Origin of the sequence: Nonomuraea sp. NPDC049129, assembly GCF_040648495.1 — a bacterium.
GTDB lineage: Bacteria > Actinomycetota > Actinomycetes > Streptosporangiales > Streptosporangiaceae > Nonomuraea.
In genome coordinates this window covers 575,100-630,726 of record NZ_JBEZDU010000002.1, presented here as the reverse complement: position 1 = coordinate 630,726, position 55,627 = coordinate 575,100, and the positions used below count along the sequence as shown (strand labels likewise).

The window sequence follows — 55,627 nt, the reverse complement described above, 5'->3', positions numbered from 1 at the left end:
GCGCCATGGCGGCCCTGCGAGCAGGCTAAATATCTCTAGCGATCACGCCATCGTCTTCCCAAAGCCAATCACCGAGAGTGATTGACAGTGACTGTGCGTAATAGAAACCGGGCTAGAGAAACGTCGTGGAGCCCTCCGGGCCGCCCAGCACCATGGGGCGTCAACGGAAGCCCGGGGGGCCGCGCGGACCCTCCTCGTCCGAGCCACGGACGCGGACCGGCAAGGGCGCCGGGGAAGCAAGAGCGCCTGTCCGCACGCGACCTGGCAGCAAGGATCGACATGGACAGCAACCGCGCCCTGCGCTACACGTTCATCACTCTGACCACGCTCACGGCCGTCACCGGCAGTTCAACCCTCGTCTGGGCCGAGGCCGGACCGCGAACCGCACAGCCACGAACAGCCCAACCAAGAGCAGCACAACCGCGAGCGACCGCACCGCGGATACCCGAGCCCCGGATCATCGAGGGCTCATGGCACGCCCCCGTGATCAAGACCCGTTCCTGGACCACCTCCGCGCGGCCGAAGATCAAGATCAAGGCCAAAGCGCCGAAGAGCCGGAACAAGGGCATCGCGCTGAACCAGGTCGTCCAGCGAGCCTGGTCCTACCAGGAGTTCCAGTGCCTGGACAACCTCTGGACCAGAGAGAGCAACTGGAACCACCACGCGTACAACAGCTCCTCAGGCGCCTATGGCATCCCGCAGGCGCTCCCCGGAGGAAAGATGCGGGGAGCGGGCGAGGACTGGAAGTCCAACCCTGAGACGCAGATCCGCTGGGGCCTGGGTTACATCAAGGGCAGATACGGCAAACCGTGCGGCGCCTGGGGCCACTTCAGAGCGCACAACTGGTACTAGAGCAGGAGGGCATCCGGGATCACCGGGTGCCCTCCCTCTTGCGCTTCGGCAGCACCGCGATCGCCTGGATCAGCAGCTCGACGCCGAAGTCGAAGTCGGCGTCGTGGTCGCAGCTGGACAGCAGCGGAGCCAGCCCGTTCACCTCGGGGAACAGGGTGGGATCGACGTCGTCCGGGTTGACCATCTGCCCGCGCGGCGGGGCGAACGTGGGCGTGACCCCGACCTCGCGCAGCAGGGAGCCCACGATGTAGGCGATGAACATCCGCAGCACCCGCACCGCGTCCGGCCCGTCGAACCCCGCGCTGCGCAGCGTGGCGAGGGCCCGCTCGACCGGCAGCAGCCCGGCGTTGGAGTGGAGCTGGCGGCTGACGACGAGCATCGTGCAGCGCGGGTGGCCGTGCGCGATCTGGCGGAAGGCGCGGGCCTGCATCCGCACCCGGTCGGTCCAGTGGGCGTCGGGGTCGTCGGTGAACTCGATCTGGCTGAGCACCGCCTCGGCGACGCCGTTGAGCAGGGCGTCCTTGTTCGGCACGTGGTTGTAGAGCGACATCACACCGACGCCGAGGTCCGCGGCGATGCGTCGCATGGACACCGCGTCGGCCCCCTCGCGCTCGATGAGGTCGATCGCCGCGGCGACGATGCGGGTCCGCGAGAGAGGCTCGGTGGGCATAGCTCATTCTATTGACGTACGTACGCCGTACGTGCAAGCCTCGACAGTGGACGTACGGTGTACGTAGCCCCCCTGCGGAGGACCCCATGTCGACGCACGATCTCTACACCATCCCGGCCGAGCTCTCCACGTGGGACGTGGAGATGTCCGGTGCCAGCAGGTTTACGTGGGAGTACGACGACGGCAGGGATCGGATGCTGGCCCTGTACCAAAAGGGCAAGGACAAGCAGTGGGACTCCACCAAGCGCATCGACTGGGATCTCGAGGTCGACCCGTACAACGTGCTCGGCATCCCGGACCAGACGATCGCCATCTACGACACGCCGCTCTGGCACCGGATGGACGAGAAGCAGCGCCAGGACGTCCGCCTGCACGGCGCGGCCTGGCAGTTCTCGCAGTTCCTGCACGGTGAGCAGGGCGCGATGATCTGCTCGGCCAAGATCGTGGAGTCGGTCCCGGATCTCGACTCCAAGTTCTACGCCGCCACCCAGACCATGGACGAGGCCCGGCACGCCGAGACGTACGCCCGATTCCTGCAGGAGAAGGTGGGCCTGGCCTACCCCATCAACGAGCACCTCAAGTCGCTGCTCGACTCGACGCTCAGCGACTCGCGGTGGGACATGCCCTACCTGGGGATGCAGGTGCTGATCGAGGGCCTGGCGCTGGCGGCGTTCGGCGTCATGCGCGACATCACCACCAAGCCGCTGCCCAAGCAGATCCTCGCGTACGTCATGCAGGACGAGGCCAGGCACGTGGCGTTCGGCCGGATGGCGCTGCGCGACTTCTACGGGAACTTAACCGAGGCCGAGCGGCGCGAGCGCGAGGACTTCGTCATCGAGGGCTGCTACCTGATGCGCGACCGGCTCAGGGGCCGGGAGACCTGGGAGAACCTGGGCCTGTCGAAGGCGGAGGTCGAAGAGGCCGAGGTGGCCACGGAGCACTCGGAGTATCTGCGGCTGTTCCGATCGCTGCTGTTCAGCCGGATCGTGCCGTGCGTGAAGGACATCGGGCTGTGGAGCCCGCGGTTGCAGCAGGCGTACGCCGACATGGGCGTGCTGGAGATGGCCGGCCAGTCGCTCGACGCGCTGATGCGGCAGGACGAGGACATCGCCGACAAGCTCGACGAGGCCCGCTTCGCCGAGGAGGAGGCCGAGCGGCACGCCGAGGTCGCCGAGACCATCGAGATGGGCGCCAACTGAGAGAGCTCCGGCGAGTGGTTTAAGAGTTGCCTCCTGTGCCATATGCACCCTATGAGCATCCGCCGGAGGGGGCACCTCGCCATGGTCCAGGAACCAGCACGGTCCACCAGGCCGCATGTCGTCGTCGTGGGCGCGGGCTTCGCCGGGCTGAACGCCACCAGGGTGCTGGCCCGCGGTGGCGTGCGCGTCACGCTCGTCGACCGCCACCCCTACTCCACCTTCCAGCCGCTGCTCTACCAGGTGGCGACGGCCGGGCTCGCCGCCGGGGACATCACCTACCCGACGCGGGCGTTCGCCGCCAAGTATCGGCGGGCGCGGGCCCGGCGGGGCGCGCTGACGAAGCTGCACCCGGCCGAGCGGCGGGTGGAGTTCGACGACGGCACCTCGCTCGACTACGACTACCTCGTGCTCACCACCGGCGTGACCACCAACTGGTACGGCATCGAGGGCGCGCGGGACAACGGCTACCCGATCTATTCGGTCCAGGACTCGATCGTGCTGCGCAAACGGCTGCAGACCCTCCTGGAGCAGGTCGCGGGCGGCAAGCGCGAGAGCGCGCACGCCGTGGTGGTCGGCGCGGGCGCGACCGGGGTGGAGATCGCGGGCACGATGGCCGAGCTGCGCCAGCGGACGCTCCCGGTGACCTATCCGGAGATCAAACCCGATCAGACGAGTGTCACCCTGGTCGAGCGCTTCGATTACGTGCTCTCGCCGTACAAGCCGCGGCTGCGCGACGCGGCCGCGAACGCGCTGCGCAGGCGCGGCGTGCGCCTGCGGCTCGGCAGCACGGTGGCCTCGGTCGAGCCCGACGCGGTCGTGCTGAGCGACGGCACCCGGCTGCCGAGCGACGTCACCGTGTGGGCGCTGGGCGTCGCCGCGCCCGCCGAGGTGTCGAACCTGGGCCTGCCGCAGGGCAAGGGCGGCCGGATCGAGGTCACCCAGGCGCTCAACGTCGCGGCGTACCCGGAGATCTTCGTCGCCGGCGACCTGGCCGGGCCGCCCAATCCGCTGCCGCAGCTGGCCCAGCCCGCCATCCAGATGGGCGAGCACGTGGGCAAGCAGATCCTGGCGCTGGCCCATGGCCGTCCCGCGGCGCCCTTCTCCTACAGCGATCCCGGCATCATGGCCACGGTCGGCCGGGGCTCGGCCGTGCTGCAGCTGTCCAACGGCATGACCATGCACGGCCCGCTCGCCTGGCTGGCCTGGATCGGGCTGCACCTGACCTACCTGCTGGGCGGACGCAACCGGCTGAGCGTCCTGGTCAGCTTCTTGGCGCGGTACGCGGGGCCGCGCCGCAGCGCGGCCACTGTCGTCGAATAGCGGATATCACTTCGTTACGCCCGTTAAGCCCTATCGAGGCTCTGCTGCTATAAATCTGCAAAGTGATCAAGACCAGGGAGGGGAGCATTTGGACCGGTCCTTCCTGCACGGTCTGGCCGAACGGATGCTGAAACACCGCGTCCGGCGAGGTCGCCGATGAGCCCGCTGGAAGACCTCATGCGGCACCGGGTCGGCCAGGACTGCCTGCATGTGCCGTCGGCCCGCTTCGGCCTGCTGCTGGCGTTACGCCACTGGTTCGACCCCGGCGACCGGGTGCTGATCGCGCCGACCACCTCAGAGGCCGTGCTGTTCATGGTGCTGGCCGCCGACCTGGAGCCGGTGATGGCGCCGGTGTCGTGGCGCGACGGCAACATCGACGCGCCGCGCGTCAACTGGAGCGGCCTGGCCGGCGTCATCACTACCCACCTGTACGGCCAGCCGGACCGGATAAGGGATCTGATCACGCAGTGCGAGCGGCGCGGCCTCGTCCTCATCGACGACGCCGCCCACGCCTTCCAGACGATGGTCGGCGGGCGCCTGGCCGGCACGTTCGGCCAGGCCGGTGTGTACAGCCTGGCCAAGCACGGCCGAGCGTCCGGCGGCTTCCTGACCACGCCCAACCCCGGCGCGCTGGCGGCGCTGGCCGAGGCGAGAGACGCGTTGCTGCTGCCCGGCGAGCCGCGCGACCAGCTGGCGGCCGTGGTGCAGCCGATGCTCCGCGAGACCCTCCACCGCACCGGCGCGGTCCGGCTGATGTGGCACCTGTCGCGCCAACTCGGGATCGTCAAGTGGAGCGGGCACCGCCCCGCGCCCCATGAGGACGCCCTCATGGCCGTCAGGGGCAACCTGTCGGCCATGGACCCGTGGCTGGGGATCGACCACGACGGCTGGCGGATGCGCCCGGGGCCCGCGCTCTGCCGCTACCAGCGCGCGCGCCTGCGGGCGATCGACCGCGAGCGGGAGCTCCGCCTGGCCGGGGTCGAGGTGCTGCGCAGGACCCCGTGGGTGGCGGCGGGCGTCCGCGAATCCCCCGTACGTCCGCTCCTGCGGGTGCCGCTGCTGGTCGAGAACCGCGACGAGATCGTCGCCGGGCTGGAGCGGCTCGGCGTGGTGCCCGGTTTCGTCTACGATCCGCCGCTGGACGACTATCTGCCGATGATCCAGCAGGGGCCCACACCCGAGATCGCCCGCTGGTGGACCGGCCACGTGCTGCCGGTGGATCCGCTCGACGCCCCGCGCATGGTACGGCTGCTGACCAGGCTGGGTGCCCGCCCGGCGGAGGGCGCCGGATTCGCCTGATCCGCCGGGGATCACTATCTGGCAAAGCAGGACTTATCCCTTTATATCGTCAGATAAGGTCGTTCAACGCATGAAGCGGGCTATCTCGCTAACCGCCCGCCGAAGCGGAACAGTGTCGTTAGCATCCCCGGCAATGCCGGTGAAATTTCCTCCCAGGGGTGACCTTGACCGTCGATGCCGATGTCGCCAGGCGACGTATCGAAGAGCTGCTCCGCGAGAACGAGACGCAGATCCTGCACCGGTGGACGCTGATCTCCAAGGCGTCGAGCGAGGAGCTGAACGACATCTACCGGGCGCTGCTCGCCTCCCTCGAACAGGGCGGCGACCTCGCCGACATGCGCGGCCTGCTCGCCGAGTTGTCACGTTCCCGGGCCCGCCAGGGCTTCACCCCGGCGGACACCGCCAGGGCCGTCTTCGGCCTGAAGGAGGCGATGTACGAGGCCGTCGAGAGCGACGGCGGCGCCGAGGCGCTGCGCGGCTTCATCTGGTTCTCCAGGCTCGTCGACGACCTCGGCCTGTTCACCTTCGAGACGTACACGACGGCCCGCGAGCGGATCATCCTCGACCAGGCCGAGCAACTGCTGGAGCTGTCGACACCGGTCGTCAAGCTGTGGGAGGGCATCGTCGCGGTGCCCCTGGTCGGCACGCTCGACTCCGCCAGGACCCAGGTCGTGATGGAGAAGCTGCTGCAGACGCTGGTCGACACGGGCGCCGAGCACGCGGTGATCGACATCACCGGCGTCCCGGCCGTCGACACCCAGGTCGCCCAGCACCTGCTGAAGGCCGTCGTCGCCGCCCGGCTGATGGGCGCCGAGTGCGTCATCTCCGGCATCCGCCCGCAGATCGCGCACACCATCGTCACGCTCGGCATCGAGTTCGGCGACATCGTGACCAAGGCCTCGCTGGCCGACGCGCTGGCCCACGCGCTCAGGCGCAGCGGCATCGAGGTGATCGCACCGAAGCCGACCCGCCTCGCGGTGCGGACGGAGAACGTCTGATGGACCGGGTGCCCATTCTCAAGCTCGGCGACATCCTGATCATCTCCATCCAGATCGACCTGGACGACCAGAGCGTGCTCGCCCTGCAGGAGGACCTGGCCGACGCCGTGGTGACCCACGGAGCGCGCGGCGTCATCATCGACATCACCGCGGTGGAGATCGTCGACTCCTTCATCGGCAGGATGCTGGCCACCATCGCCGCCACGTCGCGGCTGCTCGACGCCCAGACCGTGGTCGTCGGCATGCGGCCGGCCGTCGCGATCACCCTGGTCGAGCTCGGCCTGTCGCTGGGCGGCGTACGCACCGCACTCAACCTGGAGAAGGGAATCGCGCTGCTCGACCATGTGAGAGGCGCGACACCGTGACCAGCGGCTGGGAACTGCCCATCGCCAACAACTCCGACGTCGTGCTGGTCCGCCAGCGGGTCCGGAGTGTCGCGGTCGAGGTGGGACTGTCCCTCATCGACCAGACCAAGGTGGTGACCGCGGCCAGCGAACTGGCCCGCAACGCCCTGGTGTACGGCGGCGGCGGCCTGGCCCGCATCGAGATCGTCGAGAACGGGACGCGCCGCGGCCTTAAACTCACCTTCAGCGACGAGGGGCCGGGGATTCCCGACATCGAGCAGGCACTCACCGACGGCTGGACCACCGGCACCGGGCTGGGGCTGGGCCTGAGCGGATCACGACGGCTGGTCGACGAGTTCGACCTGGTCTCGGCTCCCGGCAAGGGCACGACGGCGACAGTGACGAAATGGGCTCGATGACATGGTGCCGGTGAGCTACACACGTGACGACACCTGGGTGCGAGCGGACAACTCCAGCGCGGTGGGCGCCGTACGCCGGATGGCCGTCGAGCTCGCCGAGGCCGCCGGGTTCGACGGCGAGCGTACGGGGCAGACGGCGGTCGCGGTCACCGAGGCCGTCTCCAACCTGGTCAAGCACGCGGTGGAGGGCGTCGTCATGGTCCGTTCCCAGCCCGGGGACCCGGCCATCGTGGAGCTGATCGCCATCGACAAGGGACCGGGCATGCCCGACATCGCCCGCGCCCTGCGCGACGGCTACTCCACCTCCGGCACCCTCGGCATCGGAATGGGGGCGATGGCCCGCATCTCCTCCTGGTACGACGTCCATTCCCTGCCCGGCAAGGGCACCGTCCTGGTCATGCGCTTCGCCGCCACCGGCGCGCCCACCTCGGCGCCGTACGCCAGCGGCCTGCGCCGCCCCATCGGTGAGGAGGCGGTCTGCGGCGACTCCTTCGCGATCGCCGCCACAGGTGACGGCGGCACGCCCGAGACGACGATCCTGCTGTGCGACGGCCTGGGCCACGGCGAGCCGGCCGCCCAGGCGTCCAGGGCGGCGGTGGAGCTGTTCCTGCGGGCGGCGGACGAAGAGCCGCTGGCGACACTCGAACGCCTGCATCGGGGCCTCGTCCATACCCGGGGAGGCGCGGTCGCGGTGGCCCGCGTCAGGGCCGCCACGGTCTCCTACGCCGGGCTGGGCAACATCTCCGGCTGGATCGTCGACGCCGACGGCCGCCGGGGGATGATCTCGGTGCCCGGCATCGCCGGACACCAGGCCCGGCAGCTGCGCCAGTACGAGTTCGAGCTCCCCGAGCACGCCACCGTGGTGCTGCACTCCGACGGTCTGACCGAGCGGTGGAACCCCTCCGCCATGCCGGGCCTGTTCGCCCGCTCCCCCGCGGTCATCGCCGCCGGGCTGCTGCGGGAGGCGGGCAGCCGCCGGGACGACGCCTGCGTGGTGACCGTGAGGCCCAGCGATGACCGCGACTGAGCTGGCCAGGACTGCGCTCGAACACGACCATGACGTCTTCGTGGTGCGCCGCCTGGGCAAGGCCGTCGCCGAGCTGGCCGGTCTGGAGGCACAGGACCAGGTCAGGGTGGCGACCGCGCTGAGCGAGGTCTGCCGGGAACTCCTCGGCACCGGGGCGGCCGTCGTCTTCTCGCTCGAGAAAGGGAAACTGCTCATCACCATGGATCACGCAATGGGCGCGGATTTCGCCCGATCCGAGGGGTTGGCACTGGCCGGCCGCCTGGTCGACGTGGTCACCCTTGACGCCGAACACGGTCGCGTCACCATAGCCAAGCGGCTGCCACCCCACTCCCCACGGCTCCCGATCGACGAGATCCGCGAGCGCCTGGCCGGGATGGCGCCGGTCAGCGCTCTCGAAGAGCTGCGCCAGCAGAACAAGGAGCTCGCCGCGACCCTGGAGGACGTCCTGCAGCTCAACGCCGAGCTGCAGGAGACCAACACCGGGGTGCTGGCCCTGTACAACCAGCTGTCGGCCGAGCTGGAGGAGACCAACCGCGGCGTGGTCGCCCTGTACGGGGAGCTGGACGAGAAGTCCTCCCAGCTCCGCGAGGCGGCCGAGGCCAGGAACCGGTTCTGGGCGACGGTCAGCCACGAGCTGCGCACCCCGCTCAACTCCATCATCGGCCTGGTCAGGCTGATGGTCGGGCCCGGCAGCGAGCCGCTCAGCGAGGAGCAGTCACGTCAGGTGCGCTTCATCGGCGACTCGGCGGAGACGCTGCTGGAGCAGGTCGGCGAGCTGCTCGACATGGCCAAGGCCGAGTCCGGGCGGCTCGACCCCCAGTCGTCGGTCGTCCACCTGCCCACGCTGGCCGAGCACCTGCGCCTGACGATGCAGCCCACCAGCGAGCCCGGCGACGTCACGCTGCGCGTCGACATCGCCCCCGAGGTCACCGACGTCTACACCGACGAGGGGATGCTGATCCGCGTCCTGCGCAACCTGCTGTCCAATGCCCTGAAGTTCACCCAGAAGGGCGAGGTACGGCTGAGCGCGCACGCCGACGCGGCCACCGACGAGGTGGTCATCACGGTCACCGACACGGGCATCGGCATACCCCAGGAGTACCTGGCGAGCGTGTTCGAGGAGTTCTTCCAGGTGCCGAGCGCGCTCCAGGTCAAGGTCAAGGGCACCGGGCTCGGCCTGCCGTACGCCCGCCGGCTCACCGAGGCGCTGGGCGGCACGCTGGAGCTGGCGAGCGACGTCGGGCGGGGCACCACGGTGACGATGCGGCTGCCGCACCACGACGGCACGCCCGAGATCGCACGGGTGCTGGTCGCCGACGACGACGAGGCGTTCCGCGCCGCCGCCCGCAGGATGCTGTACGGCTTCGCCGTCGAGGTGGAGGAGGCGGCGGACGGCGTCGCCGCGCTGGAGATGATGACCGCGCGCCCGCCGGATGTGCTCCTGCTGGACATGCTGATGCCGCGGCTGGACGGCACCGCGCTGCTGCAGCGCATGGCCGAGGACCAGGCCCTGGAGCGGGTCGGCGTCGTGGTGGTGACGATCCGGCCCGACGCCGCGCCGTCCGGCCACCCGGTGCTGTCCAAGCAGGGGCTGCGCCGCGATCAGCTGCTCCAGGCCATCCGGGGCGCGGCGGGGACGGATCATGACTGAGCACGTGGCCGGGGCGGTGATCGAGCCCGCCGGCGGCGCCGCGACGGTGCTCGTGGTCGACGACACGCCGACCAAGCGCTACATCCTGTCGAGCTGGCTGCGCAGGGCGGGCCACATCGTGGTCGAGGCGGCCGGCGGCGAGGAGGCGCTGGCCATGCTCGCCACGAACCGCCCCGACCTGGTCGTGCTCGACGTACGGCTGCCCGACATCGGTGGCTTCGAGGTGTGCGAGCGGATCAAGGCGAACCCGGCGACGACCTCGATCCCGGTCATCCAGGTGTCGGGCAACGCCATCACCTCGGCCGACCGTACGGAAGGGCTCGAACGCGGCGCCGACGCCTACCTGTCGGAGCCGATCGAGCCGGCCGAGTTCGCCGCGACGGTTGAGGCGACGCTGCGCTACTACCGCGCCAGGCGGCGAGCGGAGCTGATGGCCGAGCGCCTGGCCAAACTGGCCGACGTCACGCTGCGGATGAACGGCGCCGACTCCTTCGACCGGCTGCTGGCCGTGGCCGTGGAAGGCACGGTCGGCGTGCTGGGCCGCCACGCGGGCGCGCTGGCGCTGCCGCCCGACGGCCGGATGCGCCGCTTCCGCGCCCGGCCCGGCGAGACGGCCAGCAGCAGGTCCGCCGCTCCCCAGCTGCTGGACCGGCTCAGCGCGATGTCGCTGGGCGAGCCGGCGGGCGCCAAGGTCTTCACCGTGGAGGCCGCCGAGTGGCTCACGCTGGTGAGCGACGTACAACTCAACGCGCCGGTGACGGGCGTGCTGTGCCGTACCAAGAGGGGCCAGCCACCCGTCTACCTGGGGCTGGAGGCCGACCCTCCGCTGGACGCCGACGAGCTGAACGTGCTGCGGCAGCTCGGCCAAGGGCTGGCCCTGGCCGTCGACGCGCTGCGCGTCTACACCGAGGAACACACGATCTCGCTGACCCTGCAGCGCAGCCTCCTGCCGACGCGCATCCCTGAGGTGCCGGGGCTGAAGGTGACCTTCCGCTACCAGCCGGCCGTGGACAACATCGAGGTCGGCGGCGACTTCTACGAGGTGCTGCGGGTCGGCGACCGGGTGCTGGTGGCGATCGGCGACGTGGCCGGCCACTCGCTGCACGCGGCGACCATCATGGCCGAGCTGCGGCACGCGCTGCGCGCCTCGCTGATCGACTCGGTCGACCTGAGCGCCTCGATGGACCTGCTCAACAAGGTCCTGCGCCGCTATCACCCCGGCATGACGGCCACGGTCTGCCTGCTGCTCATCGACCCGGAGAGCGGCGAGGTCGAGATGGCCAACGCAGGGCACATCCCGCCGATGCTGGCCGGACCCGGTGCCCACTACCTGGGGCTGGGCAACCTGCTGCTGGGTGTGGCGCACGAGGAGTACAAGGTGAACCGGCTGGAGCTGCCCGCGGGCGCCACGATGCTGCTGTTCACCGACGGGCTGGTGGAGGACCGCGGCATCCTGCTCGACGACAGCCTGGAGCAGGCCAGGCAGGTGGCCGAGACGGTCGAGGACGACCTGGAGGAGTTCTGCGACCGGCTGCTGGCCGCGTTCGGCTCGCGGGAGGACGACGTGGCCATCGTGGCGATCCGCCGCGGCGCCTGACGCCGATGGGTCAGCCGGATTTGCGCTTGCGGTAGGCGCGCTGCTGGCAGGCCCGGGAGCAGTACGCGCGCGGACGTCCCGACGCGGCCCGCTCAACCGGCGCACCACAAATCTGACAAGTTTCATCACGCGTTTCATCACGCTCTTGGACCAGCATCTCGATGCCGTCCAGCACCCGGCGCAGGCCGAACTCGAACGGGTCCTCCGGCTCGTCGTAACCGCCCTCCTCCCACAGACGCGTGAGGGTCGGGTAGCGCTCGAGCCGCGCGTAGAGCGTGTCGCGGGAGCCCCACCACTCCTCCTCGCTCACCCCGCTGAGGCGCTCGGTACGCGCCACCTCCGCCAGCCGCAGGGCCTCGGAGTCGACGAACCGGGCGACGAGCCCGACGACGGCGATCATCTCGGCCGGCGTGAGACCGGTGCCGGAGACCGCGCTCAGCATGTACTCGTAGTGGGCGACCGCGTTGGGCCCCGGCACCCGGCGAGTGCCCCGCACCTCGGCCAGCCAGGGATGCCGTTCGCGCAGCCGCCACCCTTCACGCGCACACGCCTCCAGCCGCGCCCGCCACCCGCCGGCCTCCTCGGCGCCCGCGCCCCGCACCTGGCCATCCGCCTTCTCGGCGCCCGCGCGCCGCCCTTGGCCGCCCCTCTCGGAGGGGACCGCGCCCGGTGAGCCCATGACGGCGTCGCGCATGAGGTCGAGCAGGTGATCGCGGCTGGGCACGTGACGGTAGAGCGACATCGTGGTGAACCCGAGCCGGTCCGCGACCTTGCGCATCGACAGCCCTTCGAGCCCCTCGGCGTCCGCCAGCTCGATCGCCGTCCGGACGATCCGGCTCAGACTCAGCCCTGGTCGCGGCTCGACGTCACCCTCTCGCCACAGCAGTTCCACCCCGTCGTCGGGATCTCCCGCGCCGCCTCTCGCCATGGACACCTCCCTTGTTTATGGTGTAGTACCTCGCGTACACCATAAACTACAAAGGGGCGGTACATCATGACCGAGTTCCACGTCGATCCCTCGGGCGACGACTCCTGGCCCGGCACCGCGGAGCGCCCGTTCGCCGGCCTGCACCGCGCCCGCGACGCGGTACGAGACCTCATACGGGATCCCGCCGGGACCGCGACCGGAGATGTCGTCGTCCAGTTGCGGGCCGGCACCCACGTGCTCACCGCGCCGTTCGAGCTCACCGAGGCCGACTCCGGCCGTGACGGTCACCGGATCGTCTACCAGGCCCACGGCTACGGAACCGCCGGCCAGGAGGAGGTCGTCGTCAGCGGCGGTCGCGAGATCACCGGCTGGCGGATCGAGGACGGCGTGTGGCTGGCCGACGTGGGCGACCTGGACACGCGCCAGCTGTACGTGGACGGCCGCCGGGTCGAACGCGCCGCCATAGACGGCCTGCCGGGCACCGTGACCATGACGGAGACCGGCTACGAGAGCGACAGCGCGGCTCCGCGAGCCTGGCACAACCCCGCCGACGTCGAGTTCGTCTACCGCGGCGTCTACCCATGGACCGAGGCCCGCTGCGGCGTCGCCGCGGTCACCACCAGGACGGACAGTGGCGGAGCGACCGTGATCACCATGGCTCAGCCCGGCTTCGGGTGGGCCCTCGACCTCTACAACTCCGCGTGGGAAGGCAACATCAACCGCGGCCCCGGCCTGCCCACCCGGGTCGAGAACGACGTCACCTTCCTCACCGAGCCCGGCACCTTCGTCCTGGACCGCTCGCGGCCCGGCCACCACGTCCTCCGCTACCTTCCCCTCACGGGTGAGGCGCCGGACCGTACGCGCGTGGTCGCCCCGGTTCTCGAGACGCTGCTGCGGGCCACCGGCACGAGCGGGGTGTCCTTCCGCGGCCTGGTCTTCGCCGACGCCACCTGGCTGCGGCCCGGCCGTGCGGAGGGCTTCCTGCACTACCACGGCAGCGGCTACTACGAGGGCGGCCCCGTCGACAAGGTGGAGCTCGTCGAAGGGCAGGCGTGGGTGACGGTGCCGCGCGAGTCGGCCAGGATCCCCGCGTGCGTGGTGATCGAGGACGGTGTACGCGTGGCGGTCGAGCACTGCCGTTTCACCCGCATGGGCGCCGCGGGCCTGGAGCTGACCGGCGGCACGGACGTCAGCGTGCGCGGGTGCGACTTCGACACGCTCTCGGCCGGCGCCGTCTCCGTCACCGGCGCCGCGAATCCCCTGGTCGAGGACAACTGGATCCATCACACCGGCCTGGAGTTCACCGGCTCCCCAGGCATCGCGGTGCTGGGCACCAAGGGCTGCACGGTCGCCCACAACCAGGTCGAGGAGGTGCCCCACTGCGGCATCGTGGCCGGGCCCGCCGAGGGCACCCGCATCCTGCGTAACCTCACCGTCGGCACCATGGGGGTACTGGCCGACGGCGGCGGCGTCTACCTTTCGGGGCCGCAGGGCGACTCGCACGAGAACGGCGCGGTGATCCGGGGCAACGTCATCAAGGACACGCGCACGCCGTACAACTTCGCTCTCTACACCGACTACGGCGCCGCCTGGGTGACCGTGGAGGAGAACGTGGTCGCACGCGCCGACAACACCGCCGTCCTGCAGGTGACGCCGCCGCTGGACAACGTGATCTACCGGGGCAACTTCTGGGACGCCGACCCGGTCGGGGTGGACGACGTGCCGGCGGGCGTCACGTACGAGGACAACACCACGCTCCCCGACGAGGAGAAGCTGACCGCCGCCACAGCCGCCATCCAACGGGACGCCGGCCTGCTCAACCCCCGCTCCCGCTGAACGCGAGCACATGAACGCCGGACGCCCGTGAACGCTGGACGCGGGCGTCAGCGGACGCGGCGCCAGCGTGACTCTCCGAAGCAATAACCCGCGAACAGCAGCAACCCCAAGGCGACCACCACGAGCAGCCAGGGCCCCACGGGCGTCGCGGCGAGGGCTCTGAGCGTCGCGTCCAGCCCGCCCGCCTTGTCCGGGTCGTATGTGATCGCCGCCTCGACGACGAAGACCCCGGCCAGGCCGGCGATGACCCCGCGGGCGACGTACCCGGCGAGGCCGAGCTTGTCCATCGCCGAGCGGGCCCGCGGGGACATCTGGCCGAGGTTCAGCTCGTCCCGGAACCTCTTGGTGACGCCCTGGTGCCCCCAGCGGACGCCGAGCGCGACGAGGCCCAGTCCGATCGCGCCCACGATGAACGGCCCGCCCGGCAGGCCGAGCAGCGCCTCCGTCGCGTCCCGCGACTTCTCGTCGTCAGAGGTGGCCTTCCCGGCTCGCAGCACGCTCAGCAAGGTGCCGCAGATCAGCGCGTACACGCCGGTCCGGCCGACCGTCTCCAGCCGGTCCGCCACGCCGAGCCCGCCGAACAGCGCCTCCGACAACTGCCAGAGCGTCAGCGCGACGAACCCCGCCACCATCACCCACAACACCACCTCCCCGAACGGCAACCGCGCCACGGTCGAGATCGCGCCCGCCTTGTCCGCCTCCCGTCCCCCTCCTTCGCCCAGCGCGATCCGCACGGCCACCACCCCGATCAGCGCGTACAGCACTCCCCGGCAGGCCAGCCCGACCCTGGCGAGCCGGTTCATCGCCGGATGCGCGGTCGCCTTCCTGGCGGCGGCCCGAGCCTGCCGCCCCGCCTTGTCCGTTGCGGTCACCGTCTCCTCCTTTGCGCAAGGACCCTGCCAAGTGCCCTGACGGCGGCCGTCTAGGCGCTCCACCCCGCTTCTCCACCCGTATCTCCACCATCTGGCGGTGCCGCTCCACCCGCCCCGATCCGTAGTTTCGCGGTCATGGACAGAAACGAACTGCTCAGGTTCGCAGCCGACAAAGCGCAGGAATCGCTCAAGGGAGGCAAGATGCACGGCAAGACGTGGGTCGGGATCGCGGTGGTGGCCGGTGTGGTGCTGGTGGGGTTCATCGCCTACCGGCTTCTTCTCATCGAGCTCATCACCCGCCTGCGCTGACCAGCCCGTACCTGGTGGAATCAAGCGCATGGAACAGAAGCGGTCGCTGCCGGACACCATCGCACCGGGCTGGCTGGTGGTGCAGGTGTTCGGCACGCTGTTCGTCATCATCACCCTGGTCACCGCGCGGGAGAGCGCGCTGTGGATCTGGGCGCTGTACGGGGTCAGCGCCGCGTGCTGGCTGCTGTTCGTGGCGCTCGACCGGTCCCGGCCACGGCTCACGGCCGGGCTGCTGGCCGCGGCGACGCTGCTGCCCGCCGTGGCGCTCGGAGCCGCCGAGGACAGTACGGCGCTGCTCCTCACGGCGATCATCCTCGGCCGGTTCGCCGCGCTCGCCACCCCGTCCGTGGCCGCCATCGTGGGCGTCGGCGCGGGGACGATGGCGCTGGCCATACTGACTTGGCCGATCTCCGGGGAAACACCCGTCGGCGCGTTCGGGCAGGCGCTGGTACTGCTGGCGATCACGCTGGTCGGCGTCAATCACCGACAGCACGTCGTACGACGGGAGCAGGCCGAACGGCTCCTGGAGCAGACCCGGCTCGCGCAGGCCGAGCAGGCGCGAGCCGCCGCGCTGGACGAGCGCACCAGGATCGCCCGCGAGATCCACGACGTGCTCGCGCACTCGCTGGGCGCGCTGGGCGTGCAGCTGGAGCTGGCCGAGGCGCTGCTCGCGGAGAAGAACGACGTGACCGGCGCGCTGGCGACGGTGCGGCGCTCGCGCGGGCTGGCCGCGGACGGTCTGGCGGAGGCCCGCGCCGCGGTGGCCGCGCTGCGCCAGGACATCCCCTCGCTGGCCGACGCGCTCGCCACACTGGCCGAGGTGCACCGGCGCGACCACCGGTCCCCGGTGGACTTCCGCGCGGACGGGATCCCCCGTGGGCTGTCGTCGGCGGCCACCGTCTCGCTGGTCGGGACCGCGCGGGAGGCGCTGACGAACGCGGCCAAGCACGCGCCGGACGCGCCCGTGTCGATGACGCTCGACTTCACCGCCGATGTGGTGCGATTGCGGGTACGCAACCCGCTGCCCGCCGAAGTCCCGGCGAAGGGCGGGTTCGGATTGACGGGCATGCGCGAACGGCTCGCACTGGCCGGCGGCACACTCGACTCCGGCTACGAAGAGGGGATTTGGCAAGTGACCGCGGAAGTGCCGGAGTGAGCAGAGCGGTGGGTGTGGAGCGATCGATCGTGGAGGTGCGGAAGTGATCAGAGTGGTCGTGGTGGACGACCAGCAGGTCATGCGCGAGGGCCTGGCCGCCCTGCTCGGCCTGGTCGAGGACATCGAGGTCCTGGGTACGGCCGGAGACGGCCGCCAGGCCCTCGACCTGCTGGCCGCCAACGCTGCGGCCATCGCGAACGGCACGGACGGCGCCCACCCCGCGGACGTCGTACTGATGGACCTGAGGATGCCCGTGATGGACGGCGTCGAGGCGACCGGCCGGATCGTCGGCGAGCATCCCGGCATCGCGGTCATCGTGCTCACCACCTACACCGACGACGAGTCGATCGCCGGCGCGCTCCGGGCGGGCGCGCGCGGCTACCTGACCAAGGACGCGGGCCGCGCCGAGATAGCGGCGGCGCTGCGCTCGGCCGTCGCGGGCCAGTCGACTTTCGCCGCCAAGGTGTCGGACCGGCTGGTGGAGGCGATGCACTGCGCGCCGCGCCCCAGAACCCGGCAACTGCCCGACGGCCTGACCGCCCGCGAGGCCGAGGTGCTGGGCCTGATCGCGAGCGGCCTGAGCAACCCGGAGATCGCCGAGGCATTGTTCATCGGCGAGGCCACGGTCAAGACGCACATCAACAACACGTTCACCAAGATCGGCGCCCGCAACCGCGTCGAGGCCACCCACTACGCGACCCGCCACGGGTTAACGGGCTGAGCAGGACAAGTGGGTCGCCAGGAGTACAGGAGGCGGCTTCTGGTGGTGTCGTGGAAGCCGAGGCCGCGATACAGCCACGCCAGGTCCGCCCGGTACGGCCAGGCGCCCCATACGACCCGGTAGCTGTCCTCCGTCACCCGTGAGGGGTGGAAGGCGGCCCGATGCGCGGCGACGCGGCCGGGCACGTCGGCGTCGCGGCGAACCAGTCCAGCACCTCATCAACGAGACCGTGCCCGTCGTACGCTGGATCGACCGCCAGGTTGAGGTGGTCGGGCAGCTCGATCCAGCCCCACGCCACGACCCGCTCCCCCACCCGCCACAGCCGCGTCGGCCACTCCGGCTCCCTGCCGGTGTGCTGGAAGCGGCCCCAGGCCAGATCGCCGACGTGCCAGCGGGCGGCCGGCGACCACAGGCGGCTGCTCAGCTCCTGCATCGCCCGCAGATCCGCCTCGCCCGCGTAGTCGCTCACCGAAGCTTTCATGCGGGGCAGTCAACTCCATCGGCGGCTCGCGCCGCATCCGGATATATCACCTCATGGGTCTCGGACCAGGGCACTCAATGGGCTGGGCGGATGCAAAACTGTTCCGCTTTGGCCGCAGGGAGCAGGCGGTGGGCGCCAGAAAATCGGTTGATCCAACGTATTAGCCTGGATGGGATGCCTCCCGATACGCGTTCTCCTCGCCGTCCCCTGCCCATCTTCACCTCTCTCTCCTCCAATGCCCTGTGGCGGATGAAGCCCTATCTCCGCCCCTATGTCACCAGGTTGGTCTTCATCTGGCTGGCCGCGATCATCGGCATCGGGGCGAGCATCGCCCTGCCTCTCGTCGGCAAAGAGGTCGTCGACGGTCCCGTGCTCCACGGCGACTCCGGCGCCCTGCTCCCCCTCGGCCTCGTCGCTCTGGGCGTGGGCGTGCTCGAAGCGTTCCTGATCTTCTTCAGGCGCTGGACGCAGACCGGCCCGGTCCTCGGGCTGGAGACCCAGATCCGCGACGACCTCTACGCGCACCTGCAGCGCCTGCCGATGGGCTTCCACGGCGACTGGCAGTCGGGCCAGCTGCTGTCGCGGGCCACCACCGACCTGTCGACGATCCGCCGCTTCCTCGGCTTCGGCATGCTCTTCCTGGTCATGAACATCCTGCAGCTGACCACCGTGACGGTGCTGCTGCTCAACATGTACTGGCCGCTCGGGCTGCTGGTGGCCGCGTCGGCGGTGCCGATCATCCTGGTGTCCCTGAGCTTCGAGAAGAAGTACATCAGGATCTCCCGCCAGGTGCAGGACGAGCAGGGAGACCTCGCCACGGTCGTCGAGGAGTCGGCGATCGGCATCCGGACGATCAAGGCGTTCGGCCGCCGTCACCACGTGTTCGACCAGTTCGACGACTCGGCGCGCAAGGTCTACGGCACCTCGATGGACAAGGTGCGGCTGTCGGCCCGCTTCTTCACCTTCCTCGAGGTGATCCCCAACTTCACCCTCGCCCTGGTCCTGCTGCTCGGCGCGCTGGCCGTCGGCGGCGGCTCGCTGACGCTGGGCACGCTGGTCGCCTTCACCACGCTGATGCTGCAGCTGGTCTGGCCGGTCGCCAGCCTCGGCTACATCCTGGCGATGGCCCAGGAGGCGATGACCTCCGCCGACCGGGTCATGGAGGTCATGGACACGGTCCCGGCCATCGAGGGCGGTTCCGGGTCGATCGAGCGGCCGCGCGGCCACCTCCGCTTCGAGGGGGTGGAGTTCCGCTTCCCCGACTCCGACCAGCCGGTGCTGCGTGACGTGTGGCTCGAGGTACGCCCGGGCGAGACGGTGGCCATCGTCGGCGCCACCGGCTCGGGCAAGACGACGATGACCTCGCTCGTACCCCGGCTCATCGACCCCACCGCGGGCCGGGTGACGATCGACGGCCACGACGTACGCGACCTGTCGCTGCCCGCGCTGCGCGAGGTGGTGGCCACGGCGTTCGAGGAGCCGACGCTGTTCTCGATGAGCGTGCGCGAGAACCTCACGCTCGGCCGCCAGGACGCCACCGAGGAGGAGCTCGACGAGGCCATCCGCACCGCCCAGGCCATGTTCGTGTACGACCTGCCGTGGGGCCTCGACACCCGGATCGGCGAGCAGGGCATGTCCCTGTCCGGCGGCCAGCGGCAGCGCCTCGCTCTGGCGCGGGCCGTACTGAGCAGGCCACGGATCCTGGTCCTCGACGACACGCTGTCCGCGCTCGACGTCGAGACCGAGGCGCTGGTGGAGGAGGCGCTGCGCCACGTGCTGCGCGAGGCGACCGGCATCGTGGTCGCCCACCGCGCCTCCACGGTCCTGCTGGCCGACAAGGTGGCGCTGCTCAGAGACGGCACGATCACGCACGTCGGACGGCATCACGACCTGCTGGACGAGGTGCCCGAATACCGCGAGCTGCTCGCCCAGGACGCCGACTTCGACCCTTCGGAAGGAGCCCTGCGATGACGACCACCACGACGACGTCGAGCGCGGCCGACTGGCGGGGTGTCGCCTCCGAGAACCAGGACGACCTGTCCGAGACTGTGACGGTGTTACTTCGGGAGCGCTCCCGAAGGCTGCTCGGCGACCTGCTCACGCCGCACCGCCAGGCGATCGCGCTGCTCACCGGGATCATCATCGTGTCCAACCTGGCGGGCCTGGCGATCCCCTACCTGGTGAAGGTGGGCATCGACGCGGGCATCCCGCCGATGCTCAAGGGCACCGGCCCAGGCACGCTGCTGACCGTCGTCGGCGTCATCCTGGCGGCGGCGGTGACGCAGGCCCTCACCCGGCAGGTGTTCCTGCAGATGGCGGGCCGCATCGGCCAGAACATCCTGCTGGAGCTGCGCAGGCGGGTCTTCGACCACTTCCAGCGGCTGTCGCTGAGCTTCCACGAGAAGTACACCTCCGGCCGCGTCATCTCCCGGCTCACCTCCGACATCGACGCCATCGCCGAACTACTGCAGTCGGGCTTCGACGGCCTGGTCACCGCCGTGCTCACCATGTTCGGCACGGCCGCGCTGCTGCTGGTGCTCGACGTCCACCTGGGCCTGGTGGCGCTGATCCCGCTGCCGTTGCTGCTGCTGTTCACCCGGTGGTTCCGGCGCCAGTCGGCGATCGTCTACCGGCGTACCAGGGAGACGGTGGCGCTGGTCATCGTGCACTTCGTGGAGTCGATGACCGGCATCCGCGCCGTGCAGGCGTTCCGCCGGGAGCCGCGCAACCAGGAGATCTTCAAGCAGCTCAACGACGACTACCGTGGCGCCAACGCCAGCAGCATGCACCTCATCGCGGTGTTCATGCCCGGCATCAAGCTGATCGGCAACGTGACCGTGGCGGTCGTGCTGGTCTACGGCGGCTGGCTGGCGCTCCACGGCGAGGTCACGGTCGGTGTGCTGGCGGCGTTCCTGCTCTACCTGCGCCAGTTCTACGAGCCGATGCAGGAGATCAGCCAGTTCTACAACACGCTCCAGTCGGCGGGCGCCGCGCTGGAGAAGCTGTCGGGCGTGCTGGAGGAGGAGCCGGCCGTACCGGAGCCGCGCGAGCCGGCGGCGCTGCCCAAGGCCCGCGGCAAGGTCAGGTTCGAGAGCGTCAGGTTCGCCTACGTCGAGGACCGGCCGATCCTGCCGGGGCTGGACCTGACGATTCCGGCGGGGCAGAGCGTCGCGCTGGTCGGCTCGACGGGCGCGGGCAAGACGACGCTGGCCAAGCTGATCTCCCGCTTCTACGACCCGACCGCGGGCCGCGTCCTGCTCGACGGCGTCGATCTGCGCACGCTCGACGAGCCCACGCTGCGCAAGGCCGTGGTCATGGTGACGCAGGAGAACTTCCTGTTCAGCGGTACGGTCGCCGACAACATCAGGTTCGGCCGCCCCGGCGCGTCCGACCGTGAGGTACGCGAGGCCGCCAAGGCGATCGGCGCGCACGAGTTCATCTCCGCGCTGCCCAACGGCTACGACACCGAGGTGGGCAAGCGGGGCGGGCGCATGTCGGCCGGTCAGCGTCAGCTGGTGGCCTTCGCCAGGGCGTTCCTGGCCGATCCGGCGGTGCTCATCCTCGACGAGGCGACCTCCAGCCTCGACGTGCCGAGCGAGCGGCTGGTGCAGCGGGCGCTGCGCACGATCCTGGCCGACCGCACGGCGCTGATCATCGCGCACCGGCTGTCGACCGTGGAGATCGCCGACCGGGTGCTGGTCATGGAGAGTGGCGAGATCGTCGAGGACGGCCCGCCGGACCGCCTCATCGCCGCCTCCGGCCGCTTCGCCGGCCTGCACCAGGCCTGGCTGGACAGCCTCAGCAGCTGACGACAGGACAGTGGGGTGCAGTGCACCCCACTGTCCTTGTCGTCAGTGCGGGTGCACCACGCGCGTCATGTTCTCGTACAGCTCGTAGCCGACGAACAACGCCACGGGCAGGCCGACCGCCAGCAGAAGCCGGCCGGGGAGGGGTGCCCGTGTCATGGGCACCCGCCTCGCCGCCGCCGCGGACCCGGCGGACACGGCGGGCGCCTCCACCACGGGCTCCGGCACCGGCACCGGCACCGGCACCGGCACCAGCTCAGGGTGGCGTGACAGATATCCCGTCGGGAACGACGTGACGTGGTACGCCCCGCAGCCCGGACAGGACATGCCTGACCAGGGCGGTTGCACGGTCACGCCGCCCCGCAGCCAGATCGTCACCTCGTTGCCGTAGTCGTCCATGAGATGCCTGACGACGTACTCCTCTTCCCAGACATGTAAACAGCGCATGCACTCGAAAGGCCATGTCTCCTGGGTGTTGAACCCATCGCGCACCAGGACCACCCCCGGTCACGTGCCACCATCCGATTAGAGTGTCCACCCCGCCCCGTCACCCGACAAGACGGCACTATGACACTCAGGGCTATGAAATGCTCACCTACTGTCAGGTTAGAGCGGGTAAACCCGCCTCTGAACCGGACTGAGGAGCGGTGTCGCGTCGGGCGTTACCGGCTCGGCCGGTGGCCTCAGCTCGGGATGCCGGCTGAGATAGCCCTCCGGGAACATGATCGCCTGCTGGCAGCCGCAGTTGGGACAGATGGCGCCCGACGAAGGCGGTGGGACCGGCACACCGGAGCGCAACCAGATCTCGCGCTCGTTGCCGTGACGATCGTCGAAGCGCCTGACGAGGTATTCCTCTTCCCACACATGCCAGCACCCGCGGCACTCGAATGGCAGGATCTTGAGCTCTTCTTCCATGAGTCACCCCCTCCTTCGAGTGTCGTCCTATTTGTCGCGAACTGGCAACCGCCCCCGATGACAGCCGCCATACCATGGAGGCATGGGCGCTGACCTGGTGACCCTGTGTCTCTGCGGCGACGTCATGCTCGGCCGAGGTGTGGACCAGGTCCTGCCGCATCCCGGTGATCCCGCCCTGCGCGAGCCGCACATCGACGACGCACGCGTCTACGTCGAGCTCGCCGAGGCGGTCAACGGACCGATTCCGCGCCCCGTCGGCTTCTCCTGGCCCTGGGGTGACGCGCTGTCGATCCTGGACGCGCACGCGCGGGCCGTCCGGGTGGTCAACCTGGAGACGACGGTGACCACGAGCGGCGCGTACGCTCCGGGCAAGGCCATCCACTACCGCATGAACCCCGCCAACCTTCCCTGCCTGGCCGTGGCGCGGCCGGACGTCTGCGTACTGGCGAACAACCACCTGCTGGACTTCGGACGCGACGGGCTCGCCGAGACGCTCGACGCGCTGGCCGCCGCCGGGCTCGCGGCCGCCGGGGCGGGCAGGGACCTGGAGGAGGCGCGCCGTCCGGTGGCCGTGTCTGTGCCGGGAGGGCGGCGCGTGCTGGTGTTCTCGTTCGGCATGCCGTCCAGTGGTGTGCCACCGGACTGGGCGGCGGCCCCGGACCGCTCCGGCGTCGACTACGTGCCGCAGCCGTCGCCGGCCGCCGCGGCCGACATCACCGAACGGGTACGGCGGGCCAAGCGGCCCGGCGATATCGCGGTGGCCTCCATCCATTGGGGCTCCAACTGGGGGTATTGGGTCTCCCGGGAGCAGATCGAATTCGCGCACGCCCTCATCGAAGGCGGCGTCGACGTGGTGCACGGGCACTCCTCGCACCATCCGCGCCCGATCGAGATCTACCGCGGCCACCTGGTGCTGTACGGCTGCGGCGACATGATCGACGACTACGAGGGGATCGGCGGGTACGAGGAGTACCGCGGCGACCTGCGGTTGCTCTACCTCGCCTCGCTCGATCCGGACTCCGGACGGCTCGCCGCCCTGCGCATGGCGCCGCTGCGGGTCCGGCGCATACGGCTCAGCCACGCCGCACCCGACGACGCCGAGTGGCTTCGCGCGACCCTCGACAGGGTAGGCCGCGGTTTCGGGGGCCGGATCCGCAGCGAGCCCGGCGGCATGCTCACCTTGGTGGCGGACTGATCCAGGCGGCAGTGATCCATTGGGACCGACGTGACGAATAGGCTCGCGGGGCCTTGTGATCGGCGCCCCCAGGGGAGGATCAATGGACTGGCGGGCGATGGTACGGCTGACCGGCGCGGGCCTGGTCGCGCTCGGCGGGATCGGTGTCGTGGCGGCGTTGTTCGTTCCGTGGTCCTGGGCCGGCCTGGCCAAGGATCCCCCGGACACGACGACGTGGGTCGTGATCCTGGCTCTCGTGCCGGTGACCAGCGCCGGAATGGCGCTGTTGGCCATGCGCCGGGATGACGCGACGGCGACGAGGCTCGAAGTCGCGCGCGGCGGCGGAGCCTTGTCGGCCCGCACGACAGCCGACAACAGCCCAACGGCGGGCAGATCCATCGGCGCGCCGCTGACGGCCGCGGGCGCCGCCCTCCTGGCCGGTGGGATCGCCACGGTGGTCCTGCTGGACATCACCCCGGACGAAGGCATCCGAGCGGGCGGGCCGCTGACCGTGCTCGCCTGCGCCGCCACTGCCGCCGGCTGGCTACTGCTCCTCCCGATCCGCCGTAGATCGCCGCTGCTCCCGGCCCGCCGTACACCGCCGCTGCTCCCGATCCGCCGTACGCCGCCGCGCCGGGCACCGATCCCGATCGCCGCGGCTTCGGCGGTCCTGCTGCTCGTGGGGCTCGGCGCCGTCCCCGCCGTCGGCTGGTACACCGAGGGCCGCTTCGTCCGGCACACCACCAGCACGGCGCTGCCCGCCTTACCCAGTGCCCCGCCATCCCAGCTCGACCGCTATCGCTGGCAGGCATCCTCGGACCCGTTCCGGCTGATCGTCGAGCCCGTCACCGCGGGTCGCCACGTGATCGTCCCGGAGGGCGGGGGCGTACGTGCGCTGGACGCCGTCACCGGCCGCCCGCTGTGGTCCTATGAGCGTGACGACGTCACCAGGGACGAGGACCTCGCGGGCGTCGTGGTCACCTCCGACGGTCTCATGACCGTCCTGTCGTACCACTTCTTCACCGGCGCGCTGGTGGTGGCCCTGGACACCGTCACCGGCCAGGAGCGCTGGCGGCGCGAGCTACGGATGAGCCCGGTCGCCGGGCTGCCCCGCCTGGTCGACGGCGGTGAGGTGCTGCTGCTCGACAACACCGCCCTGGGCGGCGAGCTCGTCGCGCTGAATCGCCGCGACGGGCTGCCCCTGTGGCGGTGGAGCACGGCGAAGCTCGAGAACGGCTGCCGTGAGGTCGCCACGGCGGTGGCGGTGGCCGGTCCCGTCGCCGCGCTGCTGGCCGGCTGCCGCGGCAGGCCCGAGGCGGACATGGTGATCGCGCTGTCCACCACCGACGGGCGGCAACGCTGGACATGGAGGCCACCGGTCAGCGCGGGAACGCGGCCCCTGGGACTGGAACTGCCGATCCATTCGGCCGGAGACCGATTCTGGGTCGCGTACTCCCGGACATCGGCCGACGAGAAGACGGCGACGCGGTCCGCGGCGCTGCTCAACGCGGACACCGGCGCGATGACGGCGGAGCACCCGCTGCCGTCCGAGCAGCTGGAGCACTACCGGTTCCCGCTGGTCGCGGACGACACGATCATCTATCCGGGCGAGCCGGCCATCGGCGTGGACCTGGCCACGGGCCGGGTGCGCTGGAAGCAGCGGATGACCGAGCTTGCGGGCTGGGCGCCGATCGACGCGGTGAGCCGCGACGGCATCGCGTACCTGCTGCTGGGCCCGGCGGAGGACGCGGCGGACGACCCGGCCCGACCCGCTCTGCTGCTGCTCGCGCTCGACGTCGCCACCGGCCAAGTACGCGCCCGGCAACCCTATGACCCCTCAGGGTGCGGATCGAGCTGCGGCCGCAACACCACGGCCCGGCTCATGACGGGACCGGGCCTGCTCGTCGTGGGCTCGCTGGAGAAGGACGGGACCCGGCTGCGCGGCATCGGATGACCAGGTCAGGATGTGACCGCCCGTACCAGCTAGGCGAGAGCCAGGACGAACGCGAGCGCTCCGGCCGCCACGCTGAGCGTGCCGAGCCAGGCGAACAGCGCGTCGAGCCCGGCATCGACGGGCCGGCCGCCGTGCAGCGCCTCCTGGACGCGGCGGAACCGGGTCCTGGTCCTGAGCAGCAGCGCGGCGCCGCAGAGCGCGGCCGGTACGAACGTAACGACGACGGCGAGGGGCAGCGCGTGCCGCGCGGACAGGCCCATCGCGCCGAGCCCGCCCGACGACAGGGCCACGGCGGTGCGTACCCAGGCCAGGCGGGTCCGCTCGCTCTGCAGCCCGGGGTCCCAGATCTCCTCGGACATGGGCGGATCAGGCGCCCATCACGATGACCACCAGGGCGATCACCGCCACCGCCGCCACGCCGTAGCCGAAGACGGCGGCCAGGGCGGGCGGCGGCAGCGGCGCGCGCTCGCGCAGCGCGCGCTGGATGTTGCGCCAGCGCGGATAGGCCATGCCCGCCGCCAGCGCGGAGAGCGAGACCAGGACCACGGCCAGGGCGGTGCGCACCCAGGGGACGAACAAGTGGTCGGGGAGCGCCGCCATGGCGACGCCCCCGGCGCTGAGTGCCAGCGCGGTGCTCAGCCATGTGAGGAAAGTACGCTCGTTCGCGAGCGTGAAACGCGGGTCAGGCTCCATACGAACGACGCTAATTGGCACACATTCCCCCTAGAGAAGCCGGGTTAGCCGCCGCAGGCCTTGGCGACCTTCTCCAGGTAGGCGGCGGTCTCGGAGCCGACCTTCTGGGCCGCGTCGACGGCGTCGTTGACGTCCTTGACGTTGATGCCGCTCAGTGTCTTGGCCAGGTCGTCGGAGGCCTGCTTGAGCGTGGTGTTGGCGGCCTTGTCGGCCACCTCGTTGAGCTTGGCGGCGCTGTCGTCGAGGGCCTTCTCCATGGCCTTCGGGTCGTCCTTCAGTTCGGTGAGCTTGGCGCCCAGCTCGGTGACGATCTTGGGGGCCTCCAGGCAGGACTGGGCCTTGTCGATGGTGTTGTTGACCTCACCGCAGCCCGCGGCGAAGACGAACATGGTGAGGGCGGCAAGGGGCACGAACTGACTTTTGAGGCGACGCATACTCCGAACCTACCCAACGGGTTCACGCCCCGGCGGGCCCAAGCGGGGAGGGGTGCCGGCAAATGGCCGTGCCGCAGAAGCTCTAGGATTTCACCTATGGCAACGTGTGAGCATATTTCCCAAGCGGACGACCCGGCCCCGCGCACGCCCGAGGGCTGCGAGGAGTGCCTGGCGGCGGGTGGCCGGTGGGTGCACCTGCGCCGCTGCCTGGAGTGCGGTCATATCGGGTGCTGCGACTCCTCACCCAACAAGCACGCCACCAAGCACTTCCACGCCACCTCGCACCCGGTGATGCAGTCGTACGAGCCGGGCGAGAGCTGGAAGTGGTGCTTCGTCGACAACGCGATGGCCTGATGCGGGCCTGACGCTGACAACGCGATGGCCCGGCACGGCCTAACGCTCCAGGATGGCCTCCTCGAAGTCGAGCTCGGCCATCACCTCGCGCAGCACCTCGTCGTCGAGGCGGCGTTCGTCGCGTAGCCGGACGAACGTCTCGCGCTCGGCCTGCAGCATCTCCCGGCGCAACCGGCGATAGAGCGTGCTGGGCGTCTCGGCGCCTCCTTGAGCGGTGCCGCCGCCCAGACGCTCCCACGCGGTCAGCGAGCGCCGCCACGACTTCTCCCTGAGCTGGTCGATGACCTGCTTCTGGATCTCGTCGGGCTCGCCTTCGGCCTCGATCAGCCCGTCGAGCACCTCGGTGCCCGCGGCGAGCGCGGCCTGCTGCGCCGCCGCCTCGGCCAGCCTGTCCTCATACTGCTCCTGCTCGCTCGACACGCGCAGCCGCCTGATCAGCGCGGGGAACGTCGTGCCCTGCACGAGCAGCGTGCCTATCACGGTGGTGAAGGTGAGGAAGAGCAGGATGTCGCGGTCGGGCATGCCGACCGGAATGGCGAAGGCGGCGGCCAGCGAGACGACCCCGCGCATGCCCGCCCAGCTGATGATCACGGTCGGCGCGGGCTCGGGCGCCGGTTCGTTCCTGCGCCTCCCGGTGAACAGCCACGTCAGGTACGTGACGGGGAACATCCACACGAACCTCGACAGTACGGTCACCAGGAACACGACGACCGCGTACAGCGCGACCTCCCAGGCGCCGTAGCCGCCGATCCCCTTGATCACCGTGACCAGCTGCAGGCCGATCAGCGCGAAGACGATCGCCTCCAGGAAGAAGTCGGTCACCTTCCACACCGCGTCGGACACCAGCCGGGTGCCGAACCCCCGCTTGTGCATCTGGTTGCCGAGATAGAGCCCGACGATCACCACTGCGATGACGCCCGAGGCGTGCACCGACTCGGCCGCCAGGTAGGCGGCGAACGGGATCAGCAGCATCAGCGTGTTCTCGACCAGGGAGTCGCGGGTGTGCCGGAACACCCAGGCGAACAGGAACGCCAGCGCCAGCCCGATCGCCACCCCGGCCGCCGCCGAGTAGAGGAACTCGCCGACCCCGTCGAGCAGGTCCACCGTGCCGCCCACGGCGGCGCCGATCGCCACGCGGTAGAGGGTCAGCGCGGTCGCGTCGTTGAACAGGCTCTCGCCGATGAGGATCGTCAGCGCCCGGCGCGGCAGCCCGAGCCGCCGGCCGACCGCGACGGCGGCCACGGCGTCGGGCGGCGCGATGATGGCGCCCAGCGCGAACGCCGCCGCCAGCGGCAGATCGGGCAGCAGCAGGTGGACGACCAGCCCGACGACGGCCGTCGTGAACAGCACCAGCCCGACCGACAGCAGCGCCACGGCCCGCTTGACGTCACGCAGGCGCAGGTAGGAGCTGTCGAGCGCGGCCGAGTAGAGCAGCGGCGGCAGGAACACGAACAGCACCAGCTGCGGGTCCAGCGGCACGGCGGGCACCAGCGGCGAGACCAGCAGCCCGGCGGCCACCAGCAACAGCGGCGCCGGCCAGCCCTTGCGCCGGGCGACGGCGGCGACCGCGACCGCCCCTGCCGCCACCAGCAGCAGTTGCAGGCCCATCGTGGGGTTCACGGCGCTCCTCCACCTCGGCACGGGCACGCGAAGGCAGCGTACCGCTCATGAGATGGGCCGCCCGCCTCGGGCTCACCACTCCCTGCGGCGGTCCCTGTCGTCGTCGTACTCCTGGTCGGGACGGAGCCGCTCACCGGTGGAGAACATCGGGTCGCCCACGTAGGGCCGGGACAGGTCCGTCTGGTACGGCGTCCCCTGCTGCTGGTTGCTTCCCATCGAGAACAGCGGGTCGACCGGGTTGGGCGGGGTCTGGTAGGCGGGGAAGCCGTCCGTGGAGGGGTAGGGCACCTGCGTCGGCGGGTACGCGTCGCGCTTGGCGTAGGTGATGGGCTCCCGGGGCCGGCCCGCACCCGGAATGCCGTGCATCGGGGTGCCGAGACCGGCCGGGTCCGGCTGCTGCGCCGGTTGCTGCTGGTATCCGCGCTGGCCATAGGGGTCGTGCGGCTGCTGGGCGAAGGGCTCGGGCTGCGGCCGGCTCGGCGCGGCCGTTTGGGAGGGGAAGCCGAGCGGGTCGGTGTTGGGCGCCTGCCTGCGGCGATTGCCGGGCATCTGGTAGACGGGCTCGCCGGGGTCCTGGACCGGCGCCGGCTGCGCGTACTGCTGGGGCTGCTGGGGGCCGGTGAAGGGGTCGCCGGTGTACTGGGGGGCGCCGCTATAGGGGTCCGGGGCGGCGGGGACCGCGTACTGCGGGCCGGTGAAGGGCTCGGGCGGCTCGGGCTCGGTGTACTGGGGGCCGGTGAACGGCTCGCGGGGATTCGGCTGGCCGTACTGCTGCGCGCCGTAGGAGCCCTGCTGGCCGTACTGCTGGCCAAGAGGCTCGCGCGGCGCCGGCGCGGTCGTCTCGCCGTAGGAGGCGACCAGCTTGTCCTGAGGCGGCGGGGCGCCCCTGGCCACCAGGACGTCGTTGGGGGACAGAGCGGCGGTGGGCCGGTCCTCGTGCGGCGGCGGTGGAGAGCTCTGGTGCGGCCGTTGGTATTGGCCGGTGCCGGGGATCACCTCGGTGCCCGGGTCGTGCGCGGGCACGGCGGGCTGCTCGCCCGTGGCCTCGGCGAACCCGTCATCGAGGGTGTCGAGCAACCGGCCGACATCGTCCATCGGCATGCGGAAGCTGGCGGTGCACATCTCACCTCGCCACAGGCTGAGCACCAGGGTGCCCTCATGCCACGTGACCCGGAGACACCGCTCCTGACCTCGAGCATCGAAGAACACTTCGCCGAACGACGGCAACGGGACAACTTCCGACATGGCAGACATACTGCTTTAACCAGCCTTTATCCGTCCACTCAACCCCGGTAAACCCTACTGAACCGGCTCTCCCCATCTGACCTCATACCCCACTGGCCACTTCCAGGTAGGTCTTTTGGGCCAGTTGGAGTTCCGATCGTTCAGTGTGCCACGCGAGCCGCTGTGGACGTCCCAGAACGCCGGGATGCGTCTGCACGATCACACGGCGTTCGGCGCGTCGACCCCCGATTGCAGGTACCGTTTACTGCCGTGCCGGACTCCCATCTTCCCTCAGCCGAAGAACTGCTCAGCATCGCGGTCAGCGCTCTCGGAGGGAGCGAACGGCGGGGCCAGATCACGATGGTGCAGGCCGTACAACGGGCCATCGAAGAAGAGGAACATCTGGCGGTCCAGGCCGGCACCGGCACCGGAAAGTCGCTCGCCTACCTGGTGCCCTCGATCAGGCACGCCATGGAGGCCGACAAGCCGGTGGTCATCTCGACGGCCACGATCGCGCTCCAGCGGCAGCTCGTGGACCGCGACCTGCCACGGCTGGCCGAGGCGCTCGGCAAGGAGTTGCCGCACGAGCCGACGTTCGCGATCCTCAAGGGCCGGCGCAACTACCTGTGCCGCTACAAGGCGACGGCGGGCTGGCCCGAGGACGACGAGCAGGACCAGCTCTTCGACCCCCGCGAGGTCGGCGCGACGGGCCGGATGGTCCAGCGCATCCAGGAGTGGGCCGAGGAGACCGAGACCGGCGACCGCGACGAGCTGGTGCCCGGGGTCAACGAGCAGGCGTGGCGGCAGTTCTCGGTCAGCGCTCAGGAGTGCCTGGGCGCCACTCGCTGCCCCAGCGGCGCCGAGTGCTTCGCCGAGCTGGCCAGGAGCCGGGCCGGCGAGGTCGACGTGGTCGTCACCAACCACGCGCTGCTGGCGATCGACGCGATGGGCGACATCCCGGTGCTGCCCGAGCACGCCATGGTGGTCGTCGACGAGGCCCACGAACTCGTCGACCGGGTGACCTCGGTGGTGACCTCCGAACTGTCGGAGAGCTCGGCCGCGCTCGCCGTGCGCCGGGTCGGCCGGCTCATCGAGCAGCCGATCGCCGACCAGCTCATGGAGGCGGCCGAAGACCTCAAGGCGCTGCTGGCCGCCGCTCCCCCCGGACGCGTCGACGAGCTGCCCGAAGTGCTCGGGCTCACGCTGGCGCTGGTGCGCGACGCCTCGGCGCGGTGCGTCTCGGCGCTCGGCCCGCGCGGCGGCGACAAGGACGATCCGGACAGAGCCGGCCAGCGCAAGGCCGCCTTCACCGCGCTCGACGAGGTGCACGACACGGCGGTGCGCATGCTCGAGGCCTACGGCCACGCCTCGGAGGAGGACCGGGCCGAGGTGGTGTGGCTGGAGGGCGCCACCGACCGGCGCCCGCCCGTGCTGCGGGTGGCCCCGCTCAACGTGGGCGGCATGCTGCGCGACCGGCTCTTCGGCGACCGCACCGTGGTCCTCACCTCGGCCACGCTGGCGCTCGGCGGCACCTTCGACGGCCTGGCCCGCCAGTGGGGCCTGGGCGACAAGGGCTGGCAGGGCATCGACGTCGGCTCGCCGTTCGACCATCCACGGGCGGGCATCCTGTACGTGGCCAAGCACCTGCCACAGCCGGGCCGTGACGGCCTGCCGCAGGCCTACCTCGACGAGATCGCCGAGCTGATCGAGGCGGCGGGCGGGCGCACGCTCGGCCTGTTCTCCTCGATGCGGGCCGCCAAGGCCGCCACCGAGGCGCTGCGCGACCGGCTCGACGTGCCGCTGCTGTGCCAGGGCGACGACTCCACGATGCTGCTGGTCAAGCAGTTCGCCGAGGACGAGGCGACCTGCCTGTTCGGCACGCTGTCGCTGTGGCAGGGCGTCGACGTCCCCGGCCCGTCGCTGCGGCTGGTCATCATCGACCGGGTCCCGTTCCCGCGCCCCGACGACCCGCTCACCTCGGCCCGGCAACGGCACGTGGCGGCCAAGGGCGGCAACGGCTTCATGACGGTCGCCGCCACGCACGCCGCCCTGCTGCTCGCCCAGGGCACCGGGCGGCTGCTGCGCGCCCAGCACGACAAGGGCGTCATCGCCGTCCTCGACCCGCGTCTGGCCACCGCCCGCTACAGCGGCTTCCTGCTGGGCTCCCTGCCACCGTTCTGGCGCACCACGGACCCGGCGATCCCCCGAGCCGCCCTCAAGCGCCTGGCCACGGAAGACTGACCCGCCCCCGCCTGCCCGGCAGGGGTTTTGAGAGCCGTGCTGGGCAGGGAGCCGTGCCGGTCAGCGGGCCGTGCCGGTCAGCGGGCTGGGCTGGTCAGTGGACCCAGGGGGCGAGGTCGGGGCGTTTCGGGTCAAGGCCGTCGCCCGAGGAGGCGCCGCGCAGGCGGCGGGTCACCCACGGCACCAGGTGCTCGCGGATCCACTGCGCGTCCTCGCGGCGCCGGGCGCGCGGGTCTATGGTGCGCTCGGGCCACACCTTGTGCCAGTCGTCGAACGGCACGCCCAGCACGTCGAGGACCCGGGCGGCCACCAGGCGGTGCCCGTCCTGGTTCATGTGCAGCCGGTCCTCGCTCCACGCCCGCCAATCCCGCAGCCCCTGCATGGACCACTGGTCGACGAGCCGGCACCCGTACAGGTCGGCGATGGAGCGTACATGCAGATAGAAGATCGCGAAGCGGCCGCGCAGCCGCCGCATCACCGGCGTGTCGCGCGGGTCGACGCCGGTGAACAGCAGCACGTCGGCGCCGGTGGCCCGCAGGTCGCGCACGGCGCGGGCGAGCCGCTTGGCCATCACGTCGGGGTCGCTGCCCGGCCGCAGCAGGTCGTTGCCGCCCGCACACAGGCTGACGAGGTCGGGCGCCATCTCGACGGCGATCGGCACCTGCTCGGTGACGATCTGCTCGAGCAGCCGGCCGCGCACGGCCAGGTTCGCGTAGCGGAAGGACGGATCGTCGGCCGCCAGCCGCTCGGCCACCCGGTCGGCCCAGCCACGGTAGTGGCCATTGGTGCCGGGGTCGTTGAGACCTTCGGTAAAGCTGTCACCAAGAGCCACGAAAGAGCGATATTGCCTCATGACCTGCTGTTCATCTCCGCCGTGCCGTGGTGCGTCAGGACATCTGACTGTAGTGCGAACCCCGCCGCCACGCCCGCCGCCACCCCGACACGCGTGCAAAGTAATCCAGCGGAAGACGGTTAAGGAACGACGATCGGGGGAAAGGCGCCGGCTCTGCGGTCCGGGACGCTGCCGGCTGCCGCAGCGTCACCGGCCTACGGCCCGGTAGGCGGCCTCCAGGAGCTCCTCGGAGGGCCCTTCCAGCCGTCCCGGCTTCGCCAGCCCGTCGAGCACGACGAAGCGCTGCTTGGCGCCCCGGTTCTTCTTGTCCAGCCGCATGTGGTCGCGCAGTCGCGGCCACGCGTCGGCCCGGTAGGTCGTGGGCAGGCCGACCGAGGTGAGGATGGTCCGGGTGCGCTCGACCAGGTCGATCCCGATGCGCCCGTCGAGCCTGGACAGCTCGGCGGCGAACACCATGCCGATGGCGATGGCCTCACCGTGGCGCATGGTGTAGTGCTCGGCTCGCTCGATCGCGTGGCCGAGCGTGTGACCGTAGTTGAGGATCTCGCGCAGCCCGGCCTCGCGCAGGTCGGCGCCGACGACGTCGGCCTTGATCTGGATCTTCCGCTCGATCAGCTCGCGGGTGTGCGGCCCCTCGGGCGTGGCGGCGGCGTCGGGATCGTCCTCGATCAGCATGAGGATGGTGGGGTCGGCGATGAAGCCGCCCTTGATGATCTCGGCGAGCCCGGCCGCGTAGTCGGCGCGCGGCATGCTCGACAGCGTGCTCAGCTCGCACAGCACGCCCGCCGGAGGCAGGAAGGTGCCGACGAGGTTCTTGCCCTCGGGGGTGTCGATGCCGTTCTTGCCGCCGACCGCCGCGTCGACCATGGCCAGCAAGGTCGTCGGCACCAGCACCACCTGGACGCCGCGCAGCCAGGTCGCGGCGATGAACCCGGCCAGGTCGGTGGTGGCTCCCCCGCCGACGCCCACGACGGCATCGGAGCGGGTCACGCCGTAGCGGCCCAGGGCGGACCAGAGCTCGGCGGCCACCTCGATCGACTTGGCCGCCTCGCCGTCGGGCACGGGCAGCTCCACCACGTCGTATCCGGCGCCGGACAGCGCCTCGCAGACCGGGCGGGAGATCTCGGGCAGGCCCGCCGGGTGGATGACCGCGACCGTGCGTACGCCCGGCTTGAACAGCCCGGCCAGCTCCGGCAGCACGCCGGTGCCGATCACCACCTCGTAGGGGCTGTCGCCGCGGACGGCGATCCTGGTCGCGCTCACGACGGGAGCCCCTTCATGATCTCTTCGGCCAGCTCGGCGGGCTCGCGCTTGTCGGTCACGACCGTCAGGACGGCGAGCCGCTCGTAGATCGGGCGGCGCTCCTCCATGAGCTTCTTCAGCTGGCTGCGCGGGCTGAGCACGAGCAGCGGCCGGGCGGAGGCCAGGCCCACCCGCTGGACCGCGTCGGACAGGCCGACCTGGAGGTAGACGACCGGCTGGCCGGCCAGGAGCCGCTGCGCCTCCTCGTTGAGCACCGCGCCGCCGCCCAGGGCCAGCACGCCGTCGTGCTCGGCCAGCGCCTTACGTACGGCCAGCAGCTCGAGCTCGCGGAAGCGGGCCTCGCCCTCCTCGATGAAGATGTCGGCGACGGGCTTGCCCGCGGTGGCCTCGACGTCGGCGTCGGTGTCGCGGAACGACACGCCGAGCAGGCCGGCGAGCAGGCGGCCGAGGGTGGTCTTGCCGGACCCCGGGGGGCCGATCAGCACGGCCTTGATCATTTGATCACCATCGATGACAGGTAGCCGGACAGGTTGCGGGCGACCTCCTCGACGGAGTCGCCTCCGAACTTCTCGAGCGCCGCGTCGGCCAGCACCAGCGCGACCATGGCCTCGGCGACGATGCCCGCGGCCGGGACCGCGCAGACGTCGGAACGCTCGTGGTGCGCCTTGGCCGCCTCGCCGGTCTTGACGTCGATCGTGGCCAGCGCCCGCGGGACGGTGGAGATGGGCTTCATCGCGGCGCTGACCCGCAGGATCTCGCCGTTGGTCATGCCGCCCTCGACGCCGCCCGCGCGGTTGGTGATGCGCTTGACGCCGTCGGCCGCGGTGTATTCGATCTCGTCGTGGGCGCGCGAGCCGGGCCGGCGCGCGGTCTCGAAGCCGTCGCCGACCGCCACACCCTTGATGGCCTGGATGCCCATGAGCGCTCCGGCCAGCCGGGAGTCGAGGCGGCGGTCCCAATGGGTGTAGCTGCCCAGGCCGGGCGGCAGGCCGTAGGCGAGCACCTCGACGACGCCGCCGAGCGTGTCGCCCTCCTTGTGTGCCTGGTCGATGACGGCGACCATCGCGGCACTGCCCTCGGGGTCGGCGCACCTGACGGGGTCGGCGTCGATGCGCGCCAGGTCGTTGGGGCCCGGCAGGTTTTCGGTGGGCGTCTGGGCGCCGCCGATGGAGGTGACGTGGCTGACGATGTCGACGCCGAGCGCCTGCTTCAGGAAGCGCCTGGCCACCTCGCCGAGCGCGACACGGGCCGCGGTCTCGCGGGCACTGGCCCGGTCGAGGACCTGGCGGGCGTCGTCGAAGCCGTATTTCTGCATCCCGGCCAGATCGGCGTGGCCCGGCCTGGGGCGCGACCTGGGGGCGTTCCTGGCCAGGCCGTCGAGCTCGGCCGGGTCGACCGGGTCGGCCGACATGACCTTCTCCCACTTGGGCCACTCGGTGTTGCCGATGCGGACGGCGATCGGGCTGCCCATCGTGCGGCCGTGCCGGACGCCGCCGGCGATCGTCACCTGGTCCTGCTCGAACTTCATCCGGGCGCCGCGGCCATAGCCGAGCCGGCGGCGGCGCAGGGCCTCGTCTATGGCGGCCGTGGTCACCTCGACCCCGGCCGGCAGGCCTTCCATGACGGCTACGAGCTCGGGGCCGTGGGACTCTCCGGCGGTCAACCAGCGCAACATGCGTACAAGTCTTCCACGTGCCGCCTAGTGGGATGTCCGGTGTTCACTGGCCGAGACAGAGCGCCGTGAAGGCGCCGAGCAGCATGAACGGGCCGAAAGGGAACTGTGTGTCGCGAGTGGCGCGTCTGGTGAGGAGCAGGACGATGGCGTAGAGAGCGCCTGACAGCTGGCCCGCGACGGCCGCGACGACCCACGCCTGCCAGCTCATCGCCGCGGCCGCCATGCCGATCAGCCCGGCGAGCTTGACGTCGCCCAGACCCATCGCCTCCGGGCGGGCGAACCAGAGCACGGCGTACGCGGCGGCCAGCGCCAGCGCGCCCAGCAGCGCCCTGGGCAGTTCCCCCGTGGGCAGCAGGGTCAGCGCCAGGATCGGGTACGACGGCAGCGTGATCACGTCGGGCAGCCTCGTGGTCCGCCAGTCGATGAGCGCCAGGGCCGTACCTGCCAGGGCGAAGTAGACGTACGGCAGGCCCGCGCGCCAGGCGACCAGGGCGGCGACGGCGGCGGTGGCCACCTCGACGGTGGGCGGCCAGCGCGGCACGGGCACCGTGCGCAGCACGGCGTCCAGGGCGGCGTGGGCCTCCTCGCGGGTGTCCGGGGGGTTCGGTACGAAGCAGCCGGCGAGCGTCCTGATGTAGCGGCCGACGATCAGGCCGAGGAGCGTGACGAGTGCCACCACTCGCCGAACCCTACTTCCTGGAGAACCAGCGGCGCTTGCGTACCGGCTCGACGTGGGCCACGGTCACGCCGGAGACCTCGTCGAGCGTGCCGGACTCGACGGCGGCGAGCGCTTCCAGCACGCCGCCCTCGATCACGAACGGCACCGGCCCCGCCACGTCCACCACGACCGCCGCGACCCGCTCACCGGCGGCGGCCCGGCAGACCTGGAGCAGGGTGGCCTGGATCGGCCGGGCGTCGGGGCGCCATCTGGCCAGGGACTCGGCGCCCGTGAACGCCGGCACCGCCTCCCTGCCGTCCTTGCCGACGAGCTTGGGGAGCGCCATCTCGCTCTCCTTCTCCTGGCGCAGCCCATGCTCCCCCATCTCGGACTCGGTCAGCAGGGCGACCACGGGGACAAGGAGCCGGGCGCCGGTCAGGGCGTTGAGCACCTCGGTGGCATCCGCCGCGCCTCGCTCGTAGGAGGCCAGGGCGGCGGCCACGGCGGGCGCGGCCGTGCCGTCGTCGCCGGGGTCGAGTGGCTGCGGAATGCTGGGCACAACGCCCGAGACTACCCTTGTCCCAGGTCGGCGATGGCGGCGACCGGGCCGCCGCCCGACGGGCCCTGGTGGACGGCGGCGACCGAGACGAACACCGCCGGATCGCCGGTGACCGCCGCCGCCACTCCCCCCACCGTGGCCTTGATCTGGCGGTGCCAGTGCACGTCGGAGTCGTCGAGCATGATGTTGCGCCGCCCCCGGACCCGGCCCGAGGGGTCGGCCTCGCACTTCATGAAGACGTTCACCAGGCGCTCGCCGAGGTCGGTGTGGTGCGGCCGCTCGGGGAGCGGAAGGCCGGAGTCGCGGATCGCGTCCCAGATGCCGTCGGCGTCCAGGGCGTCCCGCATCACGCCGTGGCCGATCCGGTAGCGCCCGCCGATTCCCCGTACGTTGCCCACCAGCACGATCTGCGCCCGGTCCAGCTCGACCCCGGACGAGCACGAGGCCACCGAGGAGTACAGGGACAGGTCCTTGTGGATCTGGTCGGCCCGCGGCGGTTCGATCTCGCCGAGGGCGACGGCGATGCCGAGGGCCGTGGTGGAGTTCGACAGGTCCATGGAGGGGCCGGTCTCCTCGATGGCGGTGTCCTGGCCACGGCTCTTGGCGTCGGTGATGGTGGCCAGGGTGAGCAGGGGCGTCTTGGTCTGCACGTAGTGGACGTCGCGCGGGTCGTCGATGCCCGCGATCTTCATCGCCTCGCGCACCCCGGCCGCGACCTTCTCCACCATCGCCGGGCGGCCGATGTCCTCCGGGAGGATCACGTCGCTCATCGCCACGCCGACCGACACGCGCGGCTCATCCGATCGCGGCGCGCCGGCCGGGTCGGTGGTGGCGAACACGGTGGCGTGCGGGCTGAGCACGCCGTCCGTCCCTCCGGACCACACCAGGGGTACGGTCTCCGGCGCCGGATGCCCCTTGGCCGCCAGCACCTCACGGAAAGCCCGGTCGGCCAGGATCCGGGTGTAGTCGTTCACACCCCCGTTGCCCTCGGTCTTGCCGATCACCGCGAGCACCCGGTGCGCCTCGATCACCCCGTCGTCGATCAGCCGGGCCAGGCCGGAGGCGTCCGTCACGCTCTCGATCGGCACCTTGCGCACTTCTATCGGATCCGGCATCACAACCCCTATTCGACGATTCGGTGGTTCAGCGGTTCAGCGGTTCAGCGGTCCGGTGGCGAACACGCGCGACTCCCAGACCTACCCCGGCGGCACGCAGAACACGCTATCCACCAGCCGATCGGGCTCTCACCGGCAATGTCTGCCCAACGTGGCGGCCGGCCTCGGGGATAGGGTCACCTGTGTGATTCGCGAAGCGCACGTAAACGGGATCAAGCTCGTCTATCGCGAGGAGGGCGACCCGGCCGCTCCCCCGCTGGTGCTCATCCACGGGCGGACCGCCGACCACAACGACTGGAACGGCATCACCCAGCACTTCGCCGCCCGCTATCACGTCTTCGCCATCGACCTGCGGGGGCACGGCGCCAGCGACTACCCGGGCGCGTACGCGCTGGCCGACATGGCGCGCGACGTCGTCGCGCTGCTGGACGAGCTGGGTTTCGAGCGGGCGACGCTGGTGGGGCACTCGCTGGGCGGAGCGGTGGCCTATCTCGTGGCCATGACGTGGCCCGATCGCGTCGAGCGGCTGGTCCTGGAGGATCCGGCGCCGCCGTACGCGATGAAGAACCGCCCGCCGATCGTGGAGGAGGGCGAGTCGCCCGGCTTCGACTGGCGGATGGTGCACGAGACCGAGCGGCAGTTCCTCGCGCCCGATCCGGCGTGGGCCGAAGGGCTCGCCTCGATCACCGCGCCGACGCTGGTCCTGTCGGGGGCCAGCCATCTCGACGTCGAGGCGGTGGCCGAGCGGATTCCGGGGGCCGAGCTGGTCACGATCGAGGTCGGGCATCTCATCCACGTCTCCGCGCGGGCGGCGTTCCTGCGGGCCGTGGACGAGTTCCTGGCCGATGGAGCGCCGCAAGCTGGGTAGGCGAGGGTTCGTGCAGGTGAAACGCCGGCTGAGCAGGCTGGTCCTGATGGCGCCGACGGTCGGGCAGTGTGCCGTGGCCGCGGCGCTGGCCTGGTTGGTGGCCAAGGACGTACTTGGGCACCCCAGCCCGTTCTTCGCGCCGATCGCGGTGATCATCTGCATCGGCGTGGGCCTCGGGCAGCGGCGGCGCCGGATGGTCGAGATGGTCGTCGGGGTCAGCCTCGGCGTGGGAGTCGGCGACGTGCTGGTGTCCTGGATCGGCTCGGGCGCCTGGCAGATCGCGCTCGTGGTGGCGCTGGCGATGGCCATGGGCGTGCTCCTGGACAGCGGTTCCCTGATCGTCCTGCAGGCCGGGTCCTCGGCGGTACTCGTCGCCACCCTGCTGCCCCCGACGGGCGTCGGCGGGGTCAACAGGATGCTCGACGCGCTGGTCGGCGGTGTCATGGGGATCATCGCGATGGCCCTGCTGCCGGCCAGCCCGTTCGCCCTGGTGGCCAGGCAGGCGTCGGGGATGTTCGAGGCGCTGGGCGACGCGCTGCGGCGGATCGCGGAGGCGATCGAGAAGTCTGACCCCGGCCTGGCGGCCGAGGCGCTGGAGGCCGCGCGGGGGACGCAGACGAGCGTGGACACCTTCCGGCAAGCGCTGGGGACCAGCTGGGAGATCGCCACCATCTCACCGCTGCACTGGCAGAGCCGCCACCGGCTGGAGGGGTACGAGAGGGCCGCCGTACCGCTCGATCACGCGGTCAGGAACGCCAGGGTCCTGGCCAGGCGGGCCGTCGTGGCCCTCGAGGGGCAGAGCCCGCCGCCCGCCTGGATGCCGGGCGCGCTGCGCGACCTGGCCGACGCGACCCAGCTGCTCCGGGAGGAGCTGGCCCTGGGGCACGAGCCGGATCGGGCCCGCGAGGCGATCCTGGCGGTGGCGTCGCGGCAGGTGGCGGATGAGCGATGGGGGTTCTCGGCCGGGGTGATGGTCGCGCAGTACCGGTCGATCGTGGTGGACCTGCTCCAAGCTAGCGGCGGCGACCGCGAACAGGCGATGGCCGCCCTCCCGCCCCTGGACACGGGCGAAGAGGACGTCCCCTAGCGCGGTGACCCCCTGGGGATTCGTCCCACGACCGTCTCGGTCTCTGTGACGGTCCGTGGCGGCTGGGTCCTTTGGGAGAGATACCCCCTCCGGGGGGCGAAGACGAAAACGGTCCGTGGCGGCTGGGGTCCTTCAGGTGGGATCACCCTCCGGGGGCGAAGAAGCAGACGGCCCGTACCGGCTGAGGTCCTTCTGGAGGGATCCCCCTTCGGGGGAGCGGAAGAACGGGTGTCCGGCCTTCGGGGGAGCGGAAGAACGGCCGGTCGGCGAACCTGCCGACACGCCCGAATACGGGCAATGTGACCTTAATGTCACAAAGATCCGCCAAGGTAGAGGGGTGCGAACGAGGCTCAGCGATCATGTACGGGAACGGCTGAGCGGGTTCGGCCTGATGGCGCCCTCCATCGCGCAGTGCGCGGTCGGCGCGGCGCTCGCCTGGACCGTCGCCATCCAGTTGCTCGACCACCCTCGCCCGTTCTTCGCGCCGATCTCCGTGCTGATCTGCGTCGGCGTGGGCCTCGGGCAGCGGTTGCGCCGGGTGGCCGAGCTCGTGGTCGGGGTCAGCCTCGGCGTCGGCGTCGGCGACCTGCTGGTGTCCTGGATCGGCTCGGGCGCCTGGCAGATCATGCTGGTGGTCGCGCTGGCGATGACCGCCGCGGTGCTGCTGAACAGCGGGGCGCTCTTCGTGGCGCAGGCCGGGTCGTCCGCGGTACTCGTCGCCGCCCTGGTGCCCGCGGACGGCGCCGGGGGCTGGGATCGGATGGCCGACGCGCTCACCGGCGGCGTCATCGGCATCGCCACGGCGGCGCTGCTTCCGGCCAGCCCCTTCACGATCGCCGCCAAGCACCTGTCGGGCGTGCTCGACGCGCTGTCCACGGTGCTCGAACGGGCCGCGGAGGCGATCGAGAAACGCGACGTGGACCTGGCCGCCGAGGCGCTGGAGGAGGCGCGCAACACCCAGGCGGCGGTCGCGGAGTTCGAGCAGGCGGTGGAGACCAGCAAGGAGATCACGCTGATCTCGCCGCTGCACTGGCACCGCCGTGGCCGCCTGGCCAGGTACGAGACCGTGGCCGTGCCGGTGGACCTGGCCCTGCGCAACGCCAGGGTGCTGGCCCGCCGGACGCTGGCGGCACTGGGCGAGACGAGCCCGCCGCCGACCTCGCTGGCCGAGGCGATGCGCGAGGTGTCGGAGGCGGCGCTGCTGCTCCAGCTCGAACTGGCGGCCGGCCGCGAGCCCATGCTGGCCCGGCAGGCGCTGCTCGCCGTCGCGGCGCGGGAGCGTCCCGAACGGCTGGGCTTCTCGGCGCACGTCATCATCGCGCAACTGCGCTCCATCGCCGTGGACCTGCTCCAGGCCACCGGGATGGACCACGAGGAGGCGACGGCGACGCTGACCCCACTGGACGCGCCGCAGGTCGAGGACGCGAACGACACCAACAGCGCCAAGGGCTGAACCGTGGCGGAGGTGGACACCCGGAGAGCCCACCTCCGCCACGGAAGCGCGGACGGCGACCGCCCGACCGGCCACCGCGCGACCGCGCGACCGCACGACCCTGACCGCGCGACCCGGCCACCGCCCGACCGGCCACCAACCGACCGGCGGCCAACCGACCGGCGACCGTCAGAGCGGCGGCCGTCAGATCGTGATCAGGGCCGCTTCGGCTTCGAGGGTGGCGGCGGTGGCGTTGATCACGGCGGCCACGCGCAGCGCCTCCTGGATGTGCTCGCGTGGCAGGCCGGAGCCGCGCAGCACCCGCTCGTGCGACTCCAGGCACCGGCCGCAGCCGTTGATCGCGGAGACCGCCAGGCACCACAGCTCGAAGTCGCCCCGGTCCACGCCCGGATCGCCCATCACGGTCATCCTGAGCCGGGCGGGCAGCGTCGCGTACGTCTCGTCGCCGATGAGGTGGGTGGCCCGGTAGTAGACGTTGTTCATCGCCATGATCGAGGCGGCGGCCTTGGCGGCGGTGAACGCCTCCGCCGACAGCTTGCCGGCGGCCTCCTCGCAGACCGCGGCGATGACCCGCCCGGACCTGGTGGCCAGCGCGCTCGCCAGCACCGTGCCCCACAGCTGCTGGTCGGTCAGCGGCGAGGTGGTCGTGACCGAGCCCAGGTTGAGCCTGATGTCCTTGGCGTAGCCGGGCAGCGCCGCCTTCAGCTCCTCGATGCTCATGCGCCACCGTGTCCGTAGGTCAGCTCGCTCACTGGGCCAGCAGCATCCGCGCGTCGAGACCGGCCTCGCCCTTGGTCCAGTTGCAGGGGCACAGCTCGTCGGACTGCAGGGCGTCGAGGACCCGCAGGACCTCCTTGACGTTGCGGCCCACGGATCCGGCGGTCACCATCGTGAACTGGATCTCGTTGTGCGGGTCGACGATGAACGTGGCCCGCTGGGCCGTGCCGTCCTCGCCGAGCACCCCGCACGCGCCGCTCAGCTCGCGCTTGACGTCGCTCAGCATCGGGAACGGCAGGTCGCGCAGGTCGTCGTGGTGCTTGCGCCAGGCGTGGTGGACGTACTCGGAGTCGACGGAGACGCCGAGCACCCGCGTGTCGCGGTCGGCGAACTCGCCGTTGAGCCGGCCGAACTCGGCGATCTCGGTCGGGCAGACGAAGGTGAAGTCCTTCGGCCAGAAGAACACGACGCGCCACTTGCCCTCGTAGGTCTTGTGGTCGATCTCCGCGAACGCCCGCTCGGGGTCGAGGCCGACGCACGCCTTGAGCGCGTATTCGGGAAAGCGGTCACCGACGGTGAGCACGATTCCGTCTCCTTCGGGGGGTCGGGGCCCAGAGGCGATCCCTGTTTGGGGGCGACTCCTACCCTAGCTCACCTGCGCTCATTCCTCGCCGTAGCCGAACAACTACACTTCCGGGAGGTCGTCAGGCCGACAGGCGCTTGAGCCGGGTGACCGCCTCGTCGATGACCTCGTCCTTCTTGCAGAACGCGAACCGGACGAAGTGCCTGCCCCGGTCCGGGTGGTCGTAGAAGACCTGCGTCGGGATGGCCACCACCCCCACCAGCTCCGGCAGCCGCCGCGTCAGTTCCAGCCCGTCCTCGAAGCCCAGGGGCCGGATGTCGGTCTGCACGAAGTACGTTCCCGACGGCCTGAGCACCTCGAACCCGGCCGCCGCCAGCCCGTCCATCAGCCGGTCCCGCTTGTGTCCCAGCCCGTCGCACAGCGCCGAGACCCACTCCAGCTCGTTGCGCAGGCCGTAGGCGACCGCGAGCTGCCACGGCGCGCTCGCGGTGAAGGTGAGGAACTGCTTGACCGTCTGCACCGCCGTGATCAGCGAGGCGGGGGCGCAGATCCAGCCCGTCTTCCACCCGGTGACGGAGAACGTCTTGCCCGCCGAGGAGATCATCACCGTGCGTTCGCGCATGCCGGGAAGCGTCGCCAGCGGGATGTGCTCGACGCCGTCGAACGTCAGGTGCTCGTACACCTCGTCGGTGATCGCGGTCAGCCCGGCCTCCTGGCAGAGCTCGGCGATGACGGTCAGCTCGGCGCGGGTGAACACGGTCCCGGTCGGGTTGTGCGGGGAGTTGACAAGGATCGCCCGGGTACGCGGCGTGACGGCGGCGCGTAGTTCGTCCGGGTCGAAGGTGAATCGTCCCTCCACCGGCCGCATGGTCACCGCGACCAGCCGGGCCCCGGCCAGCGCGATGGAGGCGGCGTAGGAGTCGTAGTAGGGCTCGAAGGCGATCACCTCGTCGCCCGCCTCGCACAGCGCCAGCACGCTGGCCGCGATCGCCTCGGTGGCCCCCACGGTCACCAGGATCTCGCCGTCGGCCGCGTAGTCGAGGCCGTAGTGGTCGGCCCGATGCTCGGAGACGGCCTGCCGCAGCTCAGGGACGCCGGGGCCGGGTGGGTACTGGTTGGCGCCGGACACGATGGCCTGCACCGCCCGGTCGAGCATCGCCGCGGGCCCGTCGGTGTCGGGGAAACCCTGGCCCAGGTTGATCGAGCTGGTCTGTACGGCCAGCGCGCTCATCTCCGCGAAAATCGTCGTACCGAAGGCCCGCATCCGAGATACAAGTGGTTCCGTCACGGCCCCACACTATTAGTCTCTTCCCGTGATCATTCGGGTCCTCCTCGCACTCGCCCTCTCCGCGCCGCCCGTCATGGGTCCGGGCGGTGTCGAGAAGAGCGCGTGTCCCGTCGCCATGCCCGACAATACGACCTGCGGTTTCCTGGTCGTCCCCGAGCGAAGGGACACGCCGGGCAAGACCATCAAGGTCGGCTACGCCGTGCACGCCTCGACGGCCAAGGACCGCAAGCCCGACCCGGTCGTCTACATGAGCGGCGGCCCGGCCTCGGCGTCGATGCAGCTCACGGGGTTCTTGAGCCAGATGTTCCCCGACCGTGACGTGGTGGCCGTCGAGCAGCGCGGCAGCAAATACTCCCAGCCGACCCTGGGCTGCCCGGAGACGGCCGAGGCGATGCTGGACCGGCTGCGCGAGCCGTCGGCCGACGTCGGCGCCGCCGCGCTGAAGTGCCGGGAGCGGCTCACGCAGCAGGGCGTGGACCTGCGCGGCTACAACACCAAGGAGATCGCCGCGGACGTCGTCGCGCTGCGCAAGGCGCTCGGCTACCCCACCTGGAACCCGTTCGGGGTCAGCTACTCGACCCGGGTCATGATGGACGTGGCCGCCGCCGACCCGGCGGGTGTGCGCTCGGTGGTGCTCGACTCGTACCTGCCGGAGAAGGTCGGCTGGTACGACGACGCCGACCGCAACTTAACCGACACCGTGGCCAAGCTGGGTCTGCGCGAGCCGTTCGAGGCGATGGTGAAGCGGTTGAACGCCCGCCCTGCCCGGGTGCCGACCACGGATCCGCTGCTCGGCACGGGTTTCACCGCCCGGCTGACCGGCGACGACGTCTCGACGATCATGGCGGAGGCGCTGCACGAGGCCGACGTGCTCGCCGTGGCGCCGGCGATGATCGACGCGCTGAGCAAGGGCCATGACGAGCTGCTGCGCCCGCTCGCCGACGCGGTGGGCGACGGGCTGGTCTCCCACGAGTTCGGGCTGTACAACGCGGTGCAGTGCCAGGACGAGGTCCCGTTCAACACATTCGCCACAAAATCCCGACTTTTCACCGTAAATAGTGACAAAGCGGTGTGTGATGCTTGGAAGCTTCCCAAGTCGGCACCCGTCAACGCCACCACGAAGGCCCCGGTGCTCGTGGTGGGCGGCCAGTACGACCCCACGACGCCGACCAGGACCAGCGAGCCCGCCGCCAAGAGCCTGCCCAACGCCCGCTTCGTGGAGTTCGCGGGCACGGGCCACGCGGTGTTCCTGGCCAACGCCTGCGCCCGCCGCCACATCCTGGCCTTCGTGGACACCCCGTCAGGCGGGGCGGCCGCACCCTGCTCGCCCGAGAAGGCGACCGTCTACCCCCGGCTGAACCCCGGCGACGTACACGTGACCGGCGCCCCCTACCAGATCTCGCTGTCGCCCTGGCTGGCCGCCCCGTTGGCGCTGTTCGCGCTGGTGTCGCTGATCCAGCTGGTCGCGGGCGCGCTGAAGGGCCGGGCGCTGGCCGCCTTCGCCGGGCTGGCGGGGACGGCGTTCACGGGGCTGCTCGGCTCGGCGGTGTGGGGCATGCTCAAGGAGAACGAGACCGCGCTGGCCGTCGGCCTGCCCGCCTCGGCCTGGCCGTACACCTGGGTGGCGGTCGGCTCGGCCGTACTGACGCTCGGCGCGCTCGCGCTGCGGCGGGGATGGCCGCAGGCGGTGGCCGCGGTCACGGCGGCCGGATTCCTCGTATGGTGGTTCGCCTGGATCCTGTGAGGCGTATCCGAGAGCTCGACGCGCTCCGCGGCTTCGCGGTGGGCGGCATCATGCTGGTCAACACCTGGCAGCACGCCGTGCACGAGCCCAAGAACGGCATCGACTGGACCATCGACGCGCTGTTCCAGAGCCGGTTCTACCCGATCTTCTCGCTGCTGTTCGGCATCAGCTTCGTCCTGGTCCTGGAGCGGGCCGGGCGGTGGGTGCTGCTGCGCCGGCTGTTCTGGCTGCTGTGCTTCGGGCTGCTCCAGCGGACGTTCTACAGCGGCGAGGTGCTGACGGCCTACGCGGCGTTCGGGGCGCTGGTGCTGCTGCCCGCCTCGTTCCTGGCCGGCGGCCTGCCCATGGTGATCCTCGGGGTGGCCGCGGTCGTGTGGACGGTGTCGGTCGGGGCCGGGCCATATCTCATTCCGGCGCTGTTCCTGCTCGGCATGGCGCTGATGGAGTCGCGCCCGTCCGGGCGGCTGCTGCTGCCGGTCTTCGCGGTCAGCGCGCTGGCCTCCGCCCTGCTCACCGCCGCCTGGACCACCAACCACAACTGGACCGTCTACAGCACGGCCGCGCTCGCCGGGGCCGCCGCCTACTCCACCGGCCTGCTGCTGGTCCTGCGGACCCGGTGGTCGGCACCGCTGTCGGCGGCGCTGGAGCCGCTCGGGCGGATGGCGCTGACCAACTACATCTCCGGCACGCTGGTGATCGCCCTGACGAGCCACCTGCTCAAGACCGATCCCACACGCTGGTGGGTGCTCGTGATCACCGTGGCGACGCTGGCCGTACAGATTCCGTTCAGCGCCTGGTGGCTGACGAGATTCAGGTACGGCCCGCTCGAGTGGATCTGGCGATGCCTGACCTGGTTTCGACGGGTGCCCAACCGGTTAGAGTCGGGCCGTGACCAGAATCGCCCTCTGCCAGATCCCGGTGTCTCCTGACCCGTCTGCCAACCTCAAGAGGGTCCGCGAAGCGCTCGCCAAGGCCGAAGACGCCGACCTGGCGATCTTCCCCGAGGCGACGCTGACCCGCTACGGCAGCCGCATCACCGACCTGGCCGAACCGCTCGACGGGCCGTTCGTGTCCGGCGTGGCGCAGGCGGCCCGCGAGCACGGCCTCGCGGTGATCGCCGGTGTGTTCGAGCCGGGCTCCGGCCGGGTGCACAACACCGCCGTGGCCATCGACGCGCACGGCTCCGTCAAGGCCGCCTACCGGAAGATCCACCTGTTCGACTCCTTCGGCGCGAAGGAATCCGAGCTGGTCGCCCCCGGCGCCGAGCCCACGGTGGTGGAGCTCGCGGGGCTCCGTGTCGGGCTGATCACCTGCTACGACGTCCGCTTCCCCGAGCTGGCCAGAGCGCTGGTCGACCAGGGCGCCGAGCTGTTCGCGGTCATCGCCGCGTGGGGATCGGGCCCGCTCAAGGAGGACCACTGGACCACGCTGGTCCGGGCGCGGGCGCTGGAGAACACGACATGGACCGCCGCCGTCGGCCAGGCACCCAATCCGGCCGAGTCGACCGACGGTTTCGGGGTGGGCCGCAGCATGCTGGTCGACCCGCTCGGTGTAGTCCGCGCCGATCTGGGCACCAATCCGGGCATTCAGCTCGTGGAGGTGGATCCAGAAGTGACCGCAGCGGCCAGGACCGCCCTGCCGTGCCTCGAACATCGCGTACTAGGTGTCAAGCGATCGTAAAGTAGAACAGTGAGCAGAACGCAGATGCAGAAGGTCGTCCCGCCGCGTCTGCTCGTGCCATACCTATCGGGTAAACGCACGGTCATCTCCGGCTACGTCTACCGGCTTCAGGACTGCGTCCGGCTGACGACCCCCAGACAGCTCTACTACGGACTCGACCTTTCGTTCGAGGGATCGGAGCTGACGGCCGACGTGCCCGAGCTCTATGTCATGCGCTGGTACGCCCGTGACGCCGACACCTACGCCGTTCCGTACGGACCGCATATGGGCGGTGACTGGAGCGACGCGCCACCGTTCGCCGGAAACGGGTTCACCACCTCGCGCGAGCACGTGGTCCCGCAGTTCCACACCACGCCGATCCCCATCCCCGCGGGGGCGGAGATCGTGCACATCACCCCCGAACAGGAGCGGCCGTTCGCCACCTACGACGGGCTCACCTGGCGGCCCGCCGCATGAGTGACGAGATCACCCCCGTGGCCGCCGGCTTCGTCGCGCGGTTCGCCGAGCGCACGCTGCCCGCCGCGCTCGGCCCCGACAGCGACCAGGTGGTGCTGTTCAGCGAGGAGGAGCTCGACGGGTTCGAGCCCGGCTCCGGCTACTGGCGGCGTACGGTCGGCCGCGCCGAGCTCGACTGGCTGGTGCTGATCCGCACGGTCGGTGCGTTCGGCGGCGAGCCGTGCATCGTGCTCGACGAGGACGACGACGGCCTGCACATCGCCTACACCGGCCACAGCGGCATGAAGGCGGAGGCGCTCGGCTACTGGATGGTCGACCACGGCGCCTACGAGGTCGTGGTGCCCCGTGAGGAGGTCTTCTCGATCCGCGTCGAACGGATTCCCGTCCCCTAGTCAACCGACGCCCGTCTTGGGTGTCTCTGTACTGTGATCGACTCCTCCACCATGGCGCAGCCGTCATTCGCCGAGCTGTTCGCCGCCCACTACCACCCCCTGGTACGGCTGGCGGGCCTGCTCGGCGCCGACGACCCGGAGGACATCGCCCAGGAGGCGTTCTCCCGGCTGCACATCAGACGGCTGCGCGACGACGGGGCGGCCGTGTCGTACCTGCGCACGATTGTCTGCAACCTCACCCGCAACCGCCTGCGCCACCTCAGGCTGGTCCGGCTGCGCCGCCCCGATCCTCCCGAGCATGAACGCAGCAGCGAGCACGCGGTGATCGTCGCCGAGGAGCACCGCGAACTGCTCGCGGCGCTCGACCGCCTCCCGCGCAGGCAGCGCGAGGCGCTCGTCCTGCGCTACTGGCTCGACCTGTCCGAACGCGAGATCGCCGACGTCATGGGCGTCTCGACGGGTTCGGTCAAGACCCACGCCAGCAGGGCCCTGGCCGCGCTGGGCAAGGCGCTGAAGGAGGAGGACCAGTGAGCGACCTCGAAGCACGCCTGCGGGCGGCACTCGAAGCCCGCGCCCAGACCTACGAGGCCGATCCGAACGCCTGGCTCAAGGTCCAGCGCCGCACTCCCCCGCCGGTGCCGCGCGGGCGGTGGCTGCTCGCCGCCCTGCCCATCGCGCTGCTGGCCATCTTCGTCCCCATCCTGCTCAACGGGGGTCTGGGCCGGAACAGCGCGAGCGACCCCGACGAGGTCTACAAGCAGCTCATGCAGGGCAAGACGGCGGCCGGAGAACAGGTCGTGGTGAACGACCCAGCGCGGGGCAAGCCGCTGCGCCTGTGGTTCGCCCGGGGTCGGCTCGGCTCCCCCGAAGTGTGCTTCGTCGCCGTCCCGGCGGACGGCGATCCGTACGGCTCGTGCCACGACCTGCTCATGGCCAGGATCATGGAACGTAGCGGCATGTACGAGGGCTCCACCCGCGCCGACACCCCGTCCGCCTACGTGGACTACGGCATCGCCGACAACGACGTGGCGAAGGTCACGGCCGTGCTGGCGGACGGCCGGCGCGTCGACGCGACCGTGCACCGGTCCGAGGGCGCCCCGATGGTCATCTGGACCCTGGCGCTGTCGGCCGGGGACAAGGTGTCCACGGTGGAGTTCACCGACGCGCGTGGCAGGCGAGGCTCGGACACCTCGCCCAGGCGCCTCGCCGGCGAGAGCAGCAGGCACACACCGATCGGCCAGCCCATGCGGCTGCCCGGTGAGGTCATGGTGCGCCCCTACGACGACAAGGTCCAGGGCCGCAGTGTGTTCTGGTTCCGCGGGGCCAAGGAGCTCGGCTGGGTCAACCTCGACCTGAAGGATCCGATGACGGCCAAGGCACCCATGATCCATTCCGAGGACGGGCTCATCTACACCGCCACGAAGAGGGACACCGTCAAGATCCAGATAGTGCTCGGCTCCGACGCCCCGATCACCATGCAGGGCATCCCCGATCCGTGGAACCTCGACCGCAACCTGTTCACCCTCGCGCACCTGCCACCGGTCGACTGGTCCCTCGGCGGCTGGTGGGCGGGCTACGACGCCGCGGGCAAGCAGCTCTGGCGTGAAGACAGACCACGCAGCACCGCGTCTCCGAAGTCGAACTTCAAACAGACCGGCGAGCCCATCACCGTCCCCGGCACCGACGACTTCAGCAACGGACCGGTACGGCTCTCCTTCGGCAAGTACCCCTACCAGGACGACCTGCAGCTGTGCGGCACCGGCGGCACCGGCGCCGACGGCGGGGAGCAGATCGGTTGCGCCCGGGTGCGGCCCGAACCGCCGTCCGACAGCTTCTCCAGCGGCCGGGTGGAGACCTACCTGCCGCTGCCGGGAAGCGTCCTCGCCTTCGGCGCGGCCGAGGACGACTGGCTGTCGATCGACGCGGTGCTGGAGGACGGACGCCGCCTGCCCGCCACCCTGACGCGCGGCAAGGACCTGCCCGCGCCCGTGTGGTGGGTCAGATACCCGAGCGACGCGAAAGTGCGCGCCTTCGCGTACAAGGTGCGCGGCAAGCAAATCGAACAGGTCGACCTGACGCGGCGCGGCTGGTGCTGGGAAGACAAGAAGCCCCTCGACGCCGGCCATGTCTTCCCCGGCGGGCTCACCGCCCACCTGTACGCCGACACGTGCGTCAAGTGGACGAAGGACGGCAAGGAACAGCCGGGCTCCTTCCAGGCCGTCCCGGGCGGGAAGCTGAGCGACATGATCGCCGCGCCGGAGCTCCCGCTGCAGTGGTCGGGAGGCCGGCAGGAGTGGTACGGCTTCACCGTGCCCGGCACGGCCAAGGTCGACGTCACGCTCAAGGGCGGCGGGCGCCTGACCGCGAGCACGGTGCCCGACCCCTGGGACCAGGGCGTGCTGCTGTTCGCCGGGCCGGTGCCCAAGGCGGTCGGCAACCAGGGGCTGTCCTGGCCGGGCATGCGGTTCACCGGCTACGGCGCCGACGGAGGCGTGCTCTGGACGTACGAGCCCAAGGAGCCCTCGCGGTAACGGGCCCCAGGCTAGCCGCCCAGGTTGCGGTAGCGGGCCTGGCGGGCCGCTCGACGGTCCGCCGGGCTGCGCGCCAGCAGCCCGGCGATCTCGTACTCCAGCGCCCGTCCCACCCGCTCGCAGAACGCGCGCGGCTCGTACGCGGCGTCGGGCACCTCCGGGATCACCCGGTCGACGATCCCGTCACGCCGCAGGTCGGTGGCCCGCACCCGCTGCTGCTGGGCGATCTCCGGCGCGAAGTCCACACTTCGGTAGAGGATCGCCGAGGCGCCCTCCGGCGGCAGCGGCGACAGCCACGCGTGCTGCGCGCACAGCACCCGGTCGGCGGGCAGCAGGGCCAGCGCCGCGCCGCCCGCGCCCTCACCGAGCAGCAGGCACACCGTCGGCGCGTCGAGCATGACCAGGTCGGCCAGGCAGCGGGCGATCTCCGCGGCCAGCCCGCCCTCCTCGGCCGCCTTCGACAGCGCCGCGCCCGCCGTGTCGATCACGGTGACCAGGGGCAGCCCCAGCTCGGCGGCCAACCGCATACCGCGCCTGGCCATCCGCAGCCCGCCGGGGCCGAGCGGCGAGCTGGGCCGCGCCCGGCGCCGGTCCTGGCCGAGCACGACGGCCGGCGCGCTGCCGAACCGCGCCAGCGCCAGCAGCAGGCCCGGCTCGTTCTCGCCCGCGCCGTTGCCGGTGAGCGGGGTCACGTCGGTGGCGGCCAGCTTGAGCAGCGTGCGCGCGCCGGGACGGTCGTCGCGGCGCGAGCGGGTAATCGCCTCCCACGCCTCCACCGGCCGCAGGTCCTCCTCGGGCGGCTCGCCGGCGACCAGCCCGGTACGTTCGGCGCACAGCACTGACAGCGCCCTGATCGCCACCTCCCGCGCGTCGTCGGCCGACACCACGGCGTCGACCAGCCCGTGCTCGTGCAGGTTCTCCGCCACCTGTACGCCTTCGGGGAACGGATAACCGTGCAACGACTCGAACACCCGCGGCCCCAGGAACCCGATCAGCGCCCCCGGCTCCGCGGCTGTGACATGCCCGAGCGAGCCCCAGGACGCGAACACCCCACCGGTCGTCGGATGCCGCAAATACACCACGAAGGGCAGCCCCGCCCCGCGATGCGCCTGCACCGCGGCGGTGATCTTCACCATCTGCACGAACGCGAGCGCGCCCTCCTGCATCCGGGTGCCGCCCGAGGCGGGCGCGGCCAGCAGCGGCAGCCGCTCACGGGTGGCCCGCTCTGCCGCGGCGACGACCCGCTCGGCCGCCGCCACCCCGATCGACCCCGCCATGAACGAGAACTCGGAGACCACCACGGCCACCCGCCGCCCGTCGAGCAGGCCCTCGCCGGTGACGACGGACTCGTCGTAGCCGGACTTGGCGCGGGCCGCGGCCAGCTCGTCGGCGTAGGAGGAGCCCGGCGCCACCGGATCGGCGGGCGGCGCGTCCCACGACTTCCACGATCCCGCGTCGAGGACCGTTTCGATCAGTGTGCGCGCGTCCGGACGGCTCACCATGGCTCCCTACTAACCGGCGATGTTGGAATGTTGACGCACCAGAGCGCCCGCCGGTGCCATCGGATTCGCATCACCCCTCGCGCTCTTCCAGCCAGCTGAGCACGGCGTCGCCGTCCTGGCCCAGGGCGGGCGGCGCGGTGTGCGTCACCTCGGTGGCACTCTCTTCGTGGCCGTCTTCGAAGCGCAGCGGGGGGCCCGGCAGTTCGATGCGGCCGAGTACGGGATGGTCCACCTCGATCACCAGGCCCTGCGAGCGGGTCTGGTCCCAGGTGTAGACCTCGTCGATCGAGCGGATCGCGCCCGCGGGCACTCCCGCCTCGCCGAGCCTGGCCAGCCAGTGGCCGCGGTCGTGCGCGGCCAGAGCCTTCTCCATGTCGGCGATCAGCTCATCCCGGTGCGCGAATCGCTCCCTGTTCGTCGCATATTTAGCCACATCTGGGTCTATGCCCAGTAGAGCGGCCACCTTCTTCCACTGGCCGTCGTTGGCCGCCGCGATCTGCAGCATCCCGTCGGCGCAATGGAAGGCGCCGTAGGGGGCGATCGAGGCGTGGTGGTTGCCGTTCGCGCCGGGCACCTGGCCGCCCACGGTCCACGCCGTGCCGTGGTAGGAGTGCACACCGGTGACGGCGGCCAGCAGCGACGTACGCACCACCCGGCCCCTGCCGGTCCGCTCGCGCTCGTACAGGGCTCCGGTCACGCCGTACGCGCCGTGGATGCCCGCGAGCAGGTCGGCGATGGACGCGCCCACGCGGTACGGCTCGTCGCGCGAGGGGCCCGTCAGCGACATCAGGCCGGCCTCGCCCTGGGCGATCTGGTCGTAGCCCGGCCGGCCGCCCTCGGGCCCGTCGTGGCCGAAGCCGGTGATCGACAGGATGACCAGGCGTGGGTTGAGCTCGTGCAGCCGCTCGACGGACAAGCCGAGGCGGTCGAGCACGCCGGTACGGAAGTTCTCGATGAGCACGTCGCTCTGGCGTACCAGGCGCTCGACGAGCTGTTTGCCGTCGGCGGACTTCAGGTCGATGGCGATGGACTGCTTGTTGCGGTTCGCTGCCAGGAAATAGGTGGAAATATCGTGATCCGGCCCGACGAAGGGCGGCCCCCAGCCTCGAGACTCGTCTCCTCCGTCCGGATGCTCCACCTTGATCACCCGGGCGCCGAGGTCGCCGAGCATCTGAGCGGCGTGCGGGCCCGCCAAGGCCCTGGACAGATCCAGCACCACGATGTCACCAAGGGGTCCGGGCAAGGTCAGCCTCCAGAATTGCGTTCGTGGCGAAAGAGTAGTCTTTCAGGCTTCGTGTCTCCTTCACCTACCCTGGGAGCCGTGGAATCGCCCGCCCGCCGCATCCAGGCGCTCGATCCGTCGTGCGGGCCGGTCCGGCTGGTCGCCGTCGACGGCCCCGCCGGGTCGGGCAAGACCACGTTCGCCGGCGAACTGGCCGCCGAACTCGGCTGCCAGGTGGTGCACAGCGACGACTTCCCGGTCCCATGGGACGAGGGCCCCGGCGGCTGGTTCGACGCCCTCGACACGCAGGTGCTCCGCCCGCTCCAGCGCGGACTCCCGGGCGCGTTCCGCCGTTATGACTGGGTACGCGGCGAATACACGGACCTGATCACGGTCCCTGCCGCACCGGTCCTGATCATCGAAGGCGTGGGCACGGCCCGCCGATCGGCGGCCCATCTGCTGGCGTTCACCATCTGGGTGGAGGCCCCCGAAGAGGTGCGGCTGCGCCGGGTGATCGAGCGCGACGGGCCGGAGCTGGAACCGCGGTGGCGCGTGTGGTTCGCCACGGAGCAGGCCTGGTTCGACGCCGACGACACGCGGGGCCGGGCCGATCTCATCAAAAGCGGTTGAGGTCGCTATAAGGACCACAGGTGGTCGAGGTCGCTATAAGGACCGCAGGTGGTCGACGTCATTAAAGGACAGCAGCTCCAGACGGCCGTCCAGCGCCTCCCACGTCGAGACGGACGCGTTGAGCACGGGCGCGAACTCATCCATGGCGGCCAGCTCGGCGTCCGGCGTCTCGGCGATCACATGCCGCAGGGTCAGCACCACCGCGTCGTGCGCGACGATCAGCACCCGCCGCCCAGCGGCCCGCGCGCCCAGGTCACCGACCGCCGCACGCACCCGGACCGCCACGTCACCCACCGACTCACCGCCCGGCGGCCGATAGTCGTAGTCCCCCGCCGCCCGCTGGCGGGCCAGTTCCTCGGGATGGCGCCGCCCGATCTCCGCCTCGTTGTACGGGGCGAGCATCCCCCGCTCCCGATCCCTGAGCCGCTCGTCCGTCGTCACCGGCAAGGTCCGCCACACCTCTGAGGCGCTCGCCCAGGTGTCGAGCGCACGCTGGTAGGGCGAGCACCACACGAACTCGGGCGCCTCCTCCTCCGGCAGCGCCCCCAGCAAGTGCCCGAGCGCCCCGGCCTGCCGCCGGCCCAGGTCCGTCAGGGTCACCTCGTCATCGCCACGCTCGTAGACGAGTGGCGTGTCGCCCGCTCGCCGGTAGGCGGCATTCGCCTCGCTTTCGCCATGTCGTACGGCGAGGATCCGCGACGGTCCCATGTAGTGCATGGTGTCATAGATGCGCCGGGCGCCTTTACAAAGTAGATCTGTCTCTGCGGAGGTGGGCCTGACCTCCGCCGCACCCTCTCCCCCGAACGTGAAACCATTCCCGGCGAAAGGGCAACAACTGGCGTGATAGTGCACAATCCCCGTTACGGAGCGGAACGCTTACCGGTTCCACCAGACCTCTTCGACGACTACTTCGCCGACATCCACCGCTACGTCGCCCGCCGCCTGTCCGAGGACGTGGCCGACGACCTGGCCGCGGAGGTGTTCGCGATCGCCCTGCATGGGGGATACGACCCGTCGATCGGCGCTGTACGGCCCTGGCTGTACGGCATCGCGACCAATCTCGTCGCGCGGCATCGCCGTACCGAGATCCGGCGGTGGAAGGCGATCGCCAAGGCGGCGGAGCGCGATGTCGCGAGCCACGAGGACGAGGTGCTCGACCGGGTGGACGCCGCCCGCTACACCGGGCCGCTGGCGGGGGCGCTGGCCGGGCTGAAGCAGCGCGACCGGGACGTGGTCCTGCTGGTCGCGCTGGGCGGG

56 protein-coding genes (1 of these 56 running past the window's edge) are annotated in these 55,627 nt (G+C 70.9%); 32 read left to right on the top strand and 24 right to left on the bottom strand.

Going from position 1 to position 55,627, the window contains the following annotated elements:
* Positions 1-279 precede the first annotated feature (279 nt).
* Positions 280-852 (top strand): lytic transglycosylase domain-containing protein, encoded by a 573-nt coding sequence (locus AB0B64_RS07960; protein ID WP_357941355.1) that lies wholly within the window; start codon positions 280-282, stop codon positions 850-852.
* A gap of 19 nt (positions 853-871) precedes the next feature.
* Here AB0B64_RS07960 and AB0B64_RS07955 read toward each other — a convergent pair whose 3' ends face one another.
* Entirely contained in the window at positions 872-1,522 is a 651-nt protein-coding gene (locus AB0B64_RS07955) for a TetR/AcrR family transcriptional regulator C-terminal domain-containing protein (protein ID WP_357941353.1), read from the bottom strand.
* 86 nt (positions 1,523-1,608) lie between these two features.
* On the opposite strand from AB0B64_RS07955, the gene AB0B64_RS07950 reads away from it, so the two are divergent.
* The 9 genes from AB0B64_RS07950 to AB0B64_RS07910 all read left to right on the top strand — a co-directional run bounded on the left by AB0B64_RS07950 (position 1,609) and on the right by AB0B64_RS07910 (position 11,376).
* Positions 1,609-2,721: a ferritin-like domain-containing protein gene (locus AB0B64_RS07950; protein WP_357941351.1), complete on the top strand. Its 1,113-nt coding sequence runs from the start codon at positions 1,609-1,611 to the stop codon at positions 2,719-2,721.
* 51 nt (positions 2,722-2,772) lie between these two features.
* Positions 2,773-4,041, top strand: a complete 1,269-nt coding sequence (locus tag AB0B64_RS07945; protein ID WP_358175557.1) for an NAD(P)/FAD-dependent oxidoreductase — start codon at positions 2,773-2,775, stop codon at positions 4,039-4,041.
* A gap of 156 nt (positions 4,042-4,197) precedes the next feature.
* The gene (locus AB0B64_RS07940; protein ID WP_357941347.1) at positions 4,198-5,340 is read left to right on the top strand and encodes a DegT/DnrJ/EryC1/StrS family aminotransferase; all 1,143 of its coding nucleotides are present in this window, start codon (positions 4,198-4,200) and stop codon (positions 5,338-5,340) included.
* A gap of 164 nt (positions 5,341-5,504) precedes the next feature.
* Positions 5,505-6,338 carry an STAS domain-containing protein gene (locus AB0B64_RS07935; RefSeq protein ID WP_357941500.1) on the top strand — a complete coding sequence of 278 codons (834 nt, stop codon included), beginning with the start codon at positions 5,505-5,507 and terminating at the stop codon, positions 6,336-6,338.
* A complete protein-coding gene (locus tag AB0B64_RS07930; protein ID WP_357941345.1) occupies positions 6,338-6,703 on the top strand; it encodes an STAS domain-containing protein in 366 nt (121 codons plus the stop codon). The genes AB0B64_RS07935 and AB0B64_RS07930 overlap by 1 nt, the downstream gene beginning before the upstream one ends.
* Positions 6,700-7,101 (top strand): anti-sigma regulatory factor, encoded by a 402-nt coding sequence (locus AB0B64_RS07925; protein ID WP_358175554.1) that lies wholly within the window; start codon positions 6,700-6,702, stop codon positions 7,099-7,101. The genes AB0B64_RS07930 and AB0B64_RS07925 overlap by 4 nt, the downstream gene beginning before the upstream one ends.
* Positions 7,102-7,111: 10 nt before the next feature.
* On the top strand, positions 7,112-8,128 hold the full coding sequence (locus AB0B64_RS07920; RefSeq protein ID WP_358175552.1) for an ATP-binding SpoIIE family protein phosphatase: 1,017 nt from the start codon (positions 7,112-7,114) through the stop codon (positions 8,126-8,128).
* Positions 8,115-9,779 (top strand): ATP-binding protein, encoded by a 1,665-nt coding sequence (locus AB0B64_RS07915; RefSeq protein WP_358175549.1) that lies wholly within the window; start codon positions 8,115-8,117, stop codon positions 9,777-9,779. The genes AB0B64_RS07920 and AB0B64_RS07915 overlap by 14 nt, the downstream gene beginning before the upstream one ends.
* Positions 9,772-11,376: a fused response regulator/phosphatase gene (locus tag AB0B64_RS07910; RefSeq protein ID WP_357941337.1), complete on the top strand. Its 1,605-nt coding sequence runs from the start codon at positions 9,772-9,774 to the stop codon at positions 11,374-11,376. Before AB0B64_RS07915 ends, AB0B64_RS07910 begins: the two co-directional genes overlap by 8 nt.
* A gap of 10 nt (positions 11,377-11,386) precedes the next feature.
* On the opposite strand, the gene AB0B64_RS07905 is transcribed toward AB0B64_RS07910, so the two are convergent.
* Complete coding sequence (locus AB0B64_RS07905; protein WP_358175546.1) at positions 11,387-12,304, bottom strand: TetR/AcrR family transcriptional regulator; 918 nt, start codon at positions 12,302-12,304, stop codon at positions 11,387-11,389.
* 66 nt (positions 12,305-12,370) lie between these two features.
* On the opposite strand from AB0B64_RS07905, the gene AB0B64_RS07900 reads away from it, so the two are divergent.
* The gene (locus AB0B64_RS07900; RefSeq protein WP_358175543.1) at positions 12,371-14,140 is read left to right on the top strand and encodes a right-handed parallel beta-helix repeat-containing protein; all 1,770 of its coding nucleotides are present in this window, start codon (positions 12,371-12,373) and stop codon (positions 14,138-14,140) included.
* A gap of 47 nt (positions 14,141-14,187) precedes the next feature.
* Here the strand turns inward: AB0B64_RS07900 and AB0B64_RS07895 are convergent, their stop codons facing one another.
* Positions 14,188-15,012, bottom strand: coding sequence for a DUF1206 domain-containing protein (locus AB0B64_RS07895; protein ID WP_358175540.1), 825 nt, complete (start codon positions 15,010-15,012; stop codon positions 14,188-14,190).
* Positions 15,013-15,147: 135 nt separating this feature from the next.
* On the opposite strand from AB0B64_RS07895, the gene AB0B64_RS07890 reads away from it, so the two are divergent.
* Genes AB0B64_RS07890 through AB0B64_RS07880 form a run of 3 tightly spaced genes read left to right on the top strand, consistent with a single transcriptional unit; the run spans position 15,148 to position 17,198 of the window.
* The gene (locus AB0B64_RS07890; RefSeq protein WP_357941329.1) at positions 15,148-15,321 is read left to right on the top strand and encodes a hypothetical protein; all 174 of its coding nucleotides are present in this window, start codon (positions 15,148-15,150) and stop codon (positions 15,319-15,321) included.
* Between the two features lie 28 nt (positions 15,322-15,349).
* Entirely contained in the window at positions 15,350-16,477 is a 1,128-nt protein-coding gene (locus AB0B64_RS07885) for a histidine kinase (protein WP_358175537.1), read from the top strand.
* 43 nt (positions 16,478-16,520) lie between these two features.
* The gene (locus AB0B64_RS07880; protein ID WP_358175534.1) at positions 16,521-17,198 is read left to right on the top strand and encodes a response regulator transcription factor; all 678 of its coding nucleotides are present in this window, start codon (positions 16,521-16,523) and stop codon (positions 17,196-17,198) included.
* Between the two features lie 133 nt (positions 17,199-17,331).
* Here the strand turns inward: AB0B64_RS07880 and AB0B64_RS07875 are convergent, their stop codons facing one another.
* Positions 17,332-17,679, bottom strand: coding sequence for a hypothetical protein (locus AB0B64_RS07875; RefSeq protein ID WP_357941323.1), 348 nt, complete (start codon positions 17,677-17,679; stop codon positions 17,332-17,334).
* A 249-nt stretch (positions 17,680-17,928) separates the two neighbouring features.
* On the opposite strand from AB0B64_RS07875, the gene AB0B64_RS07870 reads away from it, so the two are divergent.
* Positions 17,929-19,650: an ABC transporter ATP-binding protein gene (locus AB0B64_RS07870; RefSeq protein WP_357941321.1), complete on the top strand. Its 1,722-nt coding sequence runs from the start codon at positions 17,929-17,931 to the stop codon at positions 19,648-19,650.
* Positions 19,647-21,488 (top strand): ABC transporter ATP-binding protein, encoded by a 1,842-nt coding sequence (locus AB0B64_RS07865; RefSeq protein WP_358175531.1) that lies wholly within the window; start codon positions 19,647-19,649, stop codon positions 21,486-21,488. The genes AB0B64_RS07870 and AB0B64_RS07865 overlap by 4 nt, the downstream gene beginning before the upstream one ends.
* Positions 21,489-21,530: 42 nt before the next feature.
* On the opposite strand, the gene AB0B64_RS07860 is transcribed toward AB0B64_RS07865, so the two are convergent.
* Entirely contained in the window at positions 21,531-21,977 is a 447-nt protein-coding gene (locus tag AB0B64_RS07860) for a hypothetical protein (RefSeq protein ID WP_358175528.1), read from the bottom strand.
* A 114-nt stretch (positions 21,978-22,091) separates the two neighbouring features.
* On the bottom strand, positions 22,092-22,400 hold the full coding sequence (locus tag AB0B64_RS07855) for a hypothetical protein (RefSeq protein WP_358175525.1): 309 nt from the start codon (positions 22,398-22,400) through the stop codon (positions 22,092-22,094).
* An 82-nt stretch (positions 22,401-22,482) separates the two neighbouring features.
* Between AB0B64_RS07855 and AB0B64_RS07850 the strand changes: the two genes are divergently transcribed.
* Both AB0B64_RS07850 and AB0B64_RS07845 read left to right on the top strand, forming a co-directional pair.
* Positions 22,483-23,595, top strand: coding sequence for a CapA family protein (locus AB0B64_RS07850; RefSeq protein WP_358175522.1), 1,113 nt, complete (start codon positions 22,483-22,485; stop codon positions 23,593-23,595).
* Between the two features lie 82 nt (positions 23,596-23,677).
* Positions 23,678-25,528: a PQQ-binding-like beta-propeller repeat protein gene (locus AB0B64_RS07845; RefSeq protein ID WP_358175520.1), complete on the top strand. Its 1,851-nt coding sequence runs from the start codon at positions 23,678-23,680 to the stop codon at positions 25,526-25,528.
* Between the two features lie 29 nt (positions 25,529-25,557).
* On the opposite strand, the gene AB0B64_RS07840 is transcribed toward AB0B64_RS07845, so the two are convergent.
* The 3 genes from AB0B64_RS07840 to AB0B64_RS07830 are packed head-to-tail and all read right to left on the bottom strand — an operon-like array spanning position 25,558 to position 26,655.
* Positions 25,558-25,887, bottom strand: a complete 330-nt coding sequence (locus AB0B64_RS07840; RefSeq protein ID WP_358175517.1) for a DUF202 domain-containing protein — start codon at positions 25,885-25,887, stop codon at positions 25,558-25,560.
* 7 nt (positions 25,888-25,894) lie between these two features.
* Complete coding sequence (locus tag AB0B64_RS07835) at positions 25,895-26,221, bottom strand: DUF202 domain-containing protein (protein WP_225289460.1); 327 nt, start codon at positions 26,219-26,221, stop codon at positions 25,895-25,897.
* Positions 26,222-26,265: 44 nt separating this feature from the next.
* Entirely contained in the window at positions 26,266-26,655 is a 390-nt protein-coding gene (locus tag AB0B64_RS07830; protein ID WP_358175514.1) for a hypothetical protein, read from the bottom strand.
* Between the two features lie 96 nt (positions 26,656-26,751).
* Between AB0B64_RS07830 and AB0B64_RS07825 the strand changes: the two genes are divergently transcribed.
* A complete protein-coding gene (locus AB0B64_RS07825; protein WP_357941308.1) occupies positions 26,752-27,009 on the top strand; it encodes a UBP-type zinc finger domain-containing protein in 258 nt (85 codons plus the stop codon).
* A gap of 39 nt (positions 27,010-27,048) precedes the next feature.
* On the opposite strand, the gene AB0B64_RS07820 is transcribed toward AB0B64_RS07825, so the two are convergent.
* Together AB0B64_RS07820 and AB0B64_RS07815 are read right to left on the bottom strand one after the other, a co-directional pair.
* Positions 27,049-28,629: a Na+/H+ antiporter gene (locus AB0B64_RS07820; protein ID WP_358175511.1), complete on the bottom strand. Its 1,581-nt coding sequence runs from the start codon at positions 28,627-28,629 to the stop codon at positions 27,049-27,051.
* Between the two features lie 72 nt (positions 28,630-28,701).
* Positions 28,702-29,874, bottom strand: a complete 1,173-nt coding sequence (locus AB0B64_RS07815; protein WP_357941304.1) for a hypothetical protein — start codon at positions 29,872-29,874, stop codon at positions 28,702-28,704.
* 249 nt (positions 29,875-30,123) lie between these two features.
* On the opposite strand from AB0B64_RS07815, the gene AB0B64_RS07810 reads away from it, so the two are divergent.
* The gene (locus AB0B64_RS07810) at positions 30,124-32,094 is read left to right on the top strand and encodes an ATP-dependent DNA helicase (RefSeq protein ID WP_358175508.1); all 1,971 of its coding nucleotides are present in this window, start codon (positions 30,124-30,126) and stop codon (positions 32,092-32,094) included.
* Between the two features lie 94 nt (positions 32,095-32,188).
* On the opposite strand, the gene AB0B64_RS07805 is transcribed toward AB0B64_RS07810, so the two are convergent.
* The 7 genes from AB0B64_RS07805 to AB0B64_RS07775 form a co-directional block, all read right to left on the bottom strand.
* Positions 32,189-32,947, bottom strand: a complete 759-nt coding sequence (locus tag AB0B64_RS07805; protein ID WP_358175506.1) for an SGNH/GDSL hydrolase family protein — start codon at positions 32,945-32,947, stop codon at positions 32,189-32,191.
* A 186-nt stretch (positions 32,948-33,133) separates the two neighbouring features.
* A complete protein-coding gene (gene aroB / locus AB0B64_RS07800) occupies positions 33,134-34,210 on the bottom strand; it encodes a 3-dehydroquinate synthase (RefSeq protein ID WP_357941298.1) in 1,077 nt (358 codons plus the stop codon).
* On the bottom strand, positions 34,207-34,707 hold the full coding sequence (locus tag AB0B64_RS07795; protein WP_357941296.1) for a shikimate kinase: 501 nt from the start codon (positions 34,705-34,707) through the stop codon (positions 34,207-34,209). Before AB0B64_RS07795 ends, aroB begins: the two co-directional genes overlap by 4 nt.
* The gene (gene aroC, locus AB0B64_RS07790) at positions 34,704-35,885 is read right to left on the bottom strand and encodes a chorismate synthase (protein WP_357941294.1); all 1,182 of its coding nucleotides are present in this window, start codon (positions 35,883-35,885) and stop codon (positions 34,704-34,706) included. The genes AB0B64_RS07795 and aroC overlap by 4 nt, the downstream gene beginning before the upstream one ends.
* A 43-nt stretch (positions 35,886-35,928) precedes the next feature.
* Positions 35,929-36,564, bottom strand: coding sequence for an A24 family peptidase (locus tag AB0B64_RS07785; RefSeq protein WP_358175503.1), 636 nt, complete (start codon positions 36,562-36,564; stop codon positions 35,929-35,931).
* 10 nt (positions 36,565-36,574) lie between these two features.
* Positions 36,575-37,102, bottom strand: a complete 528-nt coding sequence (locus AB0B64_RS07780; RefSeq protein WP_357941290.1) for an SseB family protein — start codon at positions 37,100-37,102, stop codon at positions 36,575-36,577.
* 11 nt (positions 37,103-37,113) lie between these two features.
* Entirely contained in the window at positions 37,114-38,217 is a 1,104-nt protein-coding gene (locus tag AB0B64_RS07775; RefSeq protein ID WP_357941288.1) for a ring-opening amidohydrolase, read from the bottom strand.
* A 184-nt stretch (positions 38,218-38,401) separates the two neighbouring features.
* On the opposite strand from AB0B64_RS07775, the gene AB0B64_RS07770 reads away from it, so the two are divergent.
* From AB0B64_RS07770 to AB0B64_RS07760, 3 genes are all read left to right on the top strand, one after another.
* Positions 38,402-39,085 carry an alpha/beta fold hydrolase gene (locus AB0B64_RS07770; protein WP_357941286.1) on the top strand — a complete coding sequence of 228 codons (684 nt, stop codon included), beginning with the start codon at positions 38,402-38,404 and terminating at the stop codon, positions 39,083-39,085.
* A gap of 16 nt (positions 39,086-39,101) precedes the next feature.
* Positions 39,102-40,172: an FUSC family protein gene (locus tag AB0B64_RS07765; RefSeq protein ID WP_358175500.1), complete on the top strand. Its 1,071-nt coding sequence runs from the start codon at positions 39,102-39,104 to the stop codon at positions 40,170-40,172.
* Between the two features lie 337 nt (positions 40,173-40,509).
* The gene (locus AB0B64_RS07760; RefSeq protein WP_357941282.1) at positions 40,510-41,625 is read left to right on the top strand and encodes an FUSC family protein; all 1,116 of its coding nucleotides are present in this window, start codon (positions 40,510-40,512) and stop codon (positions 41,623-41,625) included.
* 183 nt (positions 41,626-41,808) lie between these two features.
* On the opposite strand, the gene AB0B64_RS07755 is transcribed toward AB0B64_RS07760, so the two are convergent.
* The 3 genes from AB0B64_RS07755 to AB0B64_RS07745 all read right to left on the bottom strand — a co-directional run bounded on the left by AB0B64_RS07755 (position 41,809) and on the right by AB0B64_RS07745 (position 44,213).
* On the bottom strand, positions 41,809-42,345 hold the full coding sequence (locus AB0B64_RS07755; protein ID WP_357941280.1) for a carboxymuconolactone decarboxylase family protein: 537 nt from the start codon (positions 42,343-42,345) through the stop codon (positions 41,809-41,811).
* 28 nt (positions 42,346-42,373) lie between these two features.
* On the bottom strand, positions 42,374-42,925 hold the full coding sequence (locus AB0B64_RS07750; protein ID WP_357941278.1) for a peroxiredoxin: 552 nt from the start codon (positions 42,923-42,925) through the stop codon (positions 42,374-42,376).
* Between the two features lie 121 nt (positions 42,926-43,046).
* Positions 43,047-44,213: a pyridoxal phosphate-dependent aminotransferase gene (locus AB0B64_RS07745; protein ID WP_357941276.1), complete on the bottom strand. Its 1,167-nt coding sequence runs from the start codon at positions 44,211-44,213 to the stop codon at positions 43,047-43,049.
* Between the two features lie 25 nt (positions 44,214-44,238).
* Between AB0B64_RS07745 and AB0B64_RS07740 the strand changes: the two genes are divergently transcribed.
* Genes AB0B64_RS07740 through AB0B64_RS07710 form a run of 7 tightly spaced genes read left to right on the top strand, consistent with a single transcriptional unit; the run spans position 44,239 to position 51,016 of the window.
* On the top strand, positions 44,239-45,957 hold the full coding sequence (locus AB0B64_RS07740; RefSeq protein ID WP_358175497.1) for an alpha/beta hydrolase: 1,719 nt from the start codon (positions 44,239-44,241) through the stop codon (positions 45,955-45,957).
* Complete coding sequence (locus AB0B64_RS07735; RefSeq protein WP_358175494.1) at positions 45,954-46,886, top strand: DUF418 domain-containing protein; 933 nt, start codon at positions 45,954-45,956, stop codon at positions 46,884-46,886. The genes AB0B64_RS07740 and AB0B64_RS07735 overlap by 4 nt, the downstream gene beginning before the upstream one ends.
* Positions 46,846-47,637, top strand: a complete 792-nt coding sequence (locus AB0B64_RS07730) for a carbon-nitrogen hydrolase family protein (protein ID WP_358175491.1) — start codon at positions 46,846-46,848, stop codon at positions 47,635-47,637. Before AB0B64_RS07735 ends, AB0B64_RS07730 begins: the two co-directional genes overlap by 41 nt.
* 9 nt (positions 47,638-47,646) lie before the next feature.
* On the top strand, positions 47,647-48,093 hold the full coding sequence (locus AB0B64_RS07725) for a hypothetical protein (RefSeq protein WP_357941268.1): 447 nt from the start codon (positions 47,647-47,649) through the stop codon (positions 48,091-48,093).
* Positions 48,090-48,485 (top strand): hypothetical protein, encoded by a 396-nt coding sequence (locus tag AB0B64_RS07720; protein ID WP_357941266.1) that lies wholly within the window; start codon positions 48,090-48,092, stop codon positions 48,483-48,485. The genes AB0B64_RS07725 and AB0B64_RS07720 overlap by 4 nt, the downstream gene beginning before the upstream one ends.
* 51 nt (positions 48,486-48,536) lie before the next feature.
* A complete protein-coding gene (locus tag AB0B64_RS07715) occupies positions 48,537-49,016 on the top strand; it encodes a SigE family RNA polymerase sigma factor (protein ID WP_357941264.1) in 480 nt (159 codons plus the stop codon).
* Positions 49,013-51,016, top strand: coding sequence for a hypothetical protein (locus tag AB0B64_RS07710; protein WP_357941262.1), 2,004 nt, complete (start codon positions 49,013-49,015; stop codon positions 51,014-51,016). Before AB0B64_RS07715 ends, AB0B64_RS07710 begins: the two co-directional genes overlap by 4 nt.
* Positions 51,017-51,027: 11 nt before the next feature.
* On the opposite strand, the gene AB0B64_RS07705 is transcribed toward AB0B64_RS07710, so the two are convergent.
* Together AB0B64_RS07705 and AB0B64_RS07700 are read right to left on the bottom strand one after the other, a co-directional pair.
* Complete coding sequence (locus AB0B64_RS07705; RefSeq protein ID WP_357941260.1) at positions 51,028-52,518, bottom strand: carboxyl transferase domain-containing protein; 1,491 nt, start codon at positions 52,516-52,518, stop codon at positions 51,028-51,030.
* Positions 52,519-52,588: 70 nt separating this feature from the next.
* Positions 52,589-53,761, bottom strand: a complete 1,173-nt coding sequence (locus AB0B64_RS07700) for a CoA transferase (protein WP_357941258.1) — start codon at positions 53,759-53,761, stop codon at positions 52,589-52,591.
* Between the two features lie 78 nt (positions 53,762-53,839).
* Between AB0B64_RS07700 and AB0B64_RS07695 the strand changes: the two genes are divergently transcribed.
* A complete protein-coding gene (locus AB0B64_RS07695; protein WP_357941256.1) occupies positions 53,840-54,370 on the top strand; it encodes an AAA family ATPase in 531 nt (176 codons plus the stop codon).
* A 33-nt stretch (positions 54,371-54,403) separates the two neighbouring features.
* On the opposite strand, the gene AB0B64_RS07690 is transcribed toward AB0B64_RS07695, so the two are convergent.
* Positions 54,404-55,078, bottom strand: coding sequence for a histidine phosphatase family protein (locus tag AB0B64_RS07690; protein ID WP_357941254.1), 675 nt, complete (start codon positions 55,076-55,078; stop codon positions 54,404-54,406).
* A 138-nt stretch (positions 55,079-55,216) separates the two neighbouring features.
* On the opposite strand from AB0B64_RS07690, the gene AB0B64_RS07685 reads away from it, so the two are divergent.
* Positions 55,217-55,627, top strand: partial view of an RNA polymerase sigma factor gene (locus tag AB0B64_RS07685; protein ID WP_357941252.1) — the 5' portion only. 135 nt of this gene lie beyond the right edge of the window; only the first 411 of its 546 coding nucleotides appear in the window; its start codon is at positions 55,217-55,219; the stop codon falls past the right edge of the window.

Bases quoted from the DNA above. Each gene is read 5' to 3' on its own strand.
- AB0B64_RS07705 (WP_357941260.1), bottom strand. From the start codon at position 52,518: ATGGTGAGCCGTCCGGACGCGCGCACACTGATCGAAACGGTCCTCGAC.
- AB0B64_RS07775 (WP_357941288.1), bottom strand. From the start codon at position 38,217: ATGCCGGATCCGATAGAAGTGCGCAAGGTGCCGATCGAGAGCGTGACG.
- AB0B64_RS07890 (WP_357941329.1), top strand. From the start codon at position 15,148: ATGGACAGAAACGAACTGCTCAGGTTCGCAGCCGACAAAGCGCAGGAA.
- AB0B64_RS07910 (WP_357941337.1), top strand. From the start codon at position 9,772: ATGACTGAGCACGTGGCCGGGGCGGTGATCGAGCCCGCCGGCGGCGCC.
- AB0B64_RS07720 (WP_357941266.1), top strand. From the start codon at position 48,090: ATGAGTGACGAGATCACCCCCGTGGCCGCCGGCTTCGTCGCGCGGTTC.
- AB0B64_RS07830 (WP_358175514.1), bottom strand. From the start codon at position 26,655: ATGCGTCGCCTCAAAAGTCAGTTCGTGCCCCTTGCCGCCCTCACCATG.
- AB0B64_RS07885 (WP_358175537.1), top strand. From the start codon at position 15,350: ATGGAACAGAAGCGGTCGCTGCCGGACACCATCGCACCGGGCTGGCTG.
- AB0B64_RS07805 (WP_358175506.1), bottom strand. From the start codon at position 32,947: ATGAGGCAATATCGCTCTTTCGTGGCTCTTGGTGACAGCTTTACCGAA.
- AB0B64_RS07865 (WP_358175531.1), top strand. From the start codon at position 19,647: ATGACGACCACCACGACGACGTCGAGCGCGGCCGACTGGCGGGGTGTC.
- AB0B64_RS07755 (WP_357941280.1), bottom strand. From the start codon at position 42,345: ATGAGCATCGAGGAGCTGAAGGCGGCGCTGCCCGGCTACGCCAAGGAC.
- AB0B64_RS07900 (WP_358175543.1), top strand. From the start codon at position 12,371: ATGACCGAGTTCCACGTCGATCCCTCGGGCGACGACTCCTGGCCCGGC.
- AB0B64_RS07715 (WP_357941264.1), top strand. From the start codon at position 48,537: ATGGCGCAGCCGTCATTCGCCGAGCTGTTCGCCGCCCACTACCACCCC.
- AB0B64_RS07840 (WP_358175517.1), bottom strand. From the start codon at position 25,887: ATGTCCGAGGAGATCTGGGACCCCGGGCTGCAGAGCGAGCGGACCCGC.
- aroC (WP_357941294.1), bottom strand. From the start codon at position 35,885: ATGTTGCGCTGGTTGACCGCCGGAGAGTCCCACGGCCCCGAGCTCGTA.
- AB0B64_RS07795 (WP_357941296.1), bottom strand. From the start codon at position 34,707: ATGATCAAGGCCGTGCTGATCGGCCCCCCGGGGTCCGGCAAGACCACC.
- AB0B64_RS07690 (WP_357941254.1), bottom strand. From the start codon at position 55,078: ATGGGACCGTCGCGGATCCTCGCCGTACGACATGGCGAAAGCGAGGCG.
- AB0B64_RS07955 (WP_357941353.1), bottom strand. From the start codon at position 1,522: ATGCCCACCGAGCCTCTCTCGCGGACCCGCATCGTCGCCGCGGCGATC.
- AB0B64_RS07855 (WP_358175525.1), bottom strand. From the start codon at position 22,400: ATGGAAGAAGAGCTCAAGATCCTGCCATTCGAGTGCCGCGGGTGCTGG.
- AB0B64_RS07960 (WP_357941355.1), top strand. From the start codon at position 280: ATGGACAGCAACCGCGCCCTGCGCTACACGTTCATCACTCTGACCACG.
- AB0B64_RS07915 (WP_358175549.1), top strand. From the start codon at position 8,115: ATGACCGCGACTGAGCTGGCCAGGACTGCGCTCGAACACGACCATGAC.
- AB0B64_RS07845 (WP_358175520.1), top strand. From the start codon at position 23,678: ATGGACTGGCGGGCGATGGTACGGCTGACCGGCGCGGGCCTGGTCGCG.
- AB0B64_RS07940 (WP_357941347.1), top strand. From the start codon at position 4,198: ATGAGCCCGCTGGAAGACCTCATGCGGCACCGGGTCGGCCAGGACTGC.
- AB0B64_RS07850 (WP_358175522.1), top strand. From the start codon at position 22,483: ATGGGCGCTGACCTGGTGACCCTGTGTCTCTGCGGCGACGTCATGCTC.
- AB0B64_RS07930 (WP_357941345.1), top strand. From the start codon at position 6,338: ATGGACCGGGTGCCCATTCTCAAGCTCGGCGACATCCTGATCATCTCC.
- AB0B64_RS07870 (WP_357941321.1), top strand. From the start codon at position 17,929: ATGAAGCCCTATCTCCGCCCCTATGTCACCAGGTTGGTCTTCATCTGG.
- AB0B64_RS07825 (WP_357941308.1), top strand. From the start codon at position 26,752: ATGGCAACGTGTGAGCATATTTCCCAAGCGGACGACCCGGCCCCGCGC.
- AB0B64_RS07950 (WP_357941351.1), top strand. From the start codon at position 1,609: ATGTCGACGCACGATCTCTACACCATCCCGGCCGAGCTCTCCACGTGG.
- AB0B64_RS07905 (WP_358175546.1), bottom strand. From the start codon at position 12,304: ATGGCGAGAGGCGGCGCGGGAGATCCCGACGACGGGGTGGAACTGCTG.
- AB0B64_RS07815 (WP_357941304.1), bottom strand. From the start codon at position 29,874: ATGTCGGAAGTTGTCCCGTTGCCGTCGTTCGGCGAAGTGTTCTTCGAT.
- AB0B64_RS07945 (WP_358175557.1), top strand. From the start codon at position 2,773: ATGAGCATCCGCCGGAGGGGGCACCTCGCCATGGTCCAGGAACCAGCA.
- AB0B64_RS07835 (WP_225289460.1), bottom strand. From the start codon at position 26,221: ATGGAGCCTGACCCGCGTTTCACGCTCGCGAACGAGCGTACTTTCCTC.
- AB0B64_RS07875 (WP_357941323.1), bottom strand. From the start codon at position 17,679: ATGAAAGCTTCGGTGAGCGACTACGCGGGCGAGGCGGATCTGCGGGCG.